Source organism: Streptomyces sp. NPDC042259 (assembly GCF_055582085.1).
The window spans coordinates 618,432-674,390 of the sequence record NZ_JBVJDW010000001.1; the positions used below are offsets into that span (position 1 = coordinate 618,432).

The 55,959-nt window shown below is 70.0% G+C and carries 50 protein-coding genes, 3 tRNA genes and 1 pseudogene (1 of these 54 cut by a window edge); 26 read left to right on the forward strand and 28 right to left on the reverse strand.

All coding sequences use genetic code 11. The features are described from left to right. Positions 1-72: 72 nt before the first annotated feature. Positions 73-528, forward strand: a complete 456-nt coding sequence (locus tag ACZ6MA_RS02835) for a hypothetical protein (RefSeq protein WP_469430515.1) — start codon at positions 73-75, stop codon at positions 526-528. A 94-nt stretch (positions 529-622) separates the two neighbouring features. Next, positions 623-2,533: an outer membrane protein assembly factor BamB family protein gene (locus ACZ6MA_RS02840; protein WP_469430516.1), complete on the forward strand. Its 1,911-nt coding sequence runs from the start codon at positions 623-625 to the stop codon at positions 2,531-2,533. 289 nt (positions 2,534-2,822) lie between these two features. Here the strand turns inward: ACZ6MA_RS02840 and ACZ6MA_RS02845 are convergent. The 3 genes from ACZ6MA_RS02845 to ACZ6MA_RS02855 all read right to left on the reverse strand — a co-directional run bounded on the left by ACZ6MA_RS02845 (position 2,823) and on the right by ACZ6MA_RS02855 (position 3,229). After that, a tRNA-Ile gene (locus tag ACZ6MA_RS02845) sits at positions 2,823-2,899 on the reverse strand. Positions 2,900-3,078: 179 nt separating this feature from the next. Beyond that, positions 3,079-3,151: transfer RNA gene (locus tag ACZ6MA_RS02850), tRNA-Asn, on the reverse strand. A gap of 5 nt (positions 3,152-3,156) precedes the next feature. Beyond that, positions 3,157-3,229: transfer RNA gene (locus ACZ6MA_RS02855), tRNA-Asn, on the reverse strand. Positions 3,230-3,473: 244 nt separating this feature from the next. Between ACZ6MA_RS02855 and ACZ6MA_RS02860 the strand changes: the two genes are divergently transcribed. Both ACZ6MA_RS02860 and ACZ6MA_RS02865 read left to right on the forward strand, forming a co-directional pair. After that, complete coding sequence (locus ACZ6MA_RS02860; protein WP_469430517.1) at positions 3,474-3,761, forward strand: YtxH domain-containing protein; 288 nt, start codon at positions 3,474-3,476, stop codon at positions 3,759-3,761. 42 nt (positions 3,762-3,803) lie between these two features. Beyond that, a complete protein-coding gene (locus ACZ6MA_RS02865) occupies positions 3,804-5,261 on the forward strand; it encodes an FGGY family carbohydrate kinase (RefSeq protein ID WP_469430518.1) in 1,458 nt (485 codons plus the stop codon). Here ACZ6MA_RS02865 and ACZ6MA_RS02870 read toward each other — a convergent pair. From ACZ6MA_RS02870 to ACZ6MA_RS02890, 5 genes are all read right to left on the reverse strand, one after another. Further along, positions 5,249-6,364: an RNA polymerase sigma factor gene (locus ACZ6MA_RS02870; RefSeq protein ID WP_469430519.1), complete on the reverse strand. Its 1,116-nt coding sequence runs from the start codon at positions 6,362-6,364 to the stop codon at positions 5,249-5,251. The genes ACZ6MA_RS02865 and ACZ6MA_RS02870 overlap by 13 nt on opposite strands. A 399-nt stretch (positions 6,365-6,763) precedes the next feature. Continuing rightward, entirely contained in the window at positions 6,764-8,668 is a 1,905-nt protein-coding gene (dnaG, locus tag ACZ6MA_RS02875; protein ID WP_469430521.1) for a DNA primase, read from the reverse strand. A 40-nt stretch (positions 8,669-8,708) separates the two neighbouring features. Further along, on the reverse strand, positions 8,709-9,170 hold the full coding sequence (locus ACZ6MA_RS02880) for a GNAT family N-acetyltransferase (protein ID WP_469430522.1): 462 nt from the start codon (positions 9,168-9,170) through the stop codon (positions 8,709-8,711). A 44-nt stretch (positions 9,171-9,214) separates the two neighbouring features. After that, positions 9,215-10,477, reverse strand: a complete 1,263-nt coding sequence (locus ACZ6MA_RS02885) for an NAD(P)/FAD-dependent oxidoreductase (protein ID WP_469430524.1) — start codon at positions 10,475-10,477, stop codon at positions 9,215-9,217. Positions 10,478-10,697: 220 nt separating this feature from the next. Beyond that, a complete protein-coding gene (locus tag ACZ6MA_RS02890; RefSeq protein ID WP_469430526.1) occupies positions 10,698-12,053 on the reverse strand; it encodes a deoxyguanosinetriphosphate triphosphohydrolase in 1,356 nt (451 codons plus the stop codon). 134 nt (positions 12,054-12,187) lie between these two features. Here ACZ6MA_RS02890 and ACZ6MA_RS02895 point away from each other — a divergent pair, with 134 nt between their 5' ends. Beyond that, positions 12,188-12,886: a SanA/YdcF family protein gene (locus ACZ6MA_RS02895; protein ID WP_469430527.1), complete on the forward strand. Its 699-nt coding sequence runs from the start codon at positions 12,188-12,190 to the stop codon at positions 12,884-12,886. 105 nt (positions 12,887-12,991) lie between these two features. Here the strand turns inward: ACZ6MA_RS02895 and ACZ6MA_RS02900 are convergent, their stop codons facing one another. Then, positions 12,992-13,987, reverse strand: coding sequence for an adenosine deaminase (locus ACZ6MA_RS02900; protein ID WP_469431175.1), 996 nt, complete (start codon positions 13,985-13,987; stop codon positions 12,992-12,994). Between the two features lie 236 nt (positions 13,988-14,223). Here ACZ6MA_RS02900 and ACZ6MA_RS02905 point away from each other — a divergent pair, with 236 nt between their 5' ends. Beyond that, complete coding sequence (locus ACZ6MA_RS02905; protein ID WP_469430528.1) at positions 14,224-15,087, forward strand: isocitrate lyase/PEP mutase family protein; 864 nt, start codon at positions 14,224-14,226, stop codon at positions 15,085-15,087. Positions 15,088-15,114: 27 nt separating this feature from the next. Here ACZ6MA_RS02905 and ACZ6MA_RS02910 read toward each other — a convergent pair. Then, positions 15,115-16,063: pseudogene (locus ACZ6MA_RS02910) on the reverse strand (TetR/AcrR family transcriptional regulator C-terminal domain-containing protein). Positions 16,064-16,178: 115 nt separating this feature from the next. Here ACZ6MA_RS02910 and ACZ6MA_RS02915 point away from each other — a divergent pair. After that, positions 16,179-17,774, forward strand: a complete 1,596-nt coding sequence (locus ACZ6MA_RS02915; protein ID WP_469430530.1) for an MFS transporter — start codon at positions 16,179-16,181, stop codon at positions 17,772-17,774. Between the two features lie 16 nt (positions 17,775-17,790). On the opposite strand, the gene ACZ6MA_RS02920 is transcribed toward ACZ6MA_RS02915, so the two are convergent. Beyond that, positions 17,791-18,735: a trypsin-like serine peptidase gene (locus ACZ6MA_RS02920; RefSeq protein WP_469430531.1), complete on the reverse strand. Its 945-nt coding sequence runs from the start codon at positions 18,733-18,735 to the stop codon at positions 17,791-17,793. A 21-nt stretch (positions 18,736-18,756) separates the two neighbouring features. Further along, complete coding sequence (locus ACZ6MA_RS02925) at positions 18,757-19,206, reverse strand: ATP-binding protein (protein ID WP_469430532.1); 450 nt, start codon at positions 19,204-19,206, stop codon at positions 18,757-18,759. A 207-nt stretch (positions 19,207-19,413) separates the two neighbouring features. On the opposite strand from ACZ6MA_RS02925, the gene ACZ6MA_RS02930 reads away from it, so the two are divergent. The 4 genes from ACZ6MA_RS02930 (at position 19,414) to ACZ6MA_RS02945 (ending at position 22,953) form a co-directional block, all read left to right on the forward strand. Beyond that, positions 19,414-20,277, forward strand: a complete 864-nt coding sequence (locus ACZ6MA_RS02930) for a helix-turn-helix domain-containing protein (protein ID WP_469431176.1) — start codon at positions 19,414-19,416, stop codon at positions 20,275-20,277. 3 nt (positions 20,278-20,280) lie between these two features. Further along, positions 20,281-20,472, forward strand: coding sequence for a DUF397 domain-containing protein (locus tag ACZ6MA_RS02935; protein WP_469430534.1), 192 nt, complete (start codon positions 20,281-20,283; stop codon positions 20,470-20,472). A 176-nt stretch (positions 20,473-20,648) separates the two neighbouring features. Then, positions 20,649-21,818 carry a hypothetical protein gene (locus tag ACZ6MA_RS02940; RefSeq protein ID WP_469430536.1) on the forward strand — a complete coding sequence of 390 codons (1,170 nt, stop codon included), beginning with the start codon at positions 20,649-20,651 and terminating at the stop codon, positions 21,816-21,818. A gap of 229 nt (positions 21,819-22,047) precedes the next feature. Beyond that, entirely contained in the window at positions 22,048-22,953 is a 906-nt protein-coding gene (locus ACZ6MA_RS02945; protein WP_469430538.1) for a hypothetical protein, read from the forward strand. Positions 22,954-22,987: 34 nt separating this feature from the next. Here the strand turns inward: ACZ6MA_RS02945 and melC2 are convergent, their stop codons facing one another. The 7 genes from melC2 to ACZ6MA_RS02980 all read right to left on the reverse strand — a co-directional run bounded on the left by melC2 (position 22,988) and on the right by ACZ6MA_RS02980 (position 28,929). After that, positions 22,988-23,806: a tyrosinase MelC2 gene (melC2, locus tag ACZ6MA_RS02950; RefSeq protein ID WP_469430539.1), complete on the reverse strand. Its 819-nt coding sequence runs from the start codon at positions 23,804-23,806 to the stop codon at positions 22,988-22,990. Positions 23,807-23,852: 46 nt separating this feature from the next. Beyond that, a complete protein-coding gene (gene melC1, locus ACZ6MA_RS02955) occupies positions 23,853-24,260 on the reverse strand; it encodes an apotyrosinase chaperone MelC1 (protein WP_469430541.1) in 408 nt (135 codons plus the stop codon). Positions 24,261-25,007: 747 nt separating this feature from the next. Then, positions 25,008-25,430: a hypothetical protein gene (locus ACZ6MA_RS02960; RefSeq protein ID WP_469430542.1), complete on the reverse strand. Its 423-nt coding sequence runs from the start codon at positions 25,428-25,430 to the stop codon at positions 25,008-25,010. Between the two features lie 153 nt (positions 25,431-25,583). Further along, positions 25,584-26,183 (reverse strand): hypothetical protein, encoded by a 600-nt coding sequence (locus ACZ6MA_RS02965; RefSeq protein WP_469430544.1) that lies wholly within the window; start codon positions 26,181-26,183, stop codon positions 25,584-25,586. A gap of 248 nt (positions 26,184-26,431) precedes the next feature. After that, positions 26,432-26,821 (reverse strand): DUF2637 domain-containing protein, encoded by a 390-nt coding sequence (locus tag ACZ6MA_RS02970; protein ID WP_469430546.1) that lies wholly within the window; start codon positions 26,819-26,821, stop codon positions 26,432-26,434. A 378-nt stretch (positions 26,822-27,199) separates the two neighbouring features. Further along, positions 27,200-27,322 (reverse strand): hypothetical protein, encoded by a 123-nt coding sequence (locus tag ACZ6MA_RS02975; protein WP_469430548.1) that lies wholly within the window; start codon positions 27,320-27,322, stop codon positions 27,200-27,202. A gap of 857 nt (positions 27,323-28,179) precedes the next feature. Further along, on the reverse strand, positions 28,180-28,929 hold the full coding sequence (locus ACZ6MA_RS02980) for an SCO4651 family lipoprotein (RefSeq protein WP_469431177.1): 750 nt from the start codon (positions 28,927-28,929) through the stop codon (positions 28,180-28,182). 303 nt (positions 28,930-29,232) lie between these two features. On the opposite strand from ACZ6MA_RS02980, the gene ACZ6MA_RS02985 reads away from it, so the two are divergent. Further along, on the forward strand, positions 29,233-29,565 hold the full coding sequence (locus ACZ6MA_RS02985) for a hypothetical protein (protein ID WP_469430550.1): 333 nt from the start codon (positions 29,233-29,235) through the stop codon (positions 29,563-29,565). A gap of 270 nt (positions 29,566-29,835) precedes the next feature. Further along, positions 29,836-30,249 (forward strand): DUF6188 family protein, encoded by a 414-nt coding sequence (locus ACZ6MA_RS02990; RefSeq protein ID WP_469430552.1) that lies wholly within the window; start codon positions 29,836-29,838, stop codon positions 30,247-30,249. A gap of 118 nt (positions 30,250-30,367) precedes the next feature. Here ACZ6MA_RS02990 and ACZ6MA_RS02995 read toward each other — a convergent pair whose 3' ends face one another. Continuing rightward, complete coding sequence (locus ACZ6MA_RS02995) at positions 30,368-31,303, reverse strand: LAETG motif-containing sortase-dependent surface protein (RefSeq protein ID WP_469430553.1); 936 nt, start codon at positions 31,301-31,303, stop codon at positions 30,368-30,370. 126 nt (positions 31,304-31,429) lie between these two features. Next, a complete protein-coding gene (locus ACZ6MA_RS03000; RefSeq protein ID WP_469430555.1) occupies positions 31,430-32,215 on the reverse strand; it encodes a sulfite exporter TauE/SafE family protein in 786 nt (261 codons plus the stop codon). A 286-nt stretch (positions 32,216-32,501) separates the two neighbouring features. Here ACZ6MA_RS03000 and ACZ6MA_RS03005 point away from each other — a divergent pair, with 286 nt between their 5' ends. Next, positions 32,502-33,419 carry an oxidoreductase gene (locus tag ACZ6MA_RS03005; protein ID WP_469430557.1) on the forward strand — a complete coding sequence of 306 codons (918 nt, stop codon included), beginning with the start codon at positions 32,502-32,504 and terminating at the stop codon, positions 33,417-33,419. Between the two features lie 45 nt (positions 33,420-33,464). Here ACZ6MA_RS03005 and ACZ6MA_RS03010 read toward each other — a convergent pair whose 3' ends face one another. Next, the gene (locus tag ACZ6MA_RS03010; RefSeq protein WP_469430559.1) at positions 33,465-34,016 is read right to left on the reverse strand and encodes a hypothetical protein; all 552 of its coding nucleotides are present in this window, start codon (positions 34,014-34,016) and stop codon (positions 33,465-33,467) included. 378 nt (positions 34,017-34,394) lie between these two features. On the opposite strand from ACZ6MA_RS03010, the gene ACZ6MA_RS03015 reads away from it, so the two are divergent. From ACZ6MA_RS03015 to ACZ6MA_RS03030, 4 genes are all read left to right on the forward strand, one after another. Next, entirely contained in the window at positions 34,395-36,371 is a 1,977-nt protein-coding gene (locus tag ACZ6MA_RS03015) for an APC family permease (protein WP_469430560.1), read from the forward strand. Between the two features lie 105 nt (positions 36,372-36,476). Continuing rightward, positions 36,477-37,736 (forward strand): ABC transporter substrate-binding protein, encoded by a 1,260-nt coding sequence (locus ACZ6MA_RS03020; RefSeq protein ID WP_469430562.1) that lies wholly within the window; start codon positions 36,477-36,479, stop codon positions 37,734-37,736. After that, complete coding sequence (locus tag ACZ6MA_RS03025) at positions 37,737-38,684, forward strand: carbohydrate ABC transporter permease (RefSeq protein ID WP_469430564.1); 948 nt, start codon at positions 37,737-37,739, stop codon at positions 38,682-38,684. It begins immediately after the preceding gene. Further along, complete coding sequence (locus ACZ6MA_RS03030) at positions 38,685-39,521, forward strand: carbohydrate ABC transporter permease (protein ID WP_469430566.1); 837 nt, start codon at positions 38,685-38,687, stop codon at positions 39,519-39,521. Between the two features lie 24 nt (positions 39,522-39,545). On the opposite strand, the gene ACZ6MA_RS03035 is transcribed toward ACZ6MA_RS03030, so the two are convergent. From ACZ6MA_RS03035 to ACZ6MA_RS03050, 4 genes are all read right to left on the reverse strand, one after another. Continuing rightward, a complete protein-coding gene (locus tag ACZ6MA_RS03035; protein WP_469430567.1) occupies positions 39,546-40,616 on the reverse strand; it encodes an ArsR/SmtB family transcription factor in 1,071 nt (356 codons plus the stop codon). Between the two features lie 530 nt (positions 40,617-41,146). Next, positions 41,147-43,861 carry a pyruvate, phosphate dikinase gene (gene ppdK, locus ACZ6MA_RS03040; protein WP_469430568.1) on the reverse strand — a complete coding sequence of 905 codons (2,715 nt, stop codon included), beginning with the start codon at positions 43,859-43,861 and terminating at the stop codon, positions 41,147-41,149. Positions 43,862-44,241: 380 nt separating this feature from the next. After that, a complete protein-coding gene (dusB, locus tag ACZ6MA_RS03045; protein WP_469430570.1) occupies positions 44,242-45,372 on the reverse strand; it encodes a tRNA dihydrouridine synthase DusB in 1,131 nt (376 codons plus the stop codon). A 63-nt stretch (positions 45,373-45,435) separates the two neighbouring features. Further along, positions 45,436-46,323 carry a helix-turn-helix transcriptional regulator gene (locus ACZ6MA_RS03050; protein ID WP_469430571.1) on the reverse strand — a complete coding sequence of 296 codons (888 nt, stop codon included), beginning with the start codon at positions 46,321-46,323 and terminating at the stop codon, positions 45,436-45,438. A 101-nt stretch (positions 46,324-46,424) separates the two neighbouring features. Here ACZ6MA_RS03050 and ACZ6MA_RS03055 point away from each other — a divergent pair, with 101 nt between their 5' ends. The 4 genes from ACZ6MA_RS03055 to ACZ6MA_RS03070 all read left to right on the forward strand — a co-directional run bounded on the left by ACZ6MA_RS03055 (position 46,425) and on the right by ACZ6MA_RS03070 (position 50,819). Then, on the forward strand, positions 46,425-47,927 hold the full coding sequence (locus ACZ6MA_RS03055; RefSeq protein ID WP_469430573.1) for an MFS transporter: 1,503 nt from the start codon (positions 46,425-46,427) through the stop codon (positions 47,925-47,927). Between the two features lie 145 nt (positions 47,928-48,072). Continuing rightward, positions 48,073-49,077, forward strand: coding sequence for an aldo/keto reductase (locus tag ACZ6MA_RS03060; RefSeq protein WP_469430575.1), 1,005 nt, complete (start codon positions 48,073-48,075; stop codon positions 49,075-49,077). A gap of 439 nt (positions 49,078-49,516) precedes the next feature. Continuing rightward, positions 49,517-50,098, forward strand: a complete 582-nt coding sequence (locus tag ACZ6MA_RS03065; protein WP_469430577.1) for a TetR/AcrR family transcriptional regulator — start codon at positions 49,517-49,519, stop codon at positions 50,096-50,098. Between the two features lie 109 nt (positions 50,099-50,207). After that, complete coding sequence (locus ACZ6MA_RS03070) at positions 50,208-50,819, forward strand: Uma2 family endonuclease (protein WP_469430578.1); 612 nt, start codon at positions 50,208-50,210, stop codon at positions 50,817-50,819. A 62-nt stretch (positions 50,820-50,881) separates the two neighbouring features. Here the strand turns inward: ACZ6MA_RS03070 and ACZ6MA_RS03075 are convergent, their stop codons facing one another. Next, positions 50,882-52,264: a glycine--tRNA ligase gene (locus ACZ6MA_RS03075; protein ID WP_469430580.1), complete on the reverse strand. Its 1,383-nt coding sequence runs from the start codon at positions 52,262-52,264 to the stop codon at positions 50,882-50,884. A gap of 154 nt (positions 52,265-52,418) precedes the next feature. Between ACZ6MA_RS03075 and ACZ6MA_RS03080 the strand changes: the two genes are divergently transcribed. From ACZ6MA_RS03080 to ACZ6MA_RS03095, 4 genes are all read left to right on the forward strand, one after another. Then, positions 52,419-53,402: a metal ABC transporter substrate-binding protein gene (locus ACZ6MA_RS03080; RefSeq protein ID WP_469430582.1), complete on the forward strand. Its 984-nt coding sequence runs from the start codon at positions 52,419-52,421 to the stop codon at positions 53,400-53,402. Positions 53,403-53,512: 110 nt separating this feature from the next. Continuing rightward, positions 53,513-54,310 (forward strand): metal ABC transporter ATP-binding protein, encoded by a 798-nt coding sequence (locus tag ACZ6MA_RS03085; RefSeq protein WP_469431178.1) that lies wholly within the window; start codon positions 53,513-53,515, stop codon positions 54,308-54,310. After that, a complete protein-coding gene (locus ACZ6MA_RS03090) occupies positions 54,310-55,200 on the forward strand; it encodes a metal ABC transporter permease (RefSeq protein ID WP_469430584.1) in 891 nt (296 codons plus the stop codon). The genes ACZ6MA_RS03085 and ACZ6MA_RS03090 overlap by 1 nt, the downstream gene beginning before the upstream one ends. 126 nt (positions 55,201-55,326) lie before the next feature. After that, positions 55,327-55,746, forward strand: coding sequence for a Fur family transcriptional regulator (locus ACZ6MA_RS03095; RefSeq protein WP_469430586.1), 420 nt, complete (start codon positions 55,327-55,329; stop codon positions 55,744-55,746). 76 nt (positions 55,747-55,822) lie between these two features. Here ACZ6MA_RS03095 and ACZ6MA_RS03100 read toward each other — a convergent pair whose 3' ends face one another. Then, on the reverse strand, positions 55,823-55,959 hold the 3' portion of the coding sequence (locus ACZ6MA_RS03100) for an isoprenyl transferase (protein ID WP_469430588.1). 700 nt of this gene lie beyond the right edge of the window; the window shows 137 of its 837 coding nt (coding positions 701-837); its start codon lies beyond the right edge, outside the window; its stop codon occupies positions 55,823-55,825.

Sequence of the window (55,959 nt, forward strand, 5' to 3'; positions counted from 1 at the left end):
ATCACCGCAGGGGTAGGCAGGCCCATACAGACCTTTGCGCCCCCAGCAGAAGACGCGTCCGGAGGAAAGTTCATGACTTTCAACAACATCTTCGACGGTGGCCGAGACCGGGCCAAGTCCGCCGAAGAGTCCGCCAAAAAGGTGCACGAAAAGATTCCCGGCGACCGGCCCGAGCGGGAAGGGGTCGACCCGGAATTGTACGACGGAATTCCCGACGTTCCGCGCGACCCGAAGATCATCCGCGAGACGTCGCCCGAGGCGCTCGGCATCATGAGCAGCTTCATCACCCCCATGTTCCAGAGCACCCAGACGGCGGCCGACGAGCAGAAGAAAGCCAGCAACAACCCCGCGTCGACATCCGATATGGCGTCTTCCGCCAAGGACGAGACGGCCAAGAAGATGAAGGTGGAAATCAAGGACGAAGACCGGCCGAAGGCCGACGACAAGGATCTGGAAAAAACGAGGAAGGAAAACGAGAAGGCGGTCAAGGAAGTCCGGAGGAATCCCGACGGCTCGGTCATCTGGTGAGGACCGGCCGGAAACCCGCCCCGCAAGCCGCAAACGAACTCACTCATCAGCACGGACACATCGTTGAGTCCGTTACGCAAGGAGGCTGACAGGCATGGGCGAAGCCGCCGTCAAGAACAACGTGAGTACGGCCCATCTCGGCGAACGATTTGTGCGCCACCCACTGACCGGGCGAAACCTGAAAGAACTCGACATCGCCGACAAGACCGCTGCCATCCTGAAGCGCAACAAGGAACGGCTGAAGAGGAAGGCCGAGCAGAAGACCTCGGACGGCAAGGACCGGGAGGTCTACCCCACCGGGTTCTCCCTGAACAAGGGGCGCTTCGGCTCCTTCCCCGAAGAGGAGGAGACGGCACACCAGCGGGGGTGGCGCGCCTACATGACGGTGGGCGTACCGCTCATCGAGGAACGGAGCGACATCACCCAGCCCCCGCCCGACGTGATCTCCAAGCAGACGTTCGCCAACCGGACCGACCCCAAGGCCACCGATTGGTCCCACTCGGTCGAATTCTCGATCACGAACACCATCAGCTGGTCGCTGCAGGGCCAGGTGCAGCTGACGTTCGGGGCTAAAGCCACCGCATCACTGCAGGCGCAACTGCAGAAGAGCATGGCGATGAACCAGTCCCAGAAGACCACCCTGAAGAACAGCAAGGACAATCAGGGCGTCGACTCGGAGTCGCAGTCACAGATGACCAGCACGACGACGGCCATGGGCACCGCCACGGGCACCGGAGAAGTGTCGGCCCAGTTGATGCTGGGCATCACCGCTTCCGTCAGCGGTTCGCTGACCACCGGGTTCAAAACGACGTCCACGCTCAGCGGGAAAGTCGGCAGCCGGGTGGACGTCCTCGCCACGCAGCGACGTCAGGTGCGGAGGTTCGACTACGAATTCCCCATCTCCTTCGGCGGGTGGGTCGCTCTGCATTACCCCGAGCCGGTGGAGGTGAAGGAGGTCCGCCCGGACGGCCCACAGGCCCAGGAGCCGAAATTCTCCAGGGTGATCGCCTGGAAACTCGGCGAGAACGGTGACAAGCCCGCGGAGACCTTCGACTTGAACGACGAAGGCAGGCCCTTCAGGCAGCGGGGCGAGGCCGAGGTCGTTTCCACCCTCGCCGGGGTGCACGAGGTCTTCGAGCTCGAATCTCTCCATTTCGACATGAAGGATCACCCCCTGCACAAGGGCGGCGGCAAGGAGGAGGCGTTCCCGAAGAAGGAACTCCTCGAAAAACCCACCGGGCTGGGGTGGGACGACGGCCTCGCGCTGGACCCGCAGAATCAAAAGGCGTACATCACCGAGCGCTACAGCACCGGCAGGCTGTACAAGGTCGATCTCGCCACCGGCAACACGGATTGGACCGCGCAGAACCTGGGAGAGGCCAACGATGTGGCGCTCGACCTGGCGGCCGGCAAGGCCTACGTCGCCGATTACAGCGGGAAGCGTGTGGTCACGGTGGACCTGTCCGACCCCTCCGCCGCCCCGGTGGAGGTCGCCAAGACGATCGGCGCGTACGGCATCGCACTCGACCTGCCGGGCAAGAAGGCCTACGTCAGCGACTACGACACAGGAGTGCTGGTCCAGTTCGAGCTGACCGGCACGACACTGGAACGGCTGCAGGCCTGGAAGGTGCCGACCCCCGCCGGAGTGGCGTTGCAAGGGGACAAGGCGTACGTCGTCAAGTACGAGGGAGACACCCTGTACGAGGTCGACCTGAAGACAAAGGACAGCTCCCCGAAGCCGGTGGCCACCGTCCTCGGGGCGACCGTCCGCGTGGCGCTGGACGGCAGGGGCCACGCGTACGTCTCCGACAGGGGCGGCAAGCTGCATGAGGTCGTCGTGGCCGACGGCGAGGCCAAGGGCCGTCAGCGCGTGGTGGCCGAGGGCATCGGCGCGGCCGGCGGCCTCGCGTTGGATCATTCCAAGGGCCTCATCTACGTGGCCACCCGGGACGGCCAGCTGTGGCGGATCTCCAACGTGCTGTCCGGTGCCTCGACGGAGTCCTAGCGCGGGGCGGTCCGTCACGGGTGCGCGGGCGGGCGGCCGAGGGGCTCCACGGGCTCCGGCCCCGGGAAGGGCCACCACGAGCGCGTAAGGGCGGCTCAGGGGGAACGGCCGAGGCCGCCGGCGCCCCCGGGGCGGCTCCCGGGGCCATCCGCCGCCGGGCTGTACCCTCCGGCCCCGGCACCGGCCCCAGCGCTCATGGCGGCCGGCCCCGGACAGCGCGATGCCCCGGCCGGTGAGCCCGGCCGGGGCATCGAAATCGCAAGTCAGAACGTTTCTGCCTGAAGCCGTGTGGTGGGGCGGGTGGGACTCGAACCCACGGCCGACGGATTATGAGTCCGCTGCTCTAACCGGCTGAGCTACCGCCCCATTCACGGCGCGTCGCGCACAACTGTGCGCGCCGTCTGCCGCAGCATAGCTGCTCATACGATCTGCTGCCCCTGAGGGTCCGCTTTGCGTGACCAGCCTGCCCATGAGGACTTCGATCACGCCCGGATGGTTCCCCCCGGGCACGAGAAAAGGGCCCCGAGGGGCCCCTTCCTCCACTGCTCCCCCGACTGGACTCGAACCAGTAACCTGCCGATTAACAGTCGGCTGCTCTGCCAATTGAGCTACAGGGGACTGCGCTCCCCCGACTGGACTCGAACCAGTAACCTGCCGATTAACAGTCGGCTGCTCTGCCAATTGAGCTACAGGGGATTGCTGTGGTGCCTCGAATGCGCTGCCCTCCGGTCTCCCGGGCGGCGTGCGCTCGCTGCGACACATACATTAGCGCAAGCTGGGGGGTGCTCCGCCAATCGGTATCCCGGGAGTGACCTTCGGGTCCGGCGGGTAGGCGGTGCACAGCCCCGACCGGCCCCCGTCGGCACGGTGGGGGCCGAGGGGTCACAAGGGGCCACGAGGGCCGTCAGGCCCGCGGAATCCGAGGGAAGGGTGGAGCGCGATGCGTTACCGGCTGACGTTCATCACCGGAGCAGCCGTCGGGTACGTACTCGGCGCACGAGCCGGGCGTGAGCGCTACGAACAGCTGCGCAAGGGCGCGCAGCGGCTCGCGCAGAACCCCGCAGTGCGCAATACGGCGGAGTCCGCCGCGCAGAACGGCAGGGCCATGGCGAACACGGCCCTGCACACGGTGGGCGAGCGGCTGCCCGCCTCGGTCTCGGACCGGATCCGGGGCCTGCGCGAGAAGGGCCGCGGCGACGAGGACGAGTGGGGCACCACCAACACCTGACCGATGACGGAGGGACGCCGGGGATTTGGCATCATCCTTCGCATGGGCATAGTCGCGGGGCTGGACAGTTCCACCGAGAGCACGAGCATCGTCGTCTGCGACGCGGAGACGGGCACCGTGCTCAGGCAGGGCTACGCCCCGCATCCGACGACGGGCCCCGAGGGTGATCCGCAGGCGTGGCTGGTCTCGCTGGGCGAGGCCGCCGCGGGCGGACTCCTGGAGGGGGTACAGGCCATCGGCGTCTCGGCGCAGCAGCACGGGCTGCTCGTGCTGGACGCCGGCGGTGTGCTCGTACGGCCCGCGATGCTCGGGAACGACCGGCGGGTGCAGGCGGCGGCGGCCGATCTGACCGACGCGCTCGGCGGCCGGGCCGCGTGGGCGGAGGCCGTCGGGTCGGTGCCGCAGGCGGGGCAGGCCGTGGCGAAGCTGCGGTGGCTGGCCCGCAACGAACCGGAGTCGGCGACCCGGGCGGCCGCGCTGATGCAGCCCCACGACTGGCTGGTGTGGCAGCTGCTCGGCCGTCCCGTCCGGCGGACGACCGACCGTGGTGCCGCGTCCTCGACCGGCTACTGGTCGGCGGCGACCGGGCAGTGGCGGCCCGACCTCGTGGAACTGGCGCTGGGCCGGCAGGCGGCGCTGCCCGACGTGCTGCATCCCGCCGAGCCCGCCGGGCACACCCCTGAGGGCCTGCTGATCTCCGCCGGGACGGGCGAGACGATGGCGGCGGCCTTCGGGCTGGGCGTCGGCCCCGGTGACGCGGTGATCTCGCTGGGCGCCTCGGGTTCGGTCTTCGCCGTGCACCACGAGGCGCTGGTGGACCCCACGGGCACGATCACCTCGTTCGCGGACGCGACCGGGCGCCATCTGCCGGTGGTGCACACGCTCAACGCGGTACGGGTGCTGCGCGGCACGGCCGAGATGCTCGGTACGGATCTGAACGGGCTGTCCGAGCTGGCGCTGCGGTCCACGCCCGGCGCGTACGGGCTGGTGCTGCTGCCGTATCTGGAGGGCGAGCGCACCCCCCACCTGCCGCACACCGCCGGCACGCTGGCGGGCCTGCGCCGCGAGAGCATGAAGCCGGAGCATCTGGCGCGGGCCGCCTTCGAGGGCATGCTGTGCGGGCTCACGGACGCCCTGGACGTGCTGCGCGGGCGCGGGGTCGACGTCCGGCGGGTGTTCCTGCTGGGGGCCGCGGCGGAGCTGCCGGCCGTGCGGGCCGTGGCGCCGGCGCTGTTCGGTGCGCAGGTCGTCGTGCCGCAGGCGGCGGACTACGTGGCGCTGGGCGCGGCCCGGCAGGCCGCGTGGGCGCTGGGCGTCCAGCAGGGCGTGCTGTCGCACCTGGAGCCGCCGCGCTGGCCGGCCGCGGCCGGCCAGGTCTTCGAGCCGGGTGAGGACCTGGCGGTGGGCCAGGCCGTGCGGCAGCAGTACGTGACCGTGCGCGAGCAGACCCACCCCGGGGCGTTCCACGGCGCCACGGGAGAGGGAATTCAGTCCAGGTAGCCGCGGAGCTGGTCGGCGAAGGCGTGGTCGCGGAGCTTGTTGAGGGTCTTGGACTCGATCTGGCGGATGCGTTCGCGGGTGACGCCGAAGATCCGGCCGATCTCCTCCAGGGTGCGGGGGCGGCCGTCCACCAGCCCGTAGCGCAGCTGCACGACCTTGCGCTCGCGCTCGCCCAGGGTGGACAGGACGGCTTCCAGATGCTCGCGCAGCAGCAGGAACGCGGCCGATTCGACGGGGGAGGCGGCGTCGCCGTCCTCGATCAGATCGCCGAGCGCGACGTCGTCCTCCTCGCCCACGGGGGCATGCAGCGAGACGGGCTCCTGGGCAAGGCGCAGGACCTCGCTGACCCGTTCCTCGGAGAGGTCGAGATAGGCGGCGACCTCCTCGGCGGTGGGCTCGTAGCCGCGCTCCTGGAGCATGCGGCGCTGGACGCGCACCACGCGGTTGATCAGCTCGACGACGTGGACGGGGACACGGATCGTCCGGGCCTGGTCGGCCAGCGCCCGGGACATGGCCTGCCGGATCCACCAGGTGGCGTAGGTCGAGAACTTGTAGCCCCGGGCGTAGTCGAATTTCTCAACGGCCCTGATCAGCCCGAGGTTTCCCTCCTGCACGAGATCGAGCATGGTCAGCCCGCGGCCGATGTAGCGCTTGGCCACGGAGACGACCAGCCGCAGGTTCGCCTCGATGAGCCGGCGCTTGGCCATCCGGCCCATGACGACCAAACGGTCGAGGTCCAGGGCGAGTTGGGAGTCGAGGTCGGGGGTGCTGGCGAGCTTCTCCTCGGCGAAGAGCCCGGCCTCGACACGGCGGGCCAGCTCCACTTCCTCGGCGGCGGAGAGCAGGGGGATACGGCCGATCTCCCGGAGGTACTGCCGGAAGAGATCGGAGGACGGGCCGCCGGTGTCGGCCGCCCGGGCCGCCGGCTCGGGGGCCGTCTCGTCGGCGAAGGTCTCGGACGCGGGTGGCTCGGACTGCCGTGGCACGGTCGGGGCCGGCTCGGCGGGGGCGGCCGGATCGGCCGGGGCCTGAGGCAGGGTCGGGGTCCGGGTCTGCACGGGGGCGACCTCCAGGGTGATCGCTGCCGGTTCGGGGGGCGGCATGCGCAGGGGGGACGGAGACGGCCGGGCCGCCACCCGTCCCTGGGATCAAGAGCGGCTTCGCGAAGGGCTCCGGGTCCAGTCGCCCGGACCTGCCGCGCGCTCCGAGGACTCAGGCACCGCCCACCAGTGTGGGGTACGACACAGCTCCGCTACGAGGGGCGTGCGGGGACTTTTTGAGCTCGCACGGTGACCGGTCGATTACTGAACGGATCCCTGGCCCGTCTTGCCGCCTGCGGCGGCGAGCGCCCTGCGGGCGCGTCCTCAATCGCCGGACGGGCTTGATGTGGCTGGGCTATGACAATCAAGCCCAGCCAAAACCAGCCCGTCCGGCGATTGAGGACACCCCCACGCGGCGGGGCAGGATAGGGCTGGCCTCAGCCCCCTCCAGCCCGTCCGGCGCTACAGCGCAGCCGCGCCACGGTCCTTGAGGGCGCGCCCGTATTGTTCGAGCACCCAGAGTTCGTTCTGCACGGCGGCCACGTGTTCGGGGGCGGCCTGCGGGCCGAGGCGGATCAGGTTGCCCTGGACTTCCTCGATGCGGCGCTCCACGGCCCGCAGGCGGACCTGGACGAGCTGCATGCCGGCGTAGATCTCGTCCACGTTCTTGTTGTGGATGGCCTCGACGGCCAGCTCCGTGACCATCGCCCGGACGGTGTCGTCGGGGGCGACGTCGCGGACCCGGGCGAGGTAGTCGTCGGCGGCGTGGGTGACTCCCCCGGCCTCCTCGATGGCGCGGCGCACGGCGACGTAGGGCGGGGCGGTGAATTCGTCCTCGCCGTAGGCGTCGAAGGCGGGCGCGACCAGCTCGGGGCGCTGGAGGGCGAGCTTGAGCAGCTCGCGCTCGGTGCGGTGGGCGGGGCTGCGGAGGTTCAGGGCGGGGCCGCCGCGCGCGGGGGCCGGCTGGGGAGCGGCGGGCGCGGCACGGTGCTGCCGGGCCCCGCCCTGCCCCTCGCCGGGGCGGACGCCCCGCTCGCGGGCCCAGCGGGCGAGCTGGCTCACCCGGCGGACGACGAACTGGGTGTCGAGGATGCCGAGCATGCCCGCGAGCTGCACGGCGTACTCGTGCTGGATGGACCCGTTCTTGATGTTCGCGACGATGGGGGCGGCGGCTTCGAGGGCCGCGGCCCGGCCCTCGGCGGTGTCCAGGTTGTACCGGCCGACGACCTGCCGGATGGCGAACGCGAAGAGCGGGGTGCGGGTCTCCACGAGGGACTGGACGGCCGCGTCGCCCTGGGCGAGGCGCAGCTCGCAGGGGTCCATGCCGCCGGGGGTGATGGCGATGGACGTCTCGGCGGCGAACTTCTGGTCGTCCTCGAAGGCGCGCAGGGCCGCCTTCTGCCCGGCCGCGTCGCCGTCGAAGGTGAAGACGACCTCGGCACCGGAGTTGTCCATCAGCAGCCGGCGCAGGATCTTGATGTGGTCGCCCGCGAACGCGGTGCCGCAGGTGGCGATGGCGGTGGTGACCCCGGCCAGGTGGCAGGCCATGACGTCGGTGTAGCCCTCGACGACGACGGCGCGGCTGGTCTTGGCGATGTCCTTCTTGGCGAGGTCGATGCCGTAGAGGACGTGGGACTTCTTGTAGAGCGGGGTCTCGGGGGTGTTGAGGTACTTGGGGCCGTTGTCGTCGTCGCGGAGCTTGCGGGCGCCGAAGCCGATGACCTCGCCGGTGATGTCGCGGATGGGCCACATCAGCCGGCCGCGGAAGCGGTCGATGGGCCGGCCGTTGCGGCTGTCCTGGGCGAGGCCGGAGAGGATCAGCTCCTTGTCGCTGAAGCCCTTGCCGCGCAGGAAGCGGGTGAGGTGGTCCCAGCCGGCCGGGCTGTAGCCGACGCCGAAGTGCTGCGCGGCCCCCTGGTCGAAGCCTCGGCCGGCGAGGAACGCGCGGCCGATCTCGGCCTCGGGGCTGTCGAGCTGCTCGACGTAGAACTTCGCGGCGTGCTTGTGCGCCTCGACGAGGCGGATGCGCTCGCCCTGCTGGCGGCCGGGGGTGTAGCCGCCCTCCTCGTACCGCAGGGTGATGCCGGCGAGGCCCGCGAGGCGCTCGATGGTCTCGGCGAAGGAGAGGTGGTCGATCTTCATGACGAAGTCGACGGTGTCTCCGCCCTCCTGGCAGCCGAAGCAGTAGAAGAGTCCCTTGGCGGGGCTGACCTGGAACGACGGGGACTTCTCGTCGTGGAAGGGGCACAGGCCCTTCAGGTTTCCGCCGCCCGCGTTGCGCAACTGGAGGTACTCGGAAACGACGGCGTCGATCGGGACCGCGTCCCGGACCGCCTTCACGTCGTCATCGTTGATCCTGCCTGCCACGCCGTGAATTCTACGGCCGGGGTGCGACAGTCCGGACCGCTCACCCGGGGAGCTTGATCGTGAAGAGGTGGTGCGGGCCGACGGACTCCACGACGAACTCCTCACCGATAACGGTGAAGCCCTGGTGCTCGTAGAAGCCGCGGGCGGAGGTGCGGCCGTTGCACCAGGCGAGGGCCGCGCCGCGGGCGGCGGCCTGCGCCAGCCCGGCCCGCAGGACGGCGACGCCGTAGCCGAGGCCCCGGACGGCCGGATCGCTGGCCATGCCCCGGAAGCGGTAGGCGGGCCCGGCCGCCGCGTCCCCCGGCAGCGGCTCGGGCAGGAACGTGACGCAGGCGCGCACCGCGCCGCCCTCGTCGTACGCCGCGATGTGGAAGGTGTCCGGGCCGGTGTCCTCCGCGAAGACGGCCGCCTTGGCCGGCAGGCCCGGCCGCAGCACCGACCGGCGCAGCTCGAAGATCTCCGCCACGGGTACCACGGCCGTACGGGCCGCTGAGGTCGTCATACGGATCACGCTACGTCCGGCGGGGCGCCCGGTGGAAGCCCCGCTTACGGAAGCAGTGACTCCAGGGGGGTGCCGGGGTCGGCGAGGGCGTTCGGGTCGAGCCGGTGACCGGAGCGGATCAGCTTCTGCACGGTGTCCGTGACGTCCCACACATTGACGTTCATCCCGGCGAGCAGCCGGCCCTCCGCCAGCCAGAAGGCGATGAACTCGCGCTTGCCGACGTCACCGCGGCAGACGACCTGGTCGTACGAGCCGGGGGGCGCGTAGCCGGAGTACTCCAGGCCCACGTCGTACTGGTCGGAGAAGAAGTAGGGCACCCGGTCGTAGGACACCTCCTGGCCCAGCATGGCGCGCGCGGCGGCGGGGCCCTCGTTGAGCGCGTTGGCCCAGTGCTCGACGCGCAGCCGGGTGCCGAGCCACGGGTGCTCGGCGGCCGCGACGTCGCCGGCGGCGAAGATGTCGGGGTCGGAGGTGCGCAGCGAGGCGTCGACGGCGATGCCGCCGCCGTCGGCCCGGTCGACGAGGGCGAGGCCCGCGGCTTCGGCGAGGGCGGTGCGCGGGGCGGCGCCGATCGCGGCGAGGACGTCGTGGGCGGGGTGCTCCTCGCCGTCGTCGGTGCGGGCGGCCAGGACCATGCCGTCGTGGCCGGCGATCTCGGTGAGACGGGCGCCGAAGTGGAAGCGGACGCCGTGCTCGCTGTGCAGATCGGTGAACAGCTGGCCCAGCTCGGGTCCGAGGACGGTGTGCAGCGGGGTGGGCTCGGGCTCGACGACGGTCACCTCGGCACCGTAACCGCGGGCGGCGGCGGCGACTTCGAGGCCGATCCAGCCCGCTCCGGCGATGACGAGGTGGCCGTTGTCGCGGCCGAGAGAGGCGAGGACGCCGCGCAGCCGCTCGGCGTGGGCGAGGCGGCGCAGATGGTGGACGCCCGCGAGGCCGGTGCCGGGGACGTCGAGCCGGCGGGGCTCGGCACCGGTGGCCAGCAGCAGCCGGTCGTAGTGGACGCGGGTGCCGTCGCCCAGGCGCACGGACTTGGCCTCGCGGTCGAGGTGGACGGCGGGCTGGCCGAGGTGCAGCTCCACGTCGGCCTGGGCGTACCAGCCGGGTTCGTGGACGAAGACGCTCTCGCGCTCGTCCTTGCCGATGAGGTAGCCCTTGGAGAGCGGTGGCCGCTCGTAGGGGTGGTCGCGTTCGTCACAGATGAGGATCACCCGCCCGGTGAAGCCCTCCGACCGGAGGGTCTCGGCGGCCTTCGCCCCGGCCAGGCCCCCTCCGACGATGACGAACGTCTGGTGTGCGTCGACCACTTGCTGCCTCCTCGATGCCACGCAGAACGTCTGCGTTAACCGCCCCCGGTCGCAAATCAGCAGTGCCGAGCGTCCCGCACGGAGCCTGCCGCCGGAAGAGGGACTACCCCGGACGGGTCACGGTGTGTCCTTCGGATCCGCATTTCGACGGTGAGCCCGTCCGGCGATTGAGGACCGGGGTCCGGGGCGGAGCCCCGGGAGGGACGGCCCGGGCCCCATGTCACATCCTCGGCCTGGCCGCAGGCCGCCCGGCCGCGAGGCGGGCCCGCAGGGAGCGGGCGGAGGCGTCGGTGAGCGCGGCGATCTGGTCGACGACGGCGCGCAGCCGGCCCGCGTCGTCGTCGGCCGCGGCGAACAGGGAGCGGAACTGCGGGTCGAGTCCGTCGGGCGCGCGGGCGACGAGCGCCTCGGCCAGCTCGGCGATGACGATCCGCTGGTCGGCGCGGAGCTTCTCCTGATCCTCGCGCTGGATGACGTAGCGGTCGGCGACGGCCTTGAGCACGGCGCACTCGAGGCGGGTCTCGTGGGGGACGACCAGCTCCGCGTGGTAGCGGGTCAGCCGGCCCGGCCCGAACGCGGCCCGGGTGGCGGTCTCGGCGGCGAGGCAGAAACGGCCGATGAGCTGGCTGGTGGCGTCCTTGAGGCGGGCCTGGGCGACGGCCGAGCCGTCGTAGCCGTGCGGCCACCACTCCTGGTCGAGGAGACGGTCGAGGGCCTCGGCCAGTGCGCCCTCGTCGGCGCCCGGGGCGTAGCGGGTGGCGGCCACGGCGAAGACCTCGCGGCGCTCGGGGTCGGCCTGCAGCACGTTGGGGTCGAGGTGGCCGGCGTGCAGCCCGTCCTCCACGTCGTGCACGGAGTAGGCGACGTCGTCGGCCCAGTCCATGACCTGGGCCTCGAAGCTCTTGCGGTGCGCGGGCGCTCCCTGACGGAACCACTCGTAGACGGGGACGTCGTCGGGATACACCCCGAACTTGCGGGACGCCGGGTCGGTGGGGTGCCCGCCGCGCGCCCAGGGGTACTTGGTGGCGGCGTCGAGGGCGGCACGGGTGAGGTTGAGACCGACGCTCACCAGCCGCCCGGTCGGGGTACCGGCCGGGTCGCCCCCGACGGTCTCCGGTACGAAGCGCTTGGGCTCCAGGCGGGTGAGGAGGCGCAGGGACTGGGCGTTGCCCTCGAAGCCGCCGCAGGCCTCGGCGACTTCGTTGAGCGCGTGCTCGCCGTTGTGCCCGAACGGGGGGTGGCCGAGGTCGTGGGCCAGACAGGCGACCTCCACCAGGTCGGGGTCACAGCCGAGCGCGGCCCCCAGCTCCCGGCCCACCTGGGCGCATTCCAGGGAGTGCGTCAGGCGCGTCCGGGGGCTGGCGTCCCAGGCCTGACCGCTGACGCCGGGGGTGACGACCTGGGTCTTGCCCGCGAGGCGGCGCAGGGCGGCGGAGTGCAGCACGCGCGCACGGTCGCGCTGGAAGGCGGTGCGACCAGGGCGTTTGTCGGGCTCGGTGGCCCACCGTGCCAGGTCCGGCGCGTCGTATCCGGCGATGCCGGGCTGTTCCGTTGCGGTCCGTGCTGTGCCGTTCATACTCCGACCGTAGCCGCCGGGTGTGACACCCGCGTCCGCGTCCGGCCGCGCTCAGCGGCCCGGGCGGGGCGCCCACCGGCGGGAACCGCACCGGGTGCCGACGCGTTGAGGCTGGGTGAACGGGGGAGATCGACATGAGGTTGGCGCGAAATCTGCGACGGCGCCTGCGGTTGCCGGCGACCAGACGCGGGCGCCGGCGCGCGCTGTGGGCCGTGGTGGCGGGCTGTGTGCTGGCCCTGCTGCCCGTCACCTGGGTGTACGCGGCGGCGGAGCCACGTCTGCGGGAGTTGCGTGACGTGCCGTCGGCACCGGTCGCGATGGTCTTCGGGGCGGGTCTGTGGCAGGGCAAGCCGTCGCCGTATCTGGCGCACCGGCTGGACGCGGCGATCGAGCTGTACCGGGCGGGCAAGGTCCGGGTGATCCTGGTGACGGGTGACAACGGCCGCGAGGAGTACGACGAGCCGGACGCGATGCGCGCCTATCTGACGCGCCACGGGGTGCCCGACGACCGGGTCGTCAGCGACTACGCGGGCTTCGACACCTGGGACTCGTGCGCCCGCGCGAAGCGGGTCTTCGGGGTGGACCGGGCGGTGCTGATCAGCCAGGGCTTCCACATCCGCCGCGCGCTGGCGCTGTGCGGGGCGGCGGGCATCGACGCGTACGGCGTGGGGGTCGACGCCGTGCACAACGTCACCTGGTACGGGGGCGGGGCCCGCGAGGTCCTCGCCGCGGGCAAGGCGGCCCTGGACGCGGTCGTCCGCCCGAGCCCCACGTTCCTGGGCCCGCACGAGCCGGGGGTCGAGCGGGCCTTGGCGGCGTCGGAGGGGGAGTAGGGGGCTCAGCCAAAACCAGCCCGTCCGGCGTTTGAGGACGCGCCCGCAGGGCGCCCCCGCCGCAGGCGGCAAGACGGCCCGCAGCCAAAGCCCCGTCGGCCAGGCCTACGCAGACGGCAGTCCGTACGCGTCGACTTCCTTCAAATACAGCCCGCGCGTCTCGTCGTCGAGGAACGCGGCCCGGAAAGAGTTCCGGGCAAGGGTGCGCAGCGTCTCGACGTCGAGATCGAGCGCGTCGCGCACGGCCGTGAAGTTGTCGTCCGCGTAGCCGCCGAAATACGCGGGGTCGTCGGAGTTGACGGTCACCAGCAGGCCGGCGTCGAGCATGGCGCGCAGCGGGTGGTCGGCCAGCCGGTCGATGACGCGCAGTCGCACGTTCGACAGCGGACAGAGCGTCAGGGGCACCTGGTCGGCGACGAGTCGTGCCACCAGCGCGTCGTCCTCCATGGCACGCACGCCGTGGTCGATCCGGTCGACGCCGAGGATGTCGAGCGCCTCCCAGACGTACGCGGGCGGGCCCTCCTCCCCCGCGTGGGCCACGCACTTGAGGCCGGCCTCGCGGGCGAGCGCGTACACCTCGCGGAACTTCGACGGCGGGTTGCCGACCTCCGCCGAGTCCAGTCCGACGGCCGCGATCCGGTGCAGGTAAGGGCGGGCGGCCTCGAACGTCGCGAGGGCGGATTCCGCGCTCTCGTCACGCAGGAAGCACATGATCAGCCGGGTGCTGATGCCGTACTTCGCCGGGGCGGCGTCGAGCGCGCGGGTGAGGCCCTCGATGACGGTGCCGATGCCGACGCCGCGCGCCGTGTGGGCCTGCGGGTCGAAGAAGATCTCGGCGTGCCGCACGCCCTGCGCCCGCGCGCGGGCCAGATAGGCGTCGGCGAGATCGGCGAAGTCGTCCTCGGTGCGCAGCACGGCCATCAGCGCGTAGTAGAGGTCCAGGAACGACTGGAGGTCCGTGAAGGAGTAGGCGGCCCGCAATTCGTCCTGCGAGGCGTACGGCAGCTCGACGCCGTTGCGCGCGGCGAGCGCGAAGGCCAGCTCGGGTTCCAGCGTGCCCTCGATGTGGAGGTGCAGCTCTGCTTTGGGTATCGGGGGCAGCGACACGGTGGGGACCTGTTCCTGTGCGAGCGCGGGTGCCCTGCCAGCGTAACCGGGGCGGGCGCCTTCGCGGAGGCGAGCCGGGGGCCGGTGATTTCCCGGCCACGTCCTCAGACTTCCGTTCCCTTGCCGCATTTTCGATCGCGAAAAGCAGCACACGGTCGGTTTGCGCGGGATGAGCCCCGGACATCATCCGCTTGCGGAACTGTTCACGAATGCACGGCAGGGAGAAAGCCATGCGGCACGGAAGCGCCTTACGTGAAGCGTTCTCAGGCCCTCGGACCATGCCCCTCATCGGGATTTACGACATGTTCTCCGCCTCGCTGGCGGCCCGGTATTACGATGGTTTCTTCGTATCCGGTTTCGGATTCGCCGCCTCGCATTACGGCCTGCCGGACATCGGTTTCATCGCCTGGCCGGACATGGTGGCCTTCGCGGAACGGCTGCGCCTGGCCTTCCCCGGTCATCACCTGCTGGTGGACATCGACGACGGCTATGTGGACCCCGAGGTCGCCTGCCATGTGGTGCAGCGGCTGGAGCGGGCCGGTGCCTCCGGGGTGATCCTGGAGGACCAGAAGCGCCCGCGCCGCTGCGGGCACGCGGACGGCAAGCTGATCCTGCCGCTGGAGGAGTATCTGGAAAAGCTGCACATGGTTCTCGACAGCAGAAAGGACCTGGTCGTCGTGGCGCGCACGGACGCCACCGAGGAAGCCGAGATCATGCGCAGGGCGGCGGCGCTCGCGGAGACCGCAGCGGATGTCGTCCTGGTCGACGGAGTGAAAAGCGTCGAGAGCATTCGAAAAATCCGTTCGCTCGTCGGCCGGAAGCCGCTGCTGTTCAATCAGATCGCGGGCGGGAAATCACCCCGGCTTTCCCTGCCGGAACTCACGGAGCTGGGCGTCGACCTCGCCATCTACAGCACGCCCTGCCTTTTCGCGGCACACGACGCGATCGACGGCGCCCTGCTGGAACTGCGAAAGACCGAGGGGCGGCTGCCGAACGTCGGGGAGACCGGGGCGGCCGGGGTCAGGACCGTCACGGAGTTGCTGGAGAAGAACATCAGCCGGCACCACGTGCCACGACGGTCGGTCGCGGTGTGAACGGCCCGGCCGGCCGCCCTCGCCGGCTCAGGGGCCCGCGCCCGTCCGCGATGCCGGGGCGGTGGACGTCTGAGCAGAGCCCTGGATGAGCGAGGCGACCCCGTCCAGCATGCGGGCCAGCCCGAACTCGAAGAGGGTCTCGAGTTCCAGGTCGAACTCCCCGTCCTCGAAGAGCGTGGACATGACCGGGTAGGCCCCGGCGGTGTGGATCGTCTCCATCCGCGCTTCGTTGGCGGCCATCCACTCCTCGGGCGTCATGCCGGTGTCCTGCCACGCTTGCGTCTCCAGCTCGACGGCCGCCGCGAGGCCCTGGGCGTACCCGAACAGGGCAAGGTGGACGTGCATCATCTGGGTCGGTGTCAGACCCAGGCCGCTCAGGGCGCCGAGGACCCGCTCGGTGTAACGCATCGCGTGCGGCGAGGCCATCGGGCGGGTGAGCGCGGCCATGGCCCGCCCCAGCCAGGGGTGCCGCTGGTACAGACCCCACAACCACCGTGCCTCCCGTTCCAGTCTCGCGCGCCAGCCGTGCGGTCGCGGCCCCGCCGGTTCACCGTTGAACACCGACTCCGACATCAGCCGGACGAGTTCCCCCTTGCTCGGGACGTGACGGTAGAGCGCCATGGTGGAGACGCCGAACTCGGTCGCGACCCCGGCGCATGGACAGTGCCGCGAGCCCTTCGCTGTCGACGACGGTGATCGCGGTGCGGACGATGCCGTCCCGGGTGAGTGCGAGGTGGGGAGTCGAGGGCCGTTCCCGTCCCGGCTCGGCGACGACGGTGCCGACGCCGGGCACGGCCCTCACCAGGCCCTCCTGGTTCAGGGTGGTGAGCGCCTTCGTCGCGGTCGCCATGGCGACGCCCCACTCCTGGGTGATGCGCCGGGTGGAAGGGACGCGGGTACCGGGCGCGAGTTCGCCCGAGGCGATGCGCCGGCGGATGTCGGCGGCGATGCGGAGATAGGGCGGTTCCAGGACCATGACCGCACTGTACTAGTGCACCCACGACACATTCCGGCTGCTCAGGCAGCAGAATCGCGCGATGCACTAGGCATCTGCTTGCGGTGTACGCCGCACTGTCGGTTCCCTGCCGTCCATGGAGAACACACCCCACCCCCGCGCGGGGCGCAAGGAATGGACCGCCCTCGGCGTCCTGATGGTGCCCCTGCTCCTCGTCTCGATGGACGTCTCGGTCCTGTACTTCGCGATTCCCTACGTCAGCCAGGACCTGGAGCCCAGCGCCACACAGCAGTTGTGGATCCTCGACATGTACGGCTTCGTCCTCGCCGGGCTGCTCATCACGATGGGTGCGCTCGGCGACCGGATCGGCCGACGCAGGCTGGTGCTCGCGGGAGCGGCCCTCTTCGGGGCGGCCTCGGTCGCCGCCGCGTACGCGCACACGGCCGAACTGCTCATCGCCGCCCGCGCGCTGCTGGGTCTCGGCGGCGCCGCCTTGCTGCCCTCGACTCTCGCCCTGATCCGCAATCTCTTCCCGGACGAGAAACAGCGCGGCAAGGCGGTGACGCTGTGGACCACCGTCATGACGACGGGGATTTCCTTGGGGCCCGTGGTCAGCGGCCTGCTGCTGGAGCACTTCTGGTGGGGGTCGGTGTTCCTGATCAACCTGCCCGCCATGGTGCTGCTGCTCGTGCTGGTGCCGTTCCTGGTGCCCGAGTTCCCGTCGGCGAAGAGCGAGTCGGCGCAGCGCGAGCGCTTCGACCTGCCGAGCGCGGTGCTGTCACTCGGTGCCGTGCTCCTGGTCATCTACGGAATCAAGGAATGGGCCCGGCACGGGTACGAGCCGCTGCCCGCCCTCGCCATCGGCGTGGGGCTCGCCCTCGGCGTCGTCTTCGTGCGCCGGCAGAAGTGCCTCGCACATCCGTTGCTCGACCTCGGCATGCTCGGTCGGCGCGCCTTCGGCGGCCCGGTGTTCGCCAATCTCCTCTCGATGTTCGCCACGGTCGGGATGGCCGTCTTCTTCACCCAGTACCTGCAGTCCGTCCTCGGCATGAGCCCGTTCCGAGCCGCGCTGTGGAGCCTGGTACCGGCCGCCGGAGTGGCCGTCGTGGCCCCGGCCGGAGCCGCACTCGCACAGCACGTGGACCGCGCGTACGTCATGGGCGGCGGCTTCCTCCTCTCCGCCTGTGGATTTCTCTGGCTGACCCAGGTGCGTACCGACTCGGCGCTCTGGTTCACCCTCGGCGCCGCCTCCCTGTACGCGGGCGGCCTCGTCGCCGCCATGACCCTCGCCAACGAACTCGCCCTCGGCGCGGCCCCGCCGGAGCGCGCGGGATCGGCCGCGGCCGTGCTGGAGGCAGGCCAAGAGCTGGGCGGAGCGTTGGGCATGGCGATCCTCGGATCCATCGGGGCGGCGGTCTACAGCGACGACATGGCCGGCGCACTGCCGCCCGGCGTTCCACGGGAGGAGGCCGTGAGCGAAACGCTGGGCGGCGCGACGGCGGCCGCGGCCCGGCTGCCCGACGGGACCGCGCACGCCGTACTGGCGGCCGCGCGTGACGCTTTCACGCACGGGATGAGCGTCGCGGCCGTCGGCGCTGCCGTCGCCATGGCCGGTGCCGGTCTCTTCTCGTTCCTCCGGCTGAGGGGCGCGGGCAGCACGCGGCGCCCGGGGCCGGGGGCGAGCCGTGGTGGTCGCGCGGGACGATGCGCGCGGGTGGCGAAAACGGGCTGAGGATGGTTGCCGCAGCTCAGGAGCGGTGCGGCTCGCGGTCGTTTATGGCGTCCAGGTAGAGCTTGAAGATCTCTTCGTCGTTGACGGGGCTGTAGGAGAGCTGATCGCTGTCGTCGCCGTCGGGACCGCCGCCGTTCAGCCCGCCGAGCACCCCGATCAGCTCGCCCGTCTTCGTCTTCTCGTTGAAGTGGGCCAGCCAGGGGCTCCCCGACGTGCCCGAGTAGAAACCGTCGCAGCGCATCCGCAGCTGCTTGTGGTCCTCCAGCCGGGATGTCATGGTCGTACAGCGAATGGCCTGGTCGGCGGGGTCGTCCTCGGAGTTCGGATAGCCGATGACGGTCACCCGGTTGACGTACCCGGGCGTGCGCGTCAGCCGGTTGGCGCCCGTGACGCGCTCGACCTGCCGCCCCCGGCTGTCGGGCTTGACCGTGGCGAAGGCGAAGTCCAGATCGGAGCCGTCGCCATAATCCGCACGCCGGGGATCGACGAACGAACGGTCCACCGCCCACACCCCGTAGGGCTGCTCGTCCTCGCCGCGCCGGTAGTCCGGTACGAAGGCCGCGTCGTCACCGATCGAACAGTGCCCGGCGGTGACGAGCAGATTGCCCTTGGGGCTGTGCACCACGCTGGCCGTGCAGTGGTGGTCCTTCATGTCCTCGCCGACGTAGAACAGCACGCCCACCGACGGAATCCCGTCGAAGTGCCGCGCGCTCCCCGTGATCCGCTGCGCCGGGGACCCGGCGTCGTCGTCCTCGCCGTCCCCGGCCGTCGTCGAAGCGGACATCCGCGAGGGCCCCCAGAACCGCTGGGCCTCCTCGCTCGACCATTTGCCGTCCCGCCCGTGCCCACCGGCCCCGTGCGGCACGGCAGCGGCGAGCGCGACGACATACAGCCCCGCGAGCACGGCCCGCACCCACGGGCCTCGGCTCCACCGGGAGAAACGCACTAGAACCCCCACCACGTCAGGAAGGTAGTCGACAGGCTAACCGCATCCGCCAAGATCCAACTCGCACCAGACCGTTTTGCCCACGGTTCGCCGAGCCACTCCCCAGCGTGTGGCCAGCGTACGAATGATCAGCAAACCCCTGCCGAATTCGTCCTCCGGCGTGGCGTGCCGGGGGCTCGGCAGAACCTCGCCCCGCGCGTCGGAGACGGCGATCCGCAGCGTGGCGGCCCCCGGCCCGGTGGTGGCCTCGGTGACGGTCAGCTCCACTTGGAAGAGCCGCCCCCGCAACCGCCCGTGCTGTACGGCGTTGCCCGCCAGCTCGGACAGCAGGACGGCGGCGTCTTCGGCGAGGTCGGGATACCCCCAGACGTCCACGAGCCGGGCGGTGTGACGGCGGGCGATGGCGACGCATTGCAGGCTGGACGGGTAGTTGACGCGGTCGTAGTGGACGGGCTGGGCCTGGGGGTCTTCCTCGGGAGCGAACACTTTCGGTCTCCTCCGGGCGTGGGGGATCGGCGCGTGGCTGGTTTGCGTGGCGCGATCGGTTCGTTACGGACCGTATGGCCGCGCCCGGCTGGCCCGCAACCTCCTCCCAGGAAATATCCTCCGAACCAGGTTGCGAGCGCGGGTGGCACGGCACCAAACTGGGCGCGCAACGCCCATGAGGAGCGATACGTGACAGCCAGTCAGCCGATGCAGGGCAACAGCACGTCGACCGTTCTGGGCCGCAGACTAGGGGGCGAACTCATCAAGCTCCGGACGTCGGCGGGCATGACCCAGCCGCAGGCGGCGAAGGTGCTGAGCGCGTCCACCACGAAGGTGGCGAAGATGGAACGCGGCTGGGTCCCGATACGGGACCCGGACATCCGGGCGCTGTGCGAGCTGTACGGGGTGAGCGATCGCAAGGTCATCGACGGGTTGCTGTCGCTGGCGGCAGCCGACCGGGAGCGTCGCAAGGCCAAGGGCTGGTGGAACCAGTACCCAGAGCTTCGCACGATGGTCGAGTACGTAGCACTGGAGGACGTCGCCACCACCATCAGAACTTGGCAACAGGCGTTCATTCCGGGCCTGTTTCAGACGTCGGACTACGCCCGCGCCTTGGCTGTAGGCAATGCCGCTTGGGATGACCCGGATGAGATCGAGCGCTTCGTCGAGGCCAAAATCGCACGTCAAGCGCGACTGCGCAGCGACGCACCTCTGCAGCTCTGGGCCATCGTCGCGGAGGGGGCGCTGCGCCAACTCGTCGGCGGACGCGAGGTCATGCGCGCGCAACTCAGGCACCTGCTCCACGCGGCAGGTCTCCCTCATGTCCGGCTCCAGGTGCTTCCCTACCTCGCGGGGGCGCATCCCGGCATGACCAGTGCGTTCAGCATCGTCTCCTTCGCCGAGACTGGCTCGATGGACGTCGTGTACATGGACACCACCTCGGCTACCGTGTGGTTGGAGACCGAAACGGACGCGGCTCATCACGCGACCTTGTTCGACCGCATCGCCAGGCTCTCGTTGGCGCAGCACGACTCCCGCGCTCTGATCGAGAGCATCGTCAAGGAGTTCTAGCCCGTGCCCGCCTTCGCGTTCCTCACGTCCACACACAGCAGCGGCAACGGCGAATGCGTCGAGATAGCCACCAACGTCCCCGGCACCGTCGCCATACGCGATTCCAAGGTGCCCGACGGCCCGGTCCTCCGCCTCGCCCCAGCCTCCTGGGACACCTTCCACACTGCCCTGCTGAACGGCACGTTCAAACGCTGAACGGCACGTTCAAACGCTGAGCGCCGCGTCGGCGGCCAGGGCGGCCCGAACACCTGGAAACCGCAGGATGCACCCGCGGCGGAGACGTGTCAGGCTTGATATAGCGGTCCGCGGTCCGCAATCCGTTCCGGTCTCGCAGCCGTCAGGGGAAGCGAAGAGACGAACGGAGCACGGCCATGGACGAGATTCTGGTCAGTACGACCACCAGTGGAATCCAGTTCCAACCGTCCGTCGACTCAGTGCATGGTACGCAGTTCGTGGCCATGTGGGCGGACGGGAGTGACGCCTGCGTCAAGGGCCAGAACCTGGGACACACGGGGGCCAAGCTCGGCGAACAGTTCCAGGTCAACGAGTCGACGCCGCCCGGCGGCAACACCAACCGGCAGTGGCCGACGTTTGAATCCGCGGGATTCTCCTCATTCGCGGTGTGGAGGGAAGAGGCGTTCAACCCCCCTCCCGGCCCCCGGCTCAAGCTGCGGCGACTCGTCGACGGGCAACCGTCGGGGGCCGAAATTCAGGTCAACGGCAGTGACATCGACACGACGACCCGACCGTCCGTCACGAACATGGTCGACGGAGGTTGCCTCGTCACCTGGGCGGGTGCCGGCTCGGACCAGCGCATCCGTGCCCAGCGTTTCAATTCCGAGGGCGCCAAGGCCGGCTCGGAGTTCACGGTCAATACCACTGCGGGGTTCCATGAGAACCCGGCTGTGACGGTCGTGGCGGACGGGAATTACGTCATCGCTTGGACGTCCGACCCTTCGTCGGTTGGAGGCGGCCGCCTCACGTTCAGGGTCTTCGACCTCGAAGGCACTCCTCAGGGAGGCGAGATCCAGCCGAACGCATCGGGGTTCAGGGGTGACAACGCGATAACCCTGCTCGACAACGGACGGTTCGTCGTCGCGCACGTCGACAGCATCGGTCCCAGCGATCTCGGCGTCGATCAGACCACCGTGGAAGTCAGCGTCTACGACCCGAACGGAGACGGCAGCGAGATCACCAGCGTGACCGCGGGCCAGCCGATGGACTTCAACCGTTCGAGCCCGGCCCTCGCATCGTTGCCGGGTGGGCGCTTCCTGCTCGCCTGGGTGGAGAAGAGCGCGACCACCTTCTCCACCGTCCCCACCGTCATGGCGAAGATGTGTTCCGACACCGCACTTTCCCTCAGCGAAAAAGTGCAGGTCAGTGGGGCGACGACCGGTAATCGCTTCCATGTCTGCGCCGCGGCGGCCTTCGGGGAGGAAGGCGAATCGGTCTTCATCGCGTGGGCGGACGAGGACAGTACGTCGGACATCGCGGTACGAGGCCGTGCCTTCACCGTCACCTCCTCGGGAGGACTGGAGTAGGTCTCGAACAGGGCGGCACCCTTAAGAGCGACGCGGTTTCGGACATCCGGAGTCGGTGATCAACTCAGCTGATCTTGAGCTGAGTTGATGGGCCTCACACCTTCTGCTAGAACATCGGCCTCAGGTAGCGGAAGAACCGGGGGAAACGATGACCGAACCTCCACCTTCGGCGGAGCCGACCGGCGGACCGGACCAGGAAACCCCGCGCTGGAAGAAGACGGTCAAGGTCATGGCCGTGATCGGCGGCTTAAGCGCCTTGATCGGGGTGCCCGGGGTGATTCTCGGCCTCTGGTACCAGGACCGCAGTACCAAGTCCGGCGAGGACTCCGTAAAGATCGCGCGGGAAGCGGAAAACCGGGAGAAGGGGGAGGTGGAAGAGGACAAGAAGAAGGAGGCGGGCCCGCCGATCGCGAGCGTGGCGGGGGCACCTTCCTTCTACGGTTCACGTTTCGCCTTCCCCGATCGGACCACCGATCTGGGGGAAGGAAAATCAGCCCTCTACGGCACACAGGCGTACTCGACATGGTTTGAAAAGAACCGCGTCGCTCCCGTCGGCGTGGCCGCGACCAGGGTCACCCTGTCACCGCTCCACGAGGGAACCGTCGTGGTCCAGAACATGCGGCTCTCCGGTCTCAAGTGCCAGCCGACACGGTACGCGGGCACCGCCGTCGTTCCGCCGCCGATCGGGGACGGCGGGGAGGAAATCCCGCCCACGGAGATCGCCTTCGATCTCACGGAGCCCGTCCCCCGGCCGAGACAGAGCGAGGGGAGGGTCGACTCCGACCCGGCCGCGAAGGCGGAAGTCTGGCGGGCCAAGGGAAACGCCTTCTCGAAGGGCATCTACCTCGACGGCGGGAAGCAGGCCGATGCCCGCTCCTTCGACCTCTACTTCTTCACGGGGAAGAACGACTGTGAATTCGGAGTCGAGGTCAACGTCACCAGCGGAACGAGTGACGGGTGGTACCCCGTAAAGCTGGGTGGTGGGGCCAGGATGAGGGTGGCCGGCCAGGCGCAACGCTACGGATCCGTTGTCATGCCGAAGAAGGATGCCGACGTGACGGACCCTGTCCAGAGCGAGCTTCACGGCCCGGGGAACCCCTTCCAGCCCCTCAAGCTGGAGAAGGGCCCGTTCTGAGTGACCATGGCCTCCGCCGGCCCCCCCCGCCCGGTCAGCGGTAGGTATAGAACTTCGTGTGGTCGAGCATGTCCTCCGGCGTGACGTCGTTCCAGGGCTTCATCTTGTCGCGGAGGCCGATCACATTGCGCGGGGCGGTGACGGGCAGATAGCCGGATGACGGGTGCAGCTTCTGCCAGTCGGCCCACAGCTTGTCGATGAAGCAGTGATGCAGCCAGAAGACCGGGTCGTTCGGCGAAGCCCCGCTGGTCATCTGGCCACCGATCCAGACGTGAACCCGGTTGTGCAGGTTGGGGCCGCGCCATCCCTCGACGTTATTGCGGAAGCCGTCGGACCTGCTGTTCCACGGGGCGGCGTCATACGTGGGCATGGCCAGCACGGCGTCCACCTCCGCCCGCGTGGGCAGCTCACGGGTGCCGACGCCCAGCGCGCGCCGTAGGAACGTCCGGCCGTCGACCCGTATGTTCAGGGGCCAATTGCCGCCTCCGAAGGCGAACGGCCCGGAGGTGACCCGGCCGTCACCGCTGCGGCCGTCACCGCCGAGGAACGTGTCCGACCACAGCGAGCTGCTGGGCGAACGGTCGGCCGTCCAGTCCCAATACGGCAGCATGACGGACGGGTTGACGCTCTGCAGCGCCCGCTCGAACTGGAGCAGGAAACGACGGTGCCAGGGAAGGAACGACGGGGAACGGTGGCCCGTTCGCTCGCCGTCGTCGGTGTCGCTCATGATGAAGGCGTTGTGCGTGGTGATGAACTCGTCGTAGCGGCCCTGGCGCTTGAGTGCGAGGACGGCGTCGACGAAATTCCGCTTTTCGGCGGCCGACAGGTCTGCCTGGTTCTTGCGGTCTGCCATGGCGACCGCTCCTTTCGATGCTTCGATGAGGGGGCCGGGCGCGAGGTCAGACGGCGAGGGGCACGAGTGAAGCCCCGTTGAGATCCCGCACGGCGGCACGGGCCGCGTCGCGGGGCGTGGGGTGCGTCTCGTAGTGGTCGACGACGCTGATCCAGCTGCCGTCGGCGTTCCGCATCACGTGCAGATCGTCGTCATCGACGCGGACGACGAACGCGACGAGGCCGTGGCCGTCGGTCCCGCCATGGCCCCCGTGGCCGCCATGGCCCTCCTCGGCCGGCCAGCCTTCGATGTGCCGGCCGAGATACATCTCGTCGAACGCCTCCGGCATGTCGTGGCCCTGCGGGCTGCGGGGCGAGGCGTTCGCCGTGGTGACAGCGGTCTGCCCGGTGAGCGCGGTACCGGCCACCACCAGCACGGTCCGTCGAACCAGGTCACGGCGGGTGAGACGGTGCACGGTCTCTCCTCTCGTCTGCCCCACCACGGGCGGCGCGTCCGCAGCAGGAACGTTCCTTCGCGAGACGGAACGCGATCATCCCGTCCGCCTGTGCCGCCACATGCTGACAGCGGCGGACGGTTCCCAAGAGGGGGCCGGACGGCCGTGGGGCATGAAGAAGCCAACTCCGCGTGGATAGTGCATCGTTCAAGGGCGGCGATCTTCCCGGGAGACCGGCTGATGTCCCGGACCGGAGGGAAACTTGAGCCGCCACACCACTTCCACCCGAAGATCTTCCGGTCGGCCGCCGCCGGACCACAGCCCGGCCACTCCGCCAACTCGACCCGAATACGGGGGCAACCTTTGGGTGCCGGGGTAGACGACGGGGTTTTGGCACCGACGCGGGCGCCGCGTGTACCGCACAGGGCCGAGGGGGACGTGGCGTACCGCAGCGGATGACGCACGCGATCAAAGGTGGACAGCGGCTTGGCCGGAACGGCGAGCGCCGTCGGCTCCGGTAACTCCCACGGCGTGTCGTGTGTGCACCGGGCCATGAACAACTGGGCCGAGCGCCCGGGCAAGGGGCATCCGATCGGCGAGGAAACAGCGTCCTGGACAACGCCGGCCAGCACCACGGCTACTGCTACGACCATGCGCCGAGCACCCGCCGCTGACCGGTCCCACGCGTGGAGCCCTCCAGCCTGTTCAGACTGGAGGGCTCCACTGCTGATCCCCTGCTACGGCGGCCGTGTCAGCGGGCGTAGCCTGCTAGCGGGATCTTTTGAAGGTGAACTTCGTTCCGCTGTCTATGGAGATCGGGATGGCGAGACCGTTCCCGGCTCCCTTTCCCTGGATATCCAGCTCAATACCGATCTTGGATCCGAAGACCTCACCGAGCGAAAGGTGGATCTGCTGGTCGCCGGCCTCAGGCTTCGGTTCGAGAGTCCATGTCCCCTTGCCGGTGAAAGGCTCGATGGGCTCGTCGTCATCGGAGAAGTGGGTGGGGACGTCGACCGCGGTGAGGGCCCCGTCCTCGCGCAGAGTCAGCTCCGCCCCCTGGCTGCCATGCCATGAGCCGATGAGTTCACTCGGCTTCGCCGAACCATCGGGAAAGAGCAGATTGAGGGATATCACTGCGCCCACGGCGAGCACGCCACAGAGTATGGACCAGGGGACATAGGACTTCTTCATCGGGTGTCCATCGTCTCGGCCCGGCTCGCCTTCTGTTTATCTTCTACGGACTACCGATCCTATTAGCCGTATCCGCATCGACACCCACCTGCCCGGCACCTGGGGGCCCGCTCACACGTCGGCCACTGCGGTCCCTCTCGCATTCGGCGGCGATCAGGGCTTCGCCACCGCGTCGGCTTCCCGTGACGGCATCCAGTGCTGGACCTTGTAGTCGCCCTTCTCCAAGGTCTCGATCGGGGCACTGCCCAGGCACGGGCGGACGCTCTTCTCCGGCAGCCCGTCCACTGCCCAGCTGTACCCCAGCCGGTCCTTCTTGCCGTCGTCCAGCACGGTGAAGCCGAACCGCTTGCCCTTCAGGTCCCCGACCTGGGGCAGACCGGGCGCGGCCTTGAAGTGTGACTCGGTCACGATGCCCGTCGCCACGGCGACCGGCCCGCCGGTGATCAGGCAGTCGATACGGCCCTTGAAGTAGCCGCCCCAGTCCTTGCCCATGTGGTGGCTGACGTAGAACGTGCCGCGTGCCTTCTCGGCGAAGCCGTGGGCGTTGAAGGAGAAGTGCACGTCGTCGCCCGGCTTGCGCTTGAGCTTGGCGGACCCGGTGAGCGAGGGCCCGTCCGGTGCCTGCCGGGCGGCGGCGGCCCGGGTCTCGTTCCCGGCCGCCGCGGCCGGTCCGCTCGCACCCGAGGTCAACACAGCGGCCGCGCACGCGGCGAGGGCGAGGACGGCACCGAGGGGACGGCGGACACGGGACATTGCTTCCTCCTGATGAACGGTGCCGGCGACGTGCCGATCACCTCCCATCACGATGCCGCTCGCGTCGACGCCCAGGCATCACACCGGTGGATGATCCCGCTCCGCCGCGCGGCGGAGCGACGGTGATACGCGGGGCTCATGCCCGTCGGGGAGCCGCGGCTTCGCCGCAGGTTCAGAGCATCCACCCGGGCTCGGGCCCGATGGCTTCGGATGGTCACGTCACCCGGTCGGCTAAGGCTCCGAAACGCTCAGTGGTTGCGGGTATGTGCGGGGCGGGCCCGGCGCGGCGGCCGGGTGAGCGTGATCTGGCGGGTCATCTGGTGGAAGCAGGTGAGCGCGGTGACCGGTGGCAGGGCGGCGACGCCCAAGGACGACAGTGTCATGGGGGTGTGGCTGACGCACAGGGCTACCGCGACGCAGGAGAAGAACAGGAGCACACCCCAGGAGTGTGCGGCGCGGCGCTGGTGTACGGCAGCGCGCAGGATGGACAAGGCAGCTGCCAGCCAGGGGCCGTAGACCAGGGGTGGCCACCAGGGGTACAGACCGCGCGGTACGTACGGGGCAGCCAGGTCCTGCAGGAGCGGATAGGAGATCACGCCACCGAGCATGCTGGCCGCCGCCACGATCAGTGCGGTCAACGTGGCCAGGGTGCAACTGAGCAGCCGAGCCCACTGCACCGCCCCGGGCCGCCAGCCCCGGCGTCGGCGATGCCGGGGATGGCTGTGCACGCTCCCGGTCCGTGATGTGTCAGCGGTGCGTCTGGCCTGACGAGGCACTTGACCCGGTTCCGTTTCGCCCCACACAGGGGCGTAATCGGGCGTGGGGGCGCAGGAGAAGTCCTCGGTCGCCACGGCGGCATGGCGTGGTTCCCCGGGGAGGAAGTCGGCGGTTCGCACAGGCTGCTCGTGTGCCGCTCTCGGTTGGGGGACATGCGGCTTGTGCTCATGCATGGCAGCGCGGTCCACACCGACCGGCGCGCCCGTCGGCGCCGTGCGCACATGCCGTCTGTTGCGCCGTCACCGCAGCGCCTCCCAGGACTTGTGGAAATCGGCCTGGAGGCGGGCGAGCGTCGCCAGATACCCCTCCAGCAGGTCCGAGTCGGCCGGCCCGTCCGGCCGGCGCATTTTGGCGTCTGCCATGTGGCGCTTGGACCGGACGGACAACGCTGCCGCGCACCGGGTGGGAAATGAAGAGACCCGTAGGACCCCGGTGGCGCCGGAAGGGGCATGGCCGTCGAGTACGGGCTGAGGTTCGGATGACATCACATTGCCCCAACGAACGAGAGCCCGGCGAGGTTGACTGACATTTGGGTGAATAGCACCCAACTATGCAATTTTGCCCATGTCTTGCGTTAACCGGTCACCACATCACATATTTGTGTCACACGGGAGATGACGCAGGCTCGTGCCCGCTGGGAGCATGCTCTCCACGCCGCCGCTTCTGTCGCGGGCAGCGGGCAGGGGTCAGCGGGCAGCCGAAGTCGTTGACTCTTCGTACCGCGCGGCTCGGGAAAGGGTTCGGGGCGCCACTGACCTTCACCTGCGATCGCCGAGGCCGACGTGCCGGGGCGGACGACGGCCCATGCGGAGAGCGTGCAGCGCTGCGCCGCGTTCACGGCGAGTCCGGTCACGGTGACGGTTCCCCTCGCAGGTCAGGCGGCCGCCCGCCCCGGTCAGGCCTCCGCCGACCCTGATCAGGCGTCCGTCGGCCCTGGCGCGTACAGGGGTTCCAGCACGAAGGCGGGGATGAGGAATTGAGACTCCGAGCCCGGCGCCCTGACCTCGGTGATGTGAGGTGAGTCAGGCGACGTGAGCCTCGGGGCGTTCGACGAGGTGGAGGGCGTTCACGGCCCGCCAGCGTTCCTGGACGGACTCGATGAACTTGAAGCCCGCGGGGCCGGCGCACCCGACTGGTATATGCCCCAATGTCACCGGAGCCGGACGGCTCACATGACTTCCAGCCCGGCGGTCGGGGCGGCAACAACCCCTTGGCTCGGCTACTCCGTCTCCATGCCCTTGAGCATTTCCGCCGTGGAGGCGACCTCACGGGCCGGCGGGGCTTGTATCTTTACTTGAAGACCGTACTCCAGAAACTCCAAGGTCTTGACAGCTTCCCCTTTTGAGCCTCGGCTGGATTCTCGGGTCTTGGCCGGAAGTCCATCCTCACCCACCCAGACATCCATATCGATCGATTTCACATCGCCGACCCGAGAAGACCGCACGTATGCATCCAGCTGCTTCTGAGTCAGCAAGCCACCCTCGTATTCGATCAATTTCGAGAGGGCAACGCTTCCCTTGTAGTGCGTGGCTTTACGCCCTCCCACCGATTCTTCGCCCACCCTCTTGATATCTTCGGAAGCAGCGAGCACGGCAGTCTGGAACCCCGCCGAATCAACGGAAGCACCCCTGGGCGAATCTTCCGCCTTGCCGCCATCGATCCTGACCCAGGACTTACCTCCGACGGATCGGCCGAATTTTGTGTATAGGTTTCCATCAGTGCGCACCATACCAAGTTCGCCGGTCGGGTTGTCGGCTGTCTTGGGCCCGGTTCCCCTGATGTCCATGGCGGCCGGCTTCTCCGAATAGACCATCTCGAACGAGGTCTCACCCTCGTGATCCTTGTTCACACCTTTGGCCTTGTACGTGTTCTGCTTCATGGCGTTTTTGGCGGCCACTTTCAGTTCGGACAGCGGATCCTTCTCGTCGCCTTCGCAGGCCGTCAGACCCAAAACCAGCCCGGCCGCCACGATCGCCAAGACACTTCCACGGAACACTCTCAAGACGCCGCCAATTGTCAATCGATTTTTCGATGAGTGACCGCACCCAGTCAGGCCGACACCCCAGGACTGCATTCTGCACTTGCGGCACGCTACAACGGTCTTATTTGCCGTCGAAAGGCACCGATTCAAGCCACTCGCCTCGCGCCTGGCCAGTCGGCTGGGCTGCGGCTGGGCGGCTGGGTCGATGACGGGGCAGGAGCGGGAGGGGACGGCGCCCCTACTGGCTACGATCCAACGAATTCAAGGTTACGGAAGGTCTGAAGAAGGTCTATGGAAACCGACATCTACCATGTCGTCAGAACGAGTCAGTTCACGGCCCGCTTCCTGCTCGGTGCCGATGACCTGGCCGAGACGGTAGAGAACGTGGACGCCCACGTCACCGCTTCCGACGGAAGCAAGTGGAGCGCAACGTTTCTGACACTTGCGGAAATTTCTCGGATCATGGACCGATGGGCTGGTACCGGCGAGTACCTGGGCGGACACTATTTCCAGTGCCCAGACTTGGTAATCGTACGGGACAAGGGGGTTGCGGCCATGGTCACGGCACTCAAGGACATATTCGACGATGGCGGGCCGAGAGGAACACTCGGCGACTTGAACTGAGGTTGCAATCATTTCAAGCGTAAATTTCGACGGGAGGGACATTGAAGTCATCGACTTCAGCGACGTTTCTTCCGGGGAGCGCGTCATCGAATTCCGCGACCGGCAAGTACGTCGCAACGATTCGACCCTGGCCGTCATCGTTCCGGACGAAGGTGACTGGACAGACGCAACCATCAGCATTGACCCCGCTGCCGGGGACGTCCCGGTAGAGTTCGCACTCTGGGCGATTCAGGTTGCTCGTTATATTTCGACTGCCTGCCGGATGGAAGAGTGATCGAGGAACTGAACGACCGCTGGGTTCTTAGGCTGCGAGCTATCCCGGTGGCTACTGTCTCCCGCGATTCCGGAGGTAAGGGGATCGCGATATCCCTTGTCGGCGGGACAGAGCTGACCATCAGTGGCCCGATGCGTCTGACACACGGATCGGCTAACGCTCCGGATGCCGTTCCGCTGGCCGCTGATGAACTGGACGGTTTGGCCGGTGCGACCATTGCGTCAGCGGTGGCCTTCAAGTCTGGGTCGCTGCGCGTCGTATTCAGCACAGGGCATCATCTGAACCTTGGCGGAGGCGGGCACGAAGTCACCGTCCGTATTCAAAAACCGGGTGACTTCGGTTGGTCACACTCGGGTGGGGTCGTCACACCGAGCGCCCTCGGGCCCGTCGAGCCGCAAAGGGGCGGTTAAGGGACCTCTGGGGCTGCTCCGGGCCATGTCCCTTGCGGTTCGGGGGGAGCTTCATCGCGGGAGGCCCGGACCATCAGGTCCGGGCCGGTTCGCGTTGTGCGGTCGGCTATCGCGGGCGTCAGGCCTCGTGTGAGCCCTTGCGGCGCCGGGCCGCTACGACCAGGCTCGCGCCCAGCGCGAGTGCCGCCGCGCTGCCTGCGACGGCCCACGGGGTGGAGGAGTCGGCGCCCGTGGTGGCGAGTTCGCCGGTGCCGCCGGTGGTCGTGGTGCCTGCGGCCGCCCACGTCGGCGAGGTGCTCGCGGACGGGGTGGCGGTGGTTGTGGGCGTCGCGCTCGCGGACGCCGTCGCCGTCGTCGTCGGCGTGGCCGAGGCGCTCGGGGTGGTGGCCTTGCCGGTGGGCTGGGTGCCCGTGCCGCTGCTGGCAGTTGCGGTCGACTTGGCCGTGGGGCTCGTGCTCTCGGTGGGCGTCGTCTTGCCACCGTCCTTGGCCGTGACGGTGATATCCCGCAGCGACGGCGCCTCGACATCTGCTGGGGTGTTCACGATGGGCGACGCCTGGCCTGCCGGGAAGGCGTCACCCAGGCGGATACGCAGGTCGACGGTGAGCTTCTCCCCCTTGGGGATGTTGCCGAACTTCCTCTTGCCCTGAACGGTGACGTTGGTGACGACGTCGACCATCGACTCCCAGGCCGACGCGGCGGAGCCGCTGCGCGTCCGGTACATCAGCTTCGAGGCGCGGGGGTCCTTCGGGTCGAGCTGACCGGCACTCTTGCCCTTACCGCTAAGCCAGAAGGACAAGGTGAAGTCCTTGAGCTCCTCGGCGTTCTTGTTGTCTATCTCGAACGAGAACTCGGTCCAGTCACCACCCGCCGTGAGCTTCTCGGGGAAGTTCGGGACCTCCACCGTCCGCGTGGGCCGGGTGCCCTCCCCCTCCGACCCCGCCGTCACCGCCGGCTTCGCATCGGCACCGTCGGCGACCGCCGGGGCGGCCAGGAAGACGGCCGGGGCTATGGACGCGGCGGCCACGACCGCGGCGATCCGTGACAACTTCATCTAGGCATCCTCTGTTCGGGAAACGGCCGGGAACCGGCGGGCTGGGCCCTGCAAAGCAGCGCTTACTGTATTAGCAGCTAAATATCGCCCATCTCGGGCCCTTGTACAGCCCTATGACGGAACGTCTCACCAACCCCACTGGTCATACGCCAGCTTGCACACCAGTGACACCACCACCACGACGAGCACCCAGCGCACAAAACCGCTCCCCCGCTTCAGCGCCATCCGCGCCCCCGTCGCGCCGCCCGCGAGGTTGAAGACCGCCATGGGGGCCGCGACCTGCCACACCACGGCACCCTGGAGGGAGAACATCACCAACGCGCCTACGTTCGTGCAGACGTTGATGACCTTGGACGTGCCGGAGGCCGTCACCAGGTCCATGTGGAGTATCGCGGCCAGTGCGAGGACGAGGAACGTGCCCGTGCCGGGGCCGATGAGGCCGTCGTAGAAGCCGATGCCCAGGCCCGCCACGGCGATCGCGGTCAGGACGCGGCGGCGGGTGACCGGGCCGGGCGAGGGCGCCGTCGCGCCGAACGTGGGGCGCAGGAGGACGAAGGCGAGGACGGCGAGCAGGACGGCCATGATCAGGGGGCGCAGGACGGCGCTGTTGATGCCGGAGGCGAAGAAGGCGCCGGCCAGGGAGCCGACGAGGGCTGCCGCGCCGATGCGCAGGCCCGAGCGCAGGGTCATGGGGTCGCGGCGGGTGTAGGCGACGGCTGCGGCGGTCGTGCCGCAGATGGCGACGGCCTTGTTCGTGCCGAGGATGTGCGCGGGCGGCAGGTGCGGCAGGCCGACCAGCAGCGCGGGGAGTTGGAGGAGGCCGCCCCCGCCGACGACGGCGTCGATCCACCCGGCCGCGGCCGCGGCCAGGCAGAGCAGGAGCAGCGTGGTCAGCGATATGTCGGGGCTCACCGGGGCGATCGTACGGGCAGCCGGGGGCGGTCCCCGCACAGATCGGGATCCGTCGGCCACGCCCCACCGCCTCCCCCGCCGCCTCTCACGCTCGGCACCCCCATTTGACACCCCCGTTTGGCCCAATGGGGCGCGGACAGCGCATTCGTAGGCGCCCGGGCATCCCTCACGCGCCCCCGTCGCCTACGCTGGGACGAACGCAAGCTACTGGCGCGTAGCGAACGGGCTCCGGACGACCGACTGCGGGCATCCGGCCGGGTTCGCCGAGCAGAGGAGCACAGCAGACGTGACTGGCTGGACCGCGAACGACATCCCCGACCAGAGCGGCCGTACCGCCGTGGTGACCGGTGCCAACAGCGGTATCGGGTACATCACCGCCCGGGAGCTGGCCCGGCGCGGCGCGCGGGTGGTGCTGGCCTGTCGTGACGCGACGCGCGGCAAGGCGGCGGAGGAGCGGATACGGGCGGAGGCGCCCGGCGCGGACGTGGTGTTCGCGCCGCTGGACCTCGCCGACCTGGCGTCCGTACGGGCCTTCGCGGCGGATCTCCCGGACGACCGGCTGGACCTGCTGATCAATAACGCGGGCGTGATGGCGCTGCCGCAGCGCCGCACGATCGACGGCTTCGAGATGCAGTTCGGTACGAACCATCTCGGCCACTTCGCGCTGACCGGGCTGCTGCTCCCCCGGCTGCGGGCGGCCGGGCACGGGGCCCGGGTGATCAGCCTCTCCAGCGGGCTGCACTTCCTGAGCACGGTCGACCCGCGCGATCTCAACATGGACCACCGCTACCGCCGCTGGATCCAGTACGGGCGGACGAAGAGCGCCAACCTGCTCTTCATCCACGAGCTGGCGCGCCGGCTGACGGCCGAGGGCTCGCGGGTCGTGGCCGCCGCCGCGCACCCCGGGTACGCGGCGACCAATCTCCAGACGGCGGGTGCCCGGATGGAGGAACGCGCCTGGGTGGAGCGCGGTGCCGAATTCCTCAACCGGGCCCTCGCGCAGAGCGCCGAGGACGGCGCGCTCCCCCCGCTCTACGCGGCCACCGCGCCGGACGTCCGCCAGGACGACTTCTTCGGCCCGCGCGTGCAGCTCTGGCGCGGCTCCCCCGTGCGTTCCGCCCGGGCGAAGTGGACGCTGAGCGACAAGGCGAGCGCGGGTCTGTGGGCGGCGTCGGAGCGGCTGACCGGCGTGCGGTATCGCTAGGCCGCTTGGTGTGCGGGGGTGCGCCTCCGGTGCGCGGTGGTGCCCTCAATCGCCGGACGGGCTGATTTCGGCCGAACTCAACAGCCTCCGCGCCCCCTCCCCGTCGATACGCTCCGCCAGCGCGGTCAGCACGCCCGCCCCCTCCAGCAGCACGCCGCGTTCGCGGGCGAGGCGGGCTCCGGTGTCCAGGTGGTGCCAGAGCAGCGGGTTGCCGACGAGGATCTCGGGGTCGAGTTCGACGCGGCAGCCCGTGATGTCCAGCAGGACCAGGCGCGGTGCCATGCCGTCCGCCCGCCGGATCCGGGTCAGCAGATCCGTCCGTACGCGCCGCTCGCGCAGCAGGCCGCGCGAGGCCAGCCAGCCGTGACCGGCGGTGATCCGGGCCGGGCGCAACACGAGGACGAGCGTGGCGCCCAGCGCCGCCCAGCAGCACCCGTGCCACCAGTCGAACCCGCCCCGCCCGAGATCGATCGCGGTGAGGACACCGGCGAGCGCCAGGCCGCACAGCCAGGCGGCCCGGGCCTCGCGCCGCCAGCCACGGTCCCGGGCGAGGACACCGCCGGCCGTGGCACGCGCGTCCGGCCCCCGGCCGTGCACCTCACGAGCGTGCGCTCGCGAAGGGCCGTACGCCCGCGAAAGGCCGTACGTTCCCGGCAGGCCGTGCGCCCGCGAAAGGCCGTGCGCCCGCGACCGTGCTGTCTGTCGGCGTCCCATGGCCCTGACGCTAGAACCGACGCGTCCGCCGTATGCGCGGCGTTGACGTGATGCTGATACCGGATCCCCCCACTCTTACGTCGCCCTGACGACAGACCGCCCCCCCGGCGTCAAGGACGCGTGAAGAAAGCACCGAAACGCGCCAAGGCACCGCCAAGGCCCGGCCTCTCCCGGGCGTCACGGGCGCAACCTGAGCCTCTGGAGCGCCAAGCGCGACCGCGCACCAAGCGGCGTCCCCTCGTCACGGAGGTACGACCACTCATGTCCATGCTGGCCAACAAGCGCGACCGGCCCGCCGGGACCGGCGACCAGCCGCCTGACACCAGGGTCGGCCGGCCCACGGCGAACCGCCGGCCGCCTGCGGGCGACACGCACCGGCTGACCGCCACGCAGGGCCTTGCGGCCCTGTCGCTCGACGCGATGGCGTCGGTCGCGTACGGGCCCGAGGCGATCGTCCTCGTGCTGGCGGCGGCGGGGGCGCACGGTCTCGGGTTCACGCTTCCGGTGACGCTCGCGATCGCGGCCCTGCTGGCCGTGCTCGTCGCCTCCTACCGGCAGGTCATCGTGGCCTTCCCCGACGGCGGTGGCAGTTACGCCGTCGCCAGGCGCCACTTGGGGCGGCGCACCGGTCTGTTCACCGCCGCCTCCCTGGTGCTGGACTACGTGCTGAACGTCGCGGTGTCGGTCACCGCCGGTGTCGCGGCGCTCACCTCCGCCGTGCCCTCGCTCCACGGCGACCGGCTGTGGCTCTGTCTGGGGGTCCTCGCCCTGGTGACCGCCGTGAACCTGCGCGGCATCGTGGAGTCGGCGAAGGCGTTCCTCGTGCCGACCGCCGTCTTCGTCGGCTCGATCATGACCCTGATCGTCGTGGGGCTGTTCCGGGACGCCCCGGTCAGTACCGAGGCCGCTGCCGGGCACGCGTCGGCGCTGTCGGACGACGCGACCACCGTCGGGGCGCTGCTCCTGCTGAAGGCGTTCGCCGCCGGCTGTTCCGCGCTGACCGGCGTCGAGGCCGTGGCCAACGCCGTGCCGTCCTTCCGCGCCCCGGCCGCCCGGCGGGCGCAGCGGACGGAGGTCGCGCTCGGGGCGCTGCTGGGCGTCATGCTCGTCGGTCTGTCGGTCCTCATCGGCCGCTTCCATCTCCAGCCGGTCGAGGGCGTCACCGTGCTGGCGCAGCTCGCGGACGCCTCGCTCGGTCACAACTGGGCGTTCTACGTGGTGCAGTTCGCGACCGTGGTGCTGCTGGCGCTGGCGGCGAACACCTCGTTCGGCGGGCTGCCGGTGCTGATGGGGCTGCTGGCGCGGGACAATTACCTGCCGCACGTGTTCGGTCTCAAGGCCGACCGGCAGGTGCACCGGCACGGTGTGCTCGCCCTCGCGGCCGTCTCCGCGCTGCTGCTGGTCTTCTCCGGCGGTGACGTCAACACCCTGGTGCCGCTCTTCGCGATCGGGGTGTTCGTCGGCTTCACGATCTGCCAGGTCGGCATGGTCCGGCACTGGCGGCAGGAACGTTCCACCGGGCGGTGTTCCGCCGACGGGCGTGCCACCGGCAGCGGCGGTTCCACCAGTTGGCAGGGCAAGGCGCTCCTCAACGGCTTCGGCGCGGTGCTCACCGGCGTGTCGGCCGTCGTCGTCACCGCGACGAAGTTCACCGAGGGCGCGTGGCTGATCGTGGTCGCGCTGCCGGTGCTGGTCCTGGTTTTCGAGGCCGTCCACCGTGCGTACGGGCGGATCGGGGAGCGTCTGGAGCTGGGGCGGGTGCCCGAGGCGCCGCGCCGCTGCCACTCCGTGGTCGTCGTGCCCGTCTCCTCGCTGTCGCGGCTGACCAGCAAGGCGCTGACGGCCGCCGTGTCGCTCGGTGACGAGGTCGTGGCCGTGACCGTCACCCAGGACGACACCGACGGGCGGCGGGCGGCGGAGTCGCTGCGCCGCGACTGGGAGCTGTGGCGGCCCGGTGTCGATCTGGTGGAACTCCCCGCGCCCGCACGGTCCTTGGGCCGCCCGATCGTGGATTACGTCCGCGAACTAGCGGCCCGGCACCCGGACCACCGCGTCACCGTCCTCATCCCGGAGGTCGAGCCCGCGCGCCTGTGGCAACGGCTGCTGCAGAACCAGCGCGGCGCGGTCGTCGCGCACGCGGTGCGCCGGGACACCGACGCGGTGATCTGCCGGCTGCGGTTCCGCATCGGCGCCGCGCAAGACGGCGAACCGGCCGCGACGGCCGACACGCGGCGCTAACACCTCTGTCGCAATCCCCCTCCATCGTTGATCGTTGAGCCGTACGATCCAGGCGCTCAGTGGATCGAGGCACTCAGTGACGTCAACGCAGCGAGGGGACGCGACATGCCGATCAGCCGCAGACGACTCCTGAAGGCCGGTGGCGGGCTCGCCCTGGCGGGCGGCCTCGCCGCCGCCTGTGGCTCCAACACCGGGCGCGACGACAACGGTTCTGGGCCCCGGCTGTCCCACTGGTACCACCAGTACGGCGAGGCGGGCACCGAGCAGGCGGTGCGCCGGTATGCCGAGGCCTTCGCGCACGCGGACGTCCGGGTGCAGTGGCGGCCGGGCAATTACGACCAGCAGACCGCGGCCGCCCTGCTGACCGACTCGGGTCCCGACGTCTTCGAGGTCAACGGGCCGACCCTGGACCAGATCCGGGGCGGGCAGGTCGTCGACCTCACCGACCTCGTCAGCGGTGTGCGGGACGACTTCCACCCGGCCGTCCTCGCCCCCAAGACCCACGACGGCCGCGTCTGGGCCGTTCCGCAGGTCATCGACACCCAGGTCCTCTACTACCGCAAGAGCCTGCTGGAGAAGGCCGGGGTGCGGCCGCCCCGGACGCTGGACGAACTGGTCGACGCCGCGAAGAAGCTCACCGACGACCGGACCAAGGGGCTCTTCCTCGGCAACGACGGCGGTGCGGGCGTCCTCGGCGGTACCCCGCTGCACGCGGCGGGCCTGAGCCTGGTCACCGCCGACGGCAAGGCCGGCTTCGACGACCCGGCCGCCGCCCGCACGCTGGGCAAGATCCGCCGCATGTACGCCGACAAGTCACTGCTGCTGGGCGCCCCGACCGACTGGTCCAACCCCTCGGCCCTCCTCCAGGGGCTCACCGCCATGCAGTGGTCGGGGCTGTGGGTGCTGCCCCAGGTCCAGAAGGCGCTCGGGAACGACTTCGGGGTTTTGCCCTTCCCGCCCGACGGCCCGCACGGGCGGCCCGCCGTGCCTGTCGGCGCGTACGGCAGCGCGGTCAGCACCCGCAGCCGGCACAAGGACCTGGCCAAGGCGTATGTGAAGTGGCTGTGGGTGGACCGCACGGACTACCAGCGGGACTTCGCCCTCTCCTACGGCTTCCACATCCCGGCCCGCGTCTCCCTGGCGAAGAAGGCCGACAGGCTGAGATCGGGTGCGGCGGCCGACATCGTGCGCTTCACCGTCGACCACGGCTACGCCCAGCCCCTTCTGTGGACGGTCGCGAGCCAAACCGCCTATCAGGACGCTCTCAGCCGCATCATCAAGGACGGTGCCGACCCCGGCCGCGAGCTGAGGGCGGCCGTCCGCACGACCGAGGCGGAGCTGCGGCGCGTACGGAAGTCGTCCTGAATGCCGGCGCGAAGCGCGACCCGCCCCTCTCCCCGGCCGGTGCGGCAGCGGAACCGTACCCTCTGGTTCTGGATTTTCGTCGGTCCGTTCGCGGCCGGGCTCGCCCTCTTCACCTACGTACCGCTGGCCTGGAGCCTCTACCTCAGCTTCTTCGACGCCCACAACACCGTCTCGCCGACGGACTTCGTCGGCCTGGACAACTACACGACGATGCTGGGCGACCCCTCCTTCCGTGCCGCCCTGCTGACCTTCGCGGTCTTCACCGCCTTCATCGTCCCGGCGACCTACGCCCTGTCGCTCGGCCTCGCCCTGGCGGTCAACCGGCTGCGCTTCGCGCAGGCGTTCTTCCGCTCGGTCTTCTTCCTGCCCACCGCCTGCTCCTACGTCGTCGCGGCCCTGGTCTGGAAGCTGTCGATCTTCAACGGGGTGCGGTTCGGACTGGCCAACACCGTCCTCGGCTGGTTCGGCGCCGACGGGATCGCCTGGTTGTCGACGACCGACCCGCCCTGGTACTGGCTGGTCATCGTCACCGTCCGGCTCTGGCTCCAGGCGGGCTTCTACATGGTGCTCTTCCTCGCCGGACTCCAGCGGGTCCCGCCCCAGCTGTACGAGGCCGCCGCCGTGGACGGCGCGCGGCCGGGGTGGCAGACCTTCCGGCACATCACCTTCCCCGCGCTGCGCGCCACCTCCGTGGCGGTGGTGCTGCTGCTGGTCATCGGCGCCTTCCAGGCGTTCGACGAGTTCTACAACCTGCTCTCGGACGCGCGCGGCTACCCGCCCTACGCCCGCCCGCCGCTGGTCTACCTCTACTACACCGCCCTCGGCCAGGGGCAGAACCTCGGCCTCGGCAGCGCGGGCGCGGTCATCCTCGCCCTGATCATCGCGGTGGTGACGGTGGTGCAAGCACGCTGGTTCGGGCTCGGCGGCAAAGACGAGAAGGCGGTGTAGATGAACGACGCACTGATAAGGGCCGGCCGGGCGCTGCGGCTGGTGCTGCTGATCGCGCTGGCCGCGCTGTTCCTGATCCCCTTCTATCTGCTCGTGCGCAACGGCCTGGCGTCGGAGTCGGAGATCACCGCGCCCGAGTGGACGCTCCTGCCCGGGCAATGGCGCTGGTCGAACCTGCGCGAGCTGTTCACCGACCCCAACGTGCCGATGGCGCACGCGCTGCTGAACTCCACGCTCATCGCGGTGACGACGACGGTGGGCACCCTGCTGCTCGCCTCCCTGGCCGGCTACGGCCTGGCCCGCATCCCCTACCGCCACGCGAACGCCGTCTTCTACGCGATCCTCGGCACCCTCATGGTCCCGGCGGCGGTCACGTTCGTGCCGACCTTCGTGCTGGTCTCCTCGCTCGGCTGGGTCTCCACCCTGCGCGGCCTGGTCGTCCCCACGCTGTTCAGCGCGTTCGCGTGCTTCGTCTTCCGGCAGTACTTCCTGGGCTTCCCCCGGGAGCTGGAGGACGCGGCCCAGGTGGACGGGCTGGGGTACTGGCGCACCTACTGGCGTGTCGTCGTCCCCAACTCCCGGCCGGTCTTCGCCGCCGTCGGCACCATCGTCTTCATCGGCGCCTGGAACGCGTTCCTGTGGCCACTGGTCATCGGCCAGGACCGCGACGCGTGGACCGTGCAGGTCGCCCTGTCCACCTTCACCACCGCCCAGAACGTCAACATCCACGAACTGTTCATCGCGGCGGCCGTCTCCATCGTCCCGCTGCTGCTGGTCTTCCTGCTGCTCCAGCGGCACATCGTGGCGGGGGTGGAACGGTCGGGGATCGACGACTGAACCCGCGCCCCGGCCGCCCCGGGGTCACCCCCCGGGGGACTGCAGCATCGTCGCGGGGGTGGAGCGGTCGGGAATCGACGACTGTGTCCGCATCGACCGGTCCCGCTCCCGGGGGCAGAGCTGGGTGCCCCGGTGTCCGCCGCGCAGCAGGGCCGCGCCCAGCGGCGTCAGGGTGTGCATCACCGCGCTGCCGTTGCGCAGGGTGAGGACCAGCCCGGCTTCGCGCAGCACGCCGGCGTGCTGGCTGGCCGAGGCCGCCGATACGCCGACCCGCCGGGCCAGTTCGCTCGTCGTGCAGCCGCCCCCTATCGAGCCGAGGACCGCCGAGCGGGTGTGGCCGACCAGCTTGCCCAGCGAGCGCGGGGCGTGCGGGACGACGGGCGCGGACTCCGACATATGCCGGGCGGGGTAGACGAGCACCGGAGTGAGTTCGGGGTTCTGGAAGGCCACCGGGGTGCGTCGGCAGAAGAACGACGGCAGGAGGAGTAACCCCCGCCCGTTCAGATGCAGATCGCGGTCCACGGGGTAGTCGGCCTCCAGCACCGGCGCCCGCCAGCGCATCATCGGTGGCAGCGAGGACAGCAGCGCGTCGGCCCCGCCGTCCAGCAGCGCCCGGCCGCGCACCGCGCGATCGGCCTCGATCTGCGCCTGGATGTGCGGCCAGTACGGCTCTATGGCCGCCTGGTGATAGGCCTGCAGCGCGCCGATCAGCTTGCCGAACGCCCGGGCGTCGCCCTCGGCGAGGGATCGTATCCAAGCGGGCAGCGTCCGCGCGCCGGCCACCCGGCCGAGTTCCTGGTGGACCCGGTCGGCGGGCGTGGCCCGCAGCGCCTGCATGCCCGACTCGAGCCCGAGTACGCCTTCGGGCGGGGTCAAGAAGTCGGGGAAATATCCGCGCGAGGGCACCAGCGGCGCGAGAAGCCGAGTTTCACCATTCAACCGAGTGCGGGTTTCCGAGCGCCAATCCCCGAAGATCGACTCGCCTTGTTTGTCCCGAAGTCGGTGCAAGCTCAATACGGTTTCCCAGAGTGCGTCCGGGTCTCCGGCCAGGCGCAACCGGGCCAGATCGAGTCCAGTGAAATGGACACGCAGCACCAAACCCCCACATGAGACATCCGCAACCACCCCCCGCTCACTGAGTATGCACACCGATACGAGGTGTTACCACGCCCTTTTGGCCACAGTTGAAAGGAGTCGCGGCGAACATCGCAGAAGCGAAATGCTATTCACGCACTCAGGGCCGCACCCGCTCGTTCCCGTGGGGGGTGGCGAGCGAAAAAGCGGTCGCTGAGTATGCGAGTTGCCGCCCGAGCCGATGCGGGCGGCAGCAACTCCCGGTGGGGGAGTAAAGAGGGGCGGCGCTCCCGCACGGGCGCCGCCCCTTCGCTCCGCTCGGGGCCTGGTGGGAAACTCGCCCGTCACTCGCCGGTCACACAGCTACCCGGGGCTTCGCCCCGGGCCCCTGGACCGCGCTGCGCGCGGCGTCCTCAAGCGCCGGACGGGCTTGGTTTTCGCAGCCCACGTTGGTGCCCTCAAGCGCCGGACGGGCTGGGAAAACCAGCCCGTCCGGCGATTGAGGACCGGGGTCCGGGGCGGAGCCCCGGTCACGTACGGCAGCCGCCGGCTCAGCGACTGTCGCTGCCCCCGCCCAGTGCCGCCGCGCGGCCCGCCTCCAGGCGGGCTACCGGGATGCGGAACGGGGAGCAGGAGACGTAGTCCAGGCCCACCTCGTGGAAGAAGTGCACCGACTCCGGGTCGCCGCCGTGCTCGCCGCAGACGCCGAGCTTGAGGTCGGGGCGGGTGGCCCGGCCGGCCTTCACGGCCTCGCGGACGAGCGAGCCCACGCCGTCGCGGTCGATGGTCTCGAACGGGCTGACCCCGAAGATGCCCTTCTCCAGGTAGGCGGTGAAGAAGCTGGCCTCGACGTCGTCGCGCGAGAAGCCCCACACGGTCTGGGTGAGGTCGTTGGTGCCGAAGGAGAAGAACTCGGCGGCCTCGGCGATCTGGCCGGCCGTCAGCGCGGCGCGCGGCAGCTCGATCATCGTGCCGATGGTCAGCTTGAGGCTGGTGCCGGTGGCGGCCTCGACCTCGGCGATGACCTGGTCGGCCTCCTCGCGGACGATCTCCAGCTCCTGCACGGTGCCCACCAGCGGGATCATGATTTCCGCGCGCGGGTCGCCCTTGGCGTTCTTGCGCTCGGCCGCGGCCTCGGCGATCGCGCGTACCTGCATGGCGAACAGACCGGGGATGACCAGGCCGAGCCGGACACCGCGCAGACCCAGCATCGGGTTCTGCTCGTGCAGCTTGTGCACGGCCTGGAGCAGGCGCAGGTCGTTCTCGTTGGCGTCCTGGCGGGCCTCGGCGAGCGCGACGCGCACCGACAGCTCGGTGATGTCGGGGAGGAACTCGTGCAGCGGCGGGTCCAGCAGCCGCACGGTCACCGGCAGGCCGTCCATGGCCTCGAACAGCTCGACGAAGTCGGCCTTCTGCAGCGGCAGCAGGGCGTCGAGGGCGGCGTCCCGGTCGGCGTCGGTGTCGGCCAGGATGAGCCGCTCGACCATCTCGCGGCGCTCGCCGAGGAACATGTGCTCGGTGCGGCACAGGCCGATGCCCTGGGCGCCGAAGCGGCGGGCGCGGGCCGCGTCCTCGGCGTTGTCCGCGTTGGCCCGTACCCGCAGGCGGCGCGTGCGGTCGGCGTAGGCCATCATCCGGTGCACGGCCTGGACCAGCTCGTCGGCGTCGTCTGCGCCCGCGTGCATGCGGCCCTCGAAGTACTCGACCACCGGGGACGGCACGACCGGGACCTCGCCCAGGTAGACCTTGCCGGAGGAGCCGTCGATGGAGACGACGTCGCCCTCCTCGATGACCACGCCGCCGGGGGCGGTCATGCGGCGGCGCTTGGTGTCGACCTCCAGCTCCTCGGCGCCGCAGACACAGGTCTTGCCCATGCCGCGGGCGACGACGGCCGCGTGCGAGGTCTTGCCGCCGCGGGAGGTGAGGATGCCCTCGGCGGCGATCATGCCGTTGAGGTCGTCGGGGTTGGTCTCGCGGCGGATGAGGATGACCTTCTCGCCGGAGCGCGACCACTTCACCGCGGTGTAGGAGTCGAAGACGGCCTTGCCGACCGCGGCGCCCGGCGAGGCGGCGATGCCCCGGCCCAGCAGCTCGGTGGCGGCCTTCTCGTCGAAGCGGGGGAACATCAGCTGGGCGAGCTGCGCGCCGGTGACGCGCTGGAGCGCCTCGGCCTCGTCGATCAGGCCCTGGTCCACCAGCTGGGTCGCGATGCGGAAGGCGGCGCCCGCAGTGCGCTTGCCGACGCGGGTCTGGAGCATCCACAGCTTGCCGCGCTCGATGGTGAACTCGATGTCGCACAGGTCCTTGTAGTGCGTCTCCAGCGTCTGCATGATCTGCATCAGCTGGTCGTACGAGGCCTTGTCGAGCCCCTCCAGGTCGGCGAGGGGGACGGTGTTGCGGATGCCCGCGACGACGTCCTCGCCCTGCGCGTTCTGGAGGTAGTCGCCGTAGACGCCGGCGTGGCCGCTGGCGGGGTCGCGGGTGAAGGCGACGCCGGTGCCGGAGTCCGGGCCGAGGTTGCCGAAGACCATCGAGCAGACGTTGACGGCCGTGCCGAGGTCGCCGGGGATGCGCTCCTGGCGGCGGTAGAGCTTGGCGCGGTCGGTGTTCCACGACTCGAAGACGGCCCTTATGGCGAGGTCCATCTGCTCGCGCGGCTCCTGCGGGAAGTCCCGGCCGGTCTCCTGGGAGACGATGCCCTTGAACTCCTCCACGAGCCGCTGGAGGTCCGCCGCGTCGAGGTCGATGTCGGTGGTGACGCCCTTGGCCCGCTTGGCCTCCTCCAGCGCCTCTTCGAAGAGGTCGCCGTCGACGCCGAGGACGGTCTTGCCGAACATCTGGATGAGACGGCGGTAGGAGTCCCACGCGAACCGCTCGTTGCCCGCCTGGGCCGCGAGACCGGCGACGGAGGCGTCGGAGAGGCCGATGTTCAGAACGGTGTCCATCATGCCGGGCATGGAGAACTTCGCGCCGGAGCGGACGGACACCAGCAGCGGGTCGTCGGCCTGGCCGAGCTTCTTGCCCATCTTCGCCTCGAGGGCGTCGAGGTGGGCGCTGACCTCGTCGCGCATCTCCGCCGGCTCGACACCACTGGCGAGGTAGACCTTGCACGCCTCGGTGGTGATGGTGAAGCCGGGGGGCACGGGGAGACCGAGGTTGGTCATCTCGGCGAGGTTGGCGCCCTTCCCGCCGAGCAGGTCCTTGAGGTCCTTGTTGCCCTCGGTGAAGTCGTAGACGAACTTCTGGCGATCTGTGGTTTCCGGCACGGGACTCGACTCCTCACTGGGGTCCCCCCGTACTCAGTTGGGGGATGGCCTGCTCAAACGTGCTAACGGCGGGGAGCGTACCCAGATCGAAGGCTTCTGGGCAGGTCCACTCCCTCGTCATATGGCTGTAACCACCCGTCCGCCAGCAGATCGAAAGTGATCCATCCCGTGGAGGTGAGGCGGGGACAACTTCAAAGCTTGAACCCAATCTCACGGAAAACATTCACACCATCACAGGGTGTCGAGAAATCCAGCCTTTCAGTTCGGGAAGTGAACGCAAGAGGGGTGGCACGCAGTGCCACCCCTCAGAAAGTGGACCCTCGCCTCAGCCGCTCATCCGAGCGACCCCCCGATCAGTGGTGGCGAGAATCACGCCGCGCTCAGCCGCCGGACGTGTCGAGTTCGGCGTCGGCGCTCACACTCGCGCAGTCGTACGGATCGTTGAGCCAGCCGTCCGGGAGGACGACGCGATTCCGGCCGGAGGTCCGCCCGCGCGGGCCGTCGGCGCCGGCCGGCCACGGCTGGTCCAGGTCCAGCTCGCTCAGAAGAGCGCCCATTTCGTCCAGGGACGAGGTGATCGCGAGCTTTCGGCGCATGTCCGAGCCGATCGAGAAGCCCTTGGTGTACCAGGCGACGTGCTTGCGGAAGTCGATGACACCGCGCTCCTCGCTCTCCAGCCACTCCCCCAGCAGCTCCGCGTGGCGCAGCATCACGCGGGCGACCTCCTTGAGGGTGGGCTCGGCCCGGGTGGCCCCGCCGTCCTCGAAGGCGCCGACCAGGTCGCCGAAGAGCCAGGGGCGGCCCAGGCAGCCGCGCCCGACCACGACGCCGTCGCAGCCGGTCTCGCGCATCATCCGCACGGCGTCGTCCGCCGACCAGATGTCGCCGTTCCCGAGCACGGGGATCTCGGGGACGGTCTCCTTGAGCCGGGCGATGGCGTCCCAGTCGGCGGTGCCGCCGTAGTGCTGGGCGGCCGTGCGGCCGTGCAGGGCGATGGCGGTGACGCCCTCCTCGACGGCGATCCGGCCGGCGTCGAGGTAGGTGATGTGATCGTCGTCGATGCCCTTGCGCATCTTCATGGTCACGGGCAGCGCGCCCGCGTTGCCGACCGCCTCGCGCAGGATCGAGCGCAGCAGGTTCCGCTTGAACGGCAGCGCGGAGCCGCCGCCCTTGCGGGTGACCTTGGGGACCGGGCAGCCGAAGTTCAGATCGATGTGGTCGGCCAGGTCTTCGTCCACGATCATGCGGACGGCCCGGCCGACGGTGACCGGGTCGACCCCGTAGAGCTGGATCGAGCGCGGCTTCTCGGTGCCGTCGAAATGGATCAGCCGCATGGTCTTGGCGTCCCGCTCGACGAGCGCCCGGGTGGTGATCATCTCGCTGACGAAGAGGCCCTTGCCACCCGAGAACTCACGGCACAGCGTGCGGAAGGGCGCGTTGGTGATCCCCGCCATCGGGGCCAGGACCACCGGCGGCTGCACCGAGTGCGGGCCGATCTGGAGCTGCGTCATGAAAGGGGGCTTCCTCGGGCTCGTACGGAAGGGGGGCCGACCGTCCATTGTCCCCCATCCGGGTCAGGCCTCGACGAGGGCCAGGGCGTGCAGGCGCCGCAGGCGTTCGTGGCTCTCCTCGTCGGCGGGGGTGAAGGTCACCAGGCGGGCGCCGGGGTGGGGGCCGGTCCACAGGCCGTTGTGGTCCAGGCGCAGCAGGCCCACGCGCGACTGCTGGTAGGTCTTCGTCCGGTAGGCGACGGGCTGGACGACCTCGTGCCGCGCCCACATCCGCCGGAACTCCGGGGAGGCGTCGAGCAGCCTCTTGAGCAGGCACTTCCAAGCGGGTTCGGCGATGTGCTCGGCCATGGCGGCGCGGAATTTCCCGGCCATGGCCCGCATCTGCTCCTCCCGGTCCACGATGCTCGCGGCCCAGTCGGGGTTGGTGAAGGTGAGCCACAGGCAGTTGCGCTCCTCCTGCGGCAGGGTGTCGAGGTCGCACATCAGCGTCGCATATGTGCGGTTGTAGGCGAGGATGTCGTACCGCGCGTTCTGCACACAGGCGGGGAACGGCTCCAGCCGCTCCAGGATCTGCCGGAGCGAGGGCGAGACGCCCGCGCAGGCGGTGTCGGGCAGGGGGTCGACGGTGCCCGCCAGGGCGAAGAGATGGGCGCGCTCACCGGCGTCGAACAGCAGGGCGCGGGCGATGGAGTCGAGGACCTGCGCGGACACCTGGATGGCTCTGGCCTGCTCCAGCCACGTGTACCAGGTGACGCCGACGGCGGCCAGTTGCGCCACCTCCTCGCGGCGCAGGCCGGGGGTGCGTCTGCGCGGGCCGCGCGGCAGGCCGACCTGCTCGGGGGTGATGCGCTCGCGGCGGCTGCGCAGGAAGGCGGCGAGTTCGCCGCGGCGGACGTCCGAGGCGGCTGTGGCCGTGGTGACGGCCGGCGTCTCCTGCACCATCGTGGTCATGCTCCCAGAGTGCGGGACGTCCCAGCCGGTTGCCAGGTACTGCTTGTACCAGGATAAAAGCACTCTGGTACCCGGCTTGGCGAGCCGTCATCGTCGTATCCGTGAGCGAACTCCCGATAGCGAACCCCGTTCTGTCCGTCCCTGACACCTCCGCCGCCCCGAAGGCCCCGACTGCCCCTTCGGCCCCGGCGTCCCCCGCGACCCCCGGATCTTCCGGCAGCAGAGCCGCGCTGAGCCCGCTCGCGCTGTTCACCGTGCTGATGGGCGCGGCCCTGCCGATGGTGGACTTCTTCATCGTCAACGTCGCCCTGCCCACCATCGACCACGATCTGCACGCGGGCCCCGCCATGCTGGAGATGGTGGTCGGCGGTTACGGCGTCGCGTACGCGGTACTGCTGGTGCTCGGCGGACGGCTGGGCGACATGGTGGGCCGGCGGCGACTGTTTCTGTGGGGCACGGCCGCCTTCGGTGTGACGTCGGTGGCGTGCGGGCTCGCTCCCGACGCCTGGACGCTCGTCGCGGCGCGGATCGCGCAGGGCGCGGCGTCCGCGCTGATGATGCCGCAGGTGCTGGCGACCATCCAGGCCACCACCCGGGGCGCACACCGCACCAAGGCGCTGAGCATGTACAGCGGCACGGCCGGGGTCTCGAGCGCGGTCGGCCAGGTGCTGGGCGGGGTGCTGGTCTCCGTCGATCTCTTCGGCACCGGCTGGCGTTCGATCTTCCTGGTCAACGCGCCGATCGCGGCGCTGGCGATGCTGCTGGCGGTCCGCGCGGTCCCCGAGACGCGCTCGGAGCACCCGACGCGGGTGGACGGGCGCGGCACCGTACTGCTGTCGCTGACGCTGGTCTCCCTGCTGCTGCCGCTGACGGAGGGGCGTTCGGCGGGGTGGCCGCTGTGGTCGTGGGTGCTGCTGGCGGTGTTCCCCTTCGCGGCGGTGGCCTTCGTGGTGGTGGAGCGGCGTGAGGAGCGGGCCGGGCGGACGCCGCTGGTGCCGCCGTCGCTGCTGCGGATCCACTCGGTGCGCAGCGGGCTGGCGCTGATCGTGCCGTTCTCGATCGGCTGGGGCGGCTTCATGTTCGTCGTCGCGGTGGCGCTGCAGGAGGGGCTGCGGCTGGGCCCGCTGGCGGCGGGCCTGGCGCTGGTGCCGCTGTGCGTGACGTTTTTGGTCGGTTCGATGGCCGGGCCCCGGCTGGGCGCGCGGTACGGGCGGCGGGCGGTGACGGCCGGGACGCTGCTCCAGGCGGCCGGCCTGATCACTCTGGTGGCGACCTTCCACTTCGGCTGGGACGGACTCGGCCCGCTGGGCCTGGTCCCGGGGCTCGCCGTGCTGGGGCTGGGCCAGGGCGTGCTGCTGCCGTTGACGCTGCGGACGGTGCTGAGCGAGGTGCCGGTGGCGCAGGCGGGGGTCGGTGGCGGCGTCATGGTGACCACGCAGCAGTCGTTCATGGCGCTCGGCGTGGCCACGCTCGGCACGCTCTTCCTCTCGCTGGCGCCCTCGGCCGGGATGCGCGACGCGTTGACGATCACGCTCGGGGCGCAACTGGCGGCGGTGGCCGTAACGCTGCTGCTGAGCCTGCGGTTGCCGCGCGCGGTGGGGTGAGCGGAGTCCTCGGCGGGTACGGGCCCCTCTCGATGACACATGGAATGACAGATATTGAAATCTGTCATTCCATGTGTCACTCTTCTGGTGTCGGCCCCTTCTCCGGGCCTTGCCGACCTCCCCCGACGCTCCGAAGGAGTCCCCCGTGCTGCACCGCACTCTCGGCACCACCGGCCCCCGGGTATCCGCACTCGGCCTCGGCGCGATGGGCATGTCCGCCCTCTACGGCGAAGCCGACCGCGCCGAGTCGATCGCCACGATCCACGCCGCGCTGGACGCCGGCGTCACCCTGATCGACACCGGCGACTTCTACGGCATGGGCCACAACGAACTGCTCATCAACGAGGCCCTGCGCACCGCGCCCGCCGGGGCCCGTGAAAAGGCCCTGACCAGCGTCAAGTTCGGCGCCCTGCGCACGGTCGAAGGCGGCTTCACCGGCGTCGACGGCAGGCCGGACGCGGTCCGCAACTTCGCCGCCTACTCCCTCCAGCGCCTGGGCCTCGACCACATCGACGTCTACCGCCTCGCCCGTCTCGACCCGGACGTGCCGATCGAGGAGACCGTCGGCGCCATCGCGGAACTGGTCGCGGCCGGGCACGTCCGGCACATCGGCCTCTCCGAGGTCAACGCCGAGACGATCCGCCGGGCCGCCGCCGTCGCGCCCATCGCCGATCTCCAGATCGAGTACTCGCTGATCTCACGCGGCATCGAGGAGAGCATCCTGCCGACCGTCCGCGAGCTGGGCATCGGCGTCACCGCGTACGGGGTGCTCTCGCGCGGCCTGATCAGCGGCCACTTCGCCGCCGACCGGCAGCTCGCCGCGAACGACTTCCGTGGCATGAGCCCGCGCTTCCAGGGCGCGAACCTGCGGCACAACCTCGACCTGGTCGAGGCCCTTCGCAAGATCGCCGAGTCGAAGGGCGCGAGTGTCGCGCAGACGGCGATCGCCTGGGTCCTCGCCCAGGGCGAGGACATCGTCCCGCTGGTCGGCGCCCGCCGCCGAGACCGCCTCACCGAGGCGCTCGGCGCGCTGGACGTCACCCTCGACGCGGACGACCTCGCGCGCATCGAACGAGCCGTCCCGGCCGGCGCCGCCGCCGGCGACCGCTACCCGGCGGACCAGATGGCCCACCTCGACAGCGAGCGGTAGCCCCAGCCCTCCGGGCGGGTACGAAGCCCTCCGGGCGGGTGCGGGGCCCTTTCCGGGCCGGTATGGAGAGCGACCCGCCTGGGCCGGCCAGCAACGGCCGGGCCTGGCGACCCGCCGGACGAGCGGAACGGCGCCCAGGAGCGGTCCGCCCGGGCCGGGCGGCAGCGGAGCCCAGCTACCCGACGAAAGCCAAGGGCCACGGACGACGAGGGCGGACCGTCCGAGGACCCACGGGCAGGCGGGCCGGTCCCCGGACGGTCCGCCGAGGGCCGGGCGGCAGCGGGCAGCCGGACTCGGCCGCAGCGGCCCGCCGGCCGCCGTCGCGGCCCGTGGTCGAGGGCCCGCCGGGACGGGCCCCGGCGCGCGCCGTCCGACGGGTACGGTCCTAGTCGGGGCGCCTGACCGTACGCCCCGCCCCGAGCGAAAGGCACTGGCCGCGATGCCGCCCGAGACCCTGACCCCCGACCGCATCCTCGAAGCCACCGAGGACGTGCTGCGCCGCTTCGGCCCGGCCAAGGCCACCGTCGTCGACGTGGCACGCGCGCTGGGCGTCAGCCACGGCAGCGTCTACCGCCACTTCGGCAGCAAGGCCGCCCTGCGGGAGGCCGTCACCGAGCGCTGGCTCGACCAGTCGCACACCGAGCTGTCCGCCGTCGCCGAGGCGGCCGGACCGGCGGGGGCCCGGCTGCGCGACTGGCTCACCGCCCTCTTCGCCGCCAAGCGCCGCAAGTCGGGCGACGATCCCGAACTGTTCGCGACGTACATGGTGCTCGTCGGCGAGAACAGCGGTGTCGTCGACCGGCACATCGAGACGATGATCGAGCAGCTCGCGGGAATCGTCGGCAACGGCATACGCCAGGGCGAGTTCCGGCCCGTCGACCCGGCGACGGCCGCCCGCGCGGTCTGGGACGCAACCAACCGCTTCCACGACCCGGCCTACGCAGCCGACTGGTCGCGCCCCGGCATCGACGCCGCGTTCGACGCGGTGTGCGAGCTGGTACTGCGGGGGTTGCGAGACTGATCGCCCGCGGCTGCGCTGTCCCGAACAAGCGGCCGCGAGGCCCCGCAGCGTGTCACTGGCGACCACTACGCTGTGTGGCAGCACGTTTACCCGGGCAAGGAGGCGCATCATGACAGCCATGGTCGAGATTCCGCGCGAGACACCTCGGACGATAGACGACGAGCGCGACAGCGACTTTCCGTTGCTGTGCCGCGACTTGGAGCTGGCCATCGCCGCCATGCCGGCCGGCTACCGCGTGGAGATCATCGGGGGATCAATCGTCATGTCGCCATGGTCCAAGGGCCAGTACAACGACATCCTCGACTCGCTCCTGGACCAGTTGTCGCCGCATGTCCCTCCCGGGCACCGGGCTCGGACCACCCCGAACCTCTACACGTTTCCGCAGTATGCCGACGCCTTCGGCCCGGACCTGCATGTGTCGGACAAGGCCGCGACCCGTGTCGACAGCATCTTCCTGCCCGGCCCGGCGCTTTCCCTGGTAGCCGAGCAAACGTCGACATCGACCAGGCACCGCGATCTGGGCGAGAAGGCGGACGTCTACGGCAGAGCGGAAGTGCCGGTGTACGTACTCATCGACATGCTCAAGGGCACCGTCACGGTGTTCGACGACCCGACACCGGATCTCGGCTACCGGCGCCACGCCCAGATCAAGTTCGGCGAGACGGTCCGCATTCCCTCACCCTTCGACTGCGAGCTGGACACCGCCGACTGGACGGGCTGAGACAGCCCGCAGGCCCCGGCCCCGCCGTAGCGGGTCCGGGGCCTGCGGCCGTCAGGCAGGGGTCAGCAGCCGAGCAGCCGCGCGCCCAGGTACGACTCGATCTGGTCGAGCGACACCCGCTCCTGCTTCATCGTGTCGCGCTCGCGCACGGTCACGGCGTTGTCGTCGAGGGTGTCGAAGTCGACGGTCACGCAGAACGGGGTACCGATCTCGTCCTGGCGGCGGTAGCGGCGGCCGATGGCGCCCGCGTCGTCGAACTCGATGTTCCAGTTCTTCCGCAGGTCCGTCGCCAGGCCCTTGGCCTTCGGGGACAGCTGCGGGTTGCGGGACAGCGGCAGGACCGCGACCTTCACCGGCGCGAGGCGCGGGTCGAGGCGCATGACGGTGCGCTTCTCCATGACGCCCTTGGCGTTGGGCGCCTCGTCCTCGTTGTACGCGTCGAGCATGAAGGCGAGCATGGCGCGGTTGAGACCGGCCGCCGGCTCGATGACGTACGGGAAGTAGCGCTCGCCGGCCTCCTGGTCGAAGTACGACAGGTCCTGGCCGGAGCCCTTCGAGTGCGCCTTGAGGTCGAAGTCGGTGCGGTTGGCCACACCCTCCAGCTCCGAGAACTCCGAACCGCCGAAGTTGAAGCGGTACTCGATGTCGACGGTGCGCTTCGAGTAGTGGGAGAGCTTCTCCGCGGCGTGCTCGTACCACCGCATGTTCTCCTCGCGCATGCCGAGGCCGGTGTACCAGTTCCAGCGCTGCGCCATCCAGTACTCGTGCCACTCCTCGTCCTCACCCGGCTTGACGAAGAACTCCATCTCCATCTGCTCGAACTCGCGGGTGCGGAAGATGAAGTTGCCCGGCGTGATCTCGTTGCGGAAGGACTTGCCGGTCTGGGCGATACCGAACGGCGGCTTCTTGCGCGAGGTCAGCTGCACCTGGCTGAAGTTGGTGAAGATGCCCTGCGCGGTCTCGGGGCGCAGGTAGGTGACCGAACCGGTGTCCTGGGTCGGGCCGAGGTGCGTGGCCAGCAGGCCGGAGAACTGCTTGGGCTCGGTGAAGGCGCCCTTGTTGCCACAGTTGGGGCAGTTGAGGTCGGCGAGGCCGTTCTCGGGCAGCCGGTTGTGCTTGGCCTCGTACGCCTCCTCCAGGTGGTCCGCGCGGTAGCGCTTGTGGCAGGAGGTGCACTCGGTCAGCGGGTCCGAGAAGGTGGCGACGTGACCGGACGCCTCCCACACCTCACGGGCCAGGATCACCGACGAGTCGAGACCGACGACGTCGTCGCGCGAGGTGACCATGGAGCGCCACCACTGGCGCTTGATGTTCTCCTTGAGCTCCACGCCGAGGGGTCCGTAATCCCAGGCGGCACGCTGGCCGCCGTAGATCTCACTGCACGGATAGACAAAGCCACGGCGCTTGCTCAGGCTGACGATGGTGTCGATCTTGTCGGCGGCCACGGTGCTCTCTTCATTGCGACGACGAACAGCGAATGCTTCAGGTTACCGGCGCCGCCACCCCCCTAATCAAATCGGTACTGGCCTGGGGTTCACCGGGACCATCCGGCCTACGTCTTGTTGACAATCGTTTCCACTTTTGTTGAAAATGAGTGTCATGAACGTACGCCCGACCTCTCCCCGATCCGCCCGATCCGCCCGAATAACCACCGGCGCGATCGCCGCGCTCGCCGCCCTCGGGCTGCTCTCGCTCACCGCCTGCTCCTCCGCGACGAGCGGAAAAAACTCGGAGGGCAAGCTCAAGGTGGTGGCGTCGTTCTACCCCATGGAGTTCCTGGCCGAGGAGATCGGCGGGGCGCACGTGAGCGTCTCCGCCCTGACCAAGCCCGGTGTCGAGCCCCACGAGCTGGAGCTCACCCCCAAGCAGACCGCCTCTCTCGACGAGGCGGGCGCGGTCGTCTACCTCAAGGGCCTCCAGCCCGGCGTCGACAAGGCGATCAAGCAGTCGGACGCCAAGCACGTCGTCGACGCGGCCTCCCTCACGGAGCTGGAGGAGCACGGCTCCGAGGTCGACGGCCACCACGAGGACGGCCACGAGGGCCACACGCACCGGCACGAGGGCGGCGACCCGCACATCTGGCTCGACCCGGTGAAGTACGCCGAGGTCGCCAAGGGTGTCGCCAAGGCGCTCGGCGAGGCCGACCCCGACCACAAGGCGGACTTCGACAAGAACGCGGCCGCGCTGGCGAATAAGCTGGACGGGCTGCACGAGAAGTTCCGGGCGGGCCTGAAGAACCGGGCCTCCGACACCTTCATCTCCACCCACGCGGCCTTCGGCTACCTCGCCGAGCGCTACGGGCTCACCGAGGAGTCCGTGAGCGGCCTCGACCCGGAGTCCGAGCCCAGCGCGGCCCGGATGAAGGACCTGCACAAGGTCGCCGAGGACCACCACGTCTCCACGATCTTCTTCGAGACCCTCGCCAGCCCCAAGACGGCGAAGACCCTGGCCTCGGACCTCAAGCTGAAGACGGACGTGCTCGACCCGCTCGAGGGGATCACGGACGAGTCCAGGGGTGACGACTACTTCGAGGTCATGGAGTCCAACCTCGCAGCGCTGCGGAAGGCACTCGGTACCAAGTGAGCAGCCCCAAGGAGGCACTCGTGGCAAGCGAGCCGGCCATAGGACCAGCGAAGCCGGAAGGGCCGACGGGGCCGGGAGCCCCGCAGGGCCCCGGCGGCCCGGAAGGATCGGTGCGCCCGCGGCCGGGCGCGGCGCCGGAGGCGGCCGAGCCCGTCATAGCCCTGCGCGGGGCCACCGCCTCGCTCGGTTCCCGCCCCGTGCTGCGCGGCGTGGACCTCACCGTCCGGCGCGGCGAGGTCGTCGCACTGCTCGGCGCCAACGGCTCCGGCAAGTCCACGGCCGTCCGGGCCATCGTCGGGCAGGTGCCGCTCACCGGCGGTGAGCTGGAGCTGTTCGGCACCCCCAAGCGCCGTTTCCGTGCCTGGGCCCGGCTCGGATACGTACCGCAGCGCACCACCGCCGCCAGCGGGGTTCCCGCGACCGTGCGCGAGGTCGTCGCCGCCGGGCGGCTGGCCCGCACCCGGCTGGGCCTCACCCGCAAGGCCGACCGGGAGGCCGTGGTGCGGGCCCTGGAGCTGGTCGGCATGGCCGACCGGATCAAGGACTCGGTGAACGCGCTCTCCGGCGGCCAGCACCAGCGGGTGCTCATCGCCCGTGCGCTGGCCGGCGAACCCGAGCTGCTGATCATGGACGAGCCGATGGCCGGCGTGGACCTGGCCAGCCAGGAGGTCCTGGCGAGCGCCCTGCGCGAGCAGGTCGCCCGGGGCGCCACCGTGCTGCTCGTCCTGCACGAGCTGGGGGCCCTGGAGCCGCTCATCGACCGTGCCGTCGTCCTCCGGGACGGCTGCGTCGTCCACGACGGCCCGCCGCCGGAGGCCGTGGGCCAGCACGCGCTGCCCGGCCACGACCATGTCCACCCGCACGCCGACCCGGCTGCCGAACCGATCCGGACGGGGTTGCTCACCTGATGGACATCCTGAATCCCGCCTTCATGCAGCGGGCGCTGCTCGCGGCCCTGCTGGTCGGCATCACCGCGCCCGCCATCGGCATCTACCTCGTCCAGCGCCGCCAGGCGCTGATGGGCGACGGCATCGGCCACGTCGCGCTCACCGGCGTCGGCCTGGGCTTCCTGCTCAACACCAGCCCGGTGTGGGTGGCCACCGCCGTGTGCGTGGTCGGCGCCGTGGCCATGGAGCTGATCCGCTCCTCCGGCAAGGCGCGCGGCGACATCGCCCTCGCCATGCTGTTCTACGGCGGCATGGCCGGCGGCGTCATGCTGATGCACCTCTCCGGCGGCTCCAACGCCAATCTCATCAGCTACCTCTTCGGTTCGATCACCACCGTCGCGGAAGAGGACATCGTCGCGATCTGCGTGCTGGCCGCCTTCGTGATCCTCACCACGGTGGGACTGCGCAAGCAGTTGTTCGCGATCTGCCAGGACGAGGAGTTCGCCCGCGTCACGGGGCTGCCCGTGCGGCTGTTGAACCTGCTGGTCGCGGTCACCGCCGCGCTGACCGTCACCGTCGCGATGCGGGTGGTGGGCCTGCTGCTGGTCAGCGCCCTGATGGTGATCCCGGTGGCCGCCTCGCAGGCGATCGCCCGCAGCTTCGCGACCACCTTCGCGCTGGCCGTCACCATCGGCGTCCTGGTCACCGTCTCCGGGACCGCCACCTCGTACTACGTGGACGTGCCCTCGGGCGCGACCATCGTGCTGTTCGCGATCGGTGTCTTCCTCGCCCTGACCGCGCTCGCCACACCGCTGGCCCGCAAACGGGCCAGGCGGGCCGCCGACGCCGAGCGGCACTGCACGCTGCGCACGCCCGACGCCCCCACGGACGACGTACGGGTGGAGGCCTGACGGGCCCCGCCCGCTCCCGCCCGCGGCGGCCCGGGGCGCTCAGTCGTACGGGGGATGACGCCGGGCCTGGCACAATTGGCCGGGCACAACGTGCGGATGCGTTCAGGCGAGCTTGAGGAGGCAACTGTGGCGACCGCGGGTCCCCCGGTACGCGGCCGGTCCACCAAGCAGCGGGCCGCTGTCGCGGCGGCGCTCGACGAGGTGGACGAGTTCCGCAGCGCGCAAGAGCTGCACGACATGCTCAAGCACCGCGGCGACTCGGTCGGCCTGACCACCGTCTACCGCACGCTCCAGTCCCTCGCCGACGCCGGCGAGGTCGACGTGCTGCGCACGAGCGAGGGCGAGGCGGTCTACCGCCGCTGCTCCAGCGGGCACCACCACCACCTGGTCTGCCGGGTGTGCGGCAAGGCGGTCGAGGTCGAGGGCCCGGCCGTGGAGAAGTGGGCGGACTCCATCGCCGCCGACCACGGCTTCGTCGACGTGGCCCACACCATCGAGATCTTCGGCACCTGCGGGGACTGCGCCGCGGCGCGCTCCGGGAGCTGACGGAACACCACACTGCTCCGGGCGTCGGCCGACGCCCGGAGCAGTGTCGTATCCGCGGTGCGGCACCGCCCGAGGGCTACGCCTGCGGCGCGGCGGCCCCGGCGGCCTCGTTTTCGTTCGGCACCGCCCCGCCGAAGCGGCGGTCGCGCTGCGCGTACTCCAGGCAGGCACGCCACAGGTCACGTCGGTCGAAGTCCGGCCAGAGCACGTCCT

What these genes read in the sequence shown, in the direction of transcription:
- ACZ6MA_RS02945 (WP_469430538.1), top strand. Translation starts at nt 22,048, where the DNA reads ATGGCCGTGATCGGCGGCTTAAGCGCCTTGATCGGGGTGCCCGGGGTG.
- ACZ6MA_RS02870 (WP_469430519.1), bottom strand. Translation starts at nt 6,364, where the DNA reads ATGCCGCCCCCCGAACCGGCAGCGATCACCCTGGAGGTCGCCCCCGTG.
- ACZ6MA_RS02890 (WP_469430526.1), bottom strand. Translation starts at nt 12,053, where the DNA reads ATGAACGGCACAGCACGGACCGCAACGGAACAGCCCGGCATCGCCGGA.
- ACZ6MA_RS02865 (WP_469430518.1), top strand. Translation starts at nt 3,804, where the DNA reads ATGGGCATAGTCGCGGGGCTGGACAGTTCCACCGAGAGCACGAGCATC.
- ACZ6MA_RS03015 (WP_469430560.1), top strand. Translation starts at nt 34,395, where the DNA reads ATGTCCATGCTGGCCAACAAGCGCGACCGGCCCGCCGGGACCGGCGAC.
- ACZ6MA_RS02835 (WP_469430515.1), top strand. Translation starts at nt 73, where the DNA reads ATGACTTTCAACAACATCTTCGACGGTGGCCGAGACCGGGCCAAGTCC.
- ACZ6MA_RS03020 (WP_469430562.1), top strand. Translation starts at nt 36,477, where the DNA reads ATGCCGATCAGCCGCAGACGACTCCTGAAGGCCGGTGGCGGGCTCGCC.
- ACZ6MA_RS02840 (WP_469430516.1), top strand. Translation starts at nt 623, where the DNA reads ATGGGCGAAGCCGCCGTCAAGAACAACGTGAGTACGGCCCATCTCGGC.
- dusB (WP_469430570.1), bottom strand. Translation starts at nt 45,372, where the DNA reads ATGACGCAGCTCCAGATCGGCCCGCACTCGGTGCAGCCGCCGGTGGTC.
- ACZ6MA_RS03050 (WP_469430571.1), bottom strand. Translation starts at nt 46,323, where the DNA reads ATGACCACGATGGTGCAGGAGACGCCGGCCGTCACCACGGCCACAGCC.
- ACZ6MA_RS02965 (WP_469430544.1), bottom strand. Translation starts at nt 26,183, where the DNA reads ATGTCCCGTGTCCGCCGTCCCCTCGGTGCCGTCCTCGCCCTCGCCGCG.
- melC2 (WP_469430539.1), bottom strand. Translation starts at nt 23,806, where the DNA reads ATGGCAGACCGCAAGAACCAGGCAGACCTGTCGGCCGCCGAAAAGCGG.
- ACZ6MA_RS02905 (WP_469430528.1), top strand. Translation starts at nt 14,224, where the DNA reads ATGCGGCACGGAAGCGCCTTACGTGAAGCGTTCTCAGGCCCTCGGACC.
- ACZ6MA_RS02985 (WP_469430550.1), top strand. Translation starts at nt 29,233, where the DNA reads ATGGAAACCGACATCTACCATGTCGTCAGAACGAGTCAGTTCACGGCC.
- ACZ6MA_RS02940 (WP_469430536.1), top strand. Translation starts at nt 20,649, where the DNA reads ATGGACGAGATTCTGGTCAGTACGACCACCAGTGGAATCCAGTTCCAA.
- ACZ6MA_RS02895 (WP_469430527.1), top strand. Translation starts at nt 12,188, where the DNA reads ATGAGGTTGGCGCGAAATCTGCGACGGCGCCTGCGGTTGCCGGCGACC.
- ACZ6MA_RS02915 (WP_469430530.1), top strand. Translation starts at nt 16,179, where the DNA reads ATGGAGAACACACCCCACCCCCGCGCGGGGCGCAAGGAATGGACCGCC.
- ACZ6MA_RS02930 (WP_469431176.1), top strand. Translation starts at nt 19,414, where the DNA reads ATGCAGGGCAACAGCACGTCGACCGTTCTGGGCCGCAGACTAGGGGGC.
- ACZ6MA_RS03080 (WP_469430582.1), top strand. Translation starts at nt 52,419, where the DNA reads ATGAACGTACGCCCGACCTCTCCCCGATCCGCCCGATCCGCCCGAATA.
- ACZ6MA_RS02975 (WP_469430548.1), bottom strand. Translation starts at nt 27,322, where the DNA reads ATGGCAGACGCCAAAATGCGCCGGCCGGACGGGCCGGCCGACTCGGAC.
- ACZ6MA_RS03025 (WP_469430564.1), top strand. Translation starts at nt 37,737, where the DNA reads ATGCCGGCGCGAAGCGCGACCCGCCCCTCTCCCCGGCCGGTGCGGCAG.
- ACZ6MA_RS02860 (WP_469430517.1), top strand. Translation starts at nt 3,474, where the DNA reads ATGCGTTACCGGCTGACGTTCATCACCGGAGCAGCCGTCGGGTACGTA.
- ACZ6MA_RS02995 (WP_469430553.1), bottom strand. Translation starts at nt 31,303, where the DNA reads ATGAAGTTGTCACGGATCGCCGCGGTCGTGGCCGCCGCGTCCATAGCC.
- ACZ6MA_RS03030 (WP_469430566.1), top strand. Translation starts at nt 38,685, where the DNA reads ATGAACGACGCACTGATAAGGGCCGGCCGGGCGCTGCGGCTGGTGCTG.
- ACZ6MA_RS03090 (WP_469430584.1), top strand. Translation starts at nt 54,310, where the DNA reads ATGGACATCCTGAATCCCGCCTTCATGCAGCGGGCGCTGCTCGCGGCC.
- ACZ6MA_RS02960 (WP_469430542.1), bottom strand. Translation starts at nt 25,430, where the DNA reads ATGAAGAAGTCCTATGTCCCCTGGTCCATACTCTGTGGCGTGCTCGCC.
- ACZ6MA_RS03065 (WP_469430577.1), top strand. Translation starts at nt 49,517, where the DNA reads ATGCCGCCCGAGACCCTGACCCCCGACCGCATCCTCGAAGCCACCGAG.
- ACZ6MA_RS03070 (WP_469430578.1), top strand. Translation starts at nt 50,208, where the DNA reads ATGACAGCCATGGTCGAGATTCCGCGCGAGACACCTCGGACGATAGAC.
- ACZ6MA_RS02880 (WP_469430522.1), bottom strand. Translation starts at nt 9,170, where the DNA reads ATGACGACCTCAGCGGCCCGTACGGCCGTGGTACCCGTGGCGGAGATC.